Raw genomic sequence first — 55245 nt, 5'->3', positions numbered from 1 at the left:
AGACGCCGACCGCGGTGATCACCACCGGCACCACCATCGGCGACAGCACGATGGCCATCACCAGCGACTTCAACCGGCTCTTCCACGACGCCAGCCCGAGCGCCGCCAGCGTGCCGAGGATCATCGACAGCACGGTGGAGGCGATGCCGATGATGAAGCTGTTCTTCACCGACAGCATCCACTTGTCGGAGGTGAACAGGTCCTGGTACCAGCGCATCGACACGCCGGGCAGCGGGTAGGTCAGGTAGGTGGACGAGCTGAAGGACAGCGGCACGATGGCGATGATCGGCGCCATCAGGAAGACGAACACCAGCGTCGCAGCGACGATGGTTCCGGTCCAGCCCAGCCGTTGGCTGAGCGTGCGGGGGGCGTGGTTGTCGCTCAATTCTTGACCCCTCCGGTGGTCGCGGTGCCGTGCACCAGCTTTCCGTAGACGACGGCCAGCACCAGCGTGGCGGACAGCAGCACCGCGCCCAGCGCCGACGCCAGGCCCCAGTTGACCGTCTCGGTGGTATAGAAGGCGATGAAGTAGCTGATCATCTGGTCGCCGGCCCCGCCGACCAGCGCCGGCGTGATGTAGTAGCCGATGGCCAGGATGAAGACGAGCAACCCGCCCGCGCCGATGCCCGGCAGCGTCTGCGGCAGGTAGATCCGCACGAAGGCGACGGCCGGCGGCGCGCCCAGGCTGGCCGCGGCGCGCATGTAGGCCGGCGAGATCGCCTTCATCACGCTGTACAGCGGCAGGATCATGAAGGGCAGCAGCACGTGCGTCATGGCGATGAAGACGCCGGTGCGGTTGAAGATCAGCCGGACGGGATGGTCGAGGATGCCCAGCCAGCGCAGCCCGTCGTTGATCAGCCCCTGGTCCTGCAGCAGCACGATCCAGGCGCAGGTGCGCACCAGCAGCGACGTCCAGAACGGCAGCAGCACGAAGATCATCAGCATGTTCGACTGCTTCGGCGGCAGCGAGGCCAGCAGGTAGGCGACCGGAAAGCCCAGGATCAGGCAGGTCAGCGTCACGCCCAGGCCGATGCCGAAGGTGCGCAGGAAGATGCCCTGGTAGATCGATTGCTCCTCCGGCGCCGAGACGATGGAGCCGTCGAGGTTGCGCTGCATGTCGAGCGCCGCCAGCAGGTAATAGTCGGTGACCGGCCCGCCGGCGCCCTTGATGGCCGACCAGGTGGCGCGCTCACCCCAGGCCGGGTCGATGCCGGTCAGGGCGGCCTTCGCCTCGCCGGCGGCCGGCTGCTCCTTGAGCGCGCGGCCGGTCTTGGTCAGCAGCGTGCGGTAGCCGTTGACCACGTAGTTCAGCCGCTTGGCCGCCACCGCCAGCGTGCGGTCGGCGGTGGCGCGGCGGATGTCGGAGGCGAGCGCCGCGTAGGCCGCCTCGCTTGGCAGGTCCTTGCCGTCCCAGGCCTTCAGCGCGACGACGGTCTGCGGCAGGGCCTTGCCGACCTCCCAGTCATCGACGCTGCGCCACAGCATGCCGCCGATGGGCACCAGGAAGGTGAACAGCAGGAAGGCGAGCAGCGGCACCACGAGGCCCAGCGCCTTCAGCTGCCGCGTCCGCTCGGCCCGGCGAAGCCGGCGCTTCAGCGGGATTTCCGCCCCGGTGGCGACGAATGCGGCCATAAAGAAATCTCCCTCGCCTAAAACCCCTCTCCCGTCCCGGGAGAGGGAGGGGCCCGCCCGTAGGGCGGGAGGGTGAGGGTAACTGCAAGGATCCTTGGCCTTACCCTCACCCGGCCGCTGCGCGGCCACCCTCTCCCGGGACGGGAGAGGGTCTCACTCCGCTTCGCGCGTTACTTCGCCGCCCACTTGTTGAAGCGCTCGGTCAGGCGGTCGATGTTCTCCAGCCAGAAGCTGGTGTTGATCTCGATCGCGTTGGCGAGGTTCTGCGGCGCGGTCGGCAGGTCGGTCAGCAGCGCCTTGTCCACCTTGGCGGCGGCGCCCTTGTTGGACGTGCCGTAGGCGATGTGCTGCGGCAGCTTGGCCTGGTTCTCGGCCTTGCCGACGAAGTCGAGGAACTTGTAGGCAGCCTCCTGGTTCGGGCTGCCCTTCAGGATCACCCAGCTGTCGATGGTGTAGAGGGCACCATTCCACACCATGCCGAAGTTCTTCTTCTCCGCCTTGTTGGCGGCGTCGATGCGGCCGTTGTAGACCGAGGTCATCGCCACCTCGCCGGACGCCAGCAGCTGCGGCGGCTGCGCGCCGGCCTTCCACCACACCAGGTCGTTCTTGATGGTGTCGAGCTTCTTGAAGGCGCGCTCGACGCCCTGGTCGGTGCCGAGCACCTTGTAGACGTCCTTCGGGGCCACGCCGTCGGCCATCAGCGCGATCTCCAGCGTGGTCTTCGGGCCCTGGCGCAGGCCGCGCTTGCCCGGGTACTTCTTGGTGTCGAAGAAGTCGGCCCAGCTCTTCGGCGCGTCCTTCAGCTTGTCCTTGTCGTAGCCGAGCACGAAGTCATAGACGATCGCGCCGACGCCGCAGGGGTTGACCGTCTCCGGCAGGTACGCCTGCTCGCCGCCGATCTTGGCGTACTGGAGCTGCTCGAACAGGCCTTCCTCGCAGCCCAGCGCCAGCTCCTCGCTCTCCACCTGCACGACGTCCCAGGTGACGTTGCCGCCCTGGACCTTGGCGCGCAGCACGCCGATGCCGCCGTCCCACGACTCGTCGTTCATCGGCAGGCCGGCGGCCTTCTTGAACGGCTCGAAATAGACCTTCTTCTGCGCCTCCTGATAGGCGCCGCCCCAGGACACGACGTTCAGGTCGCGGGCGCTGGCCGCCGAGGCCAGCGCGATGCCCGCAGTGAGCGTGGCGACAAAGCCGAAAGACTTCCACATGCGCATCTTCCCTGTTCCTCTTCTGATGATTGGTCGGGGGTGGTTCACGCTGGGTCGAGGGCGCGGGCGTCCTCGGGGCGGAAGGCGATGGTGACCGGCAGGCCGGGGGTCAGCCCGGCGTGGTTGCCGCCGCTGAGCTTCACCATGAATTCCTCGTTGTCGGCGACCGTCAGCACGGTCAGCGCGTGGTCGCCGAGATAGATCGTGTGCTGCACGGTGGCCGGCAGGTGGTTGGGGTGGCCGGCGTCCTCGTTGCCCTTGAGGATGTGCACGCGCTCCGGCCGGATCGAGACGGAGGTGCGCTCGCCCGCCTGCCCGACGCCCACCGCGCTCGCCACCACCTGCTCGCCGGTGGCGAGGCGGACGCTGGCGAGGCCCTGTTCGATATTCTCGACGGTGCCGTGCAGCATGTTGTTCTCGCCGATGAAATTGGCGACGAAGCTGTTCACCGGGCGCTCGTACAGCGCGTCGGGCTTGTCGATCTGCTGGATGATGCCATCGTTGAACACCGCGATGCGGTCGGACATGGTCAGCGCCTCGCTCTGGTCGTGCGTGACGTAGACCACGGTGATCCCGGTCGATTCGTGGATCTGCTTGATCTCCAGCTGCATGTGCTCGCGCAGCCGCTTGTCGAGGGCACCCAGCGGCTCGTCCATCAGCACCAGCTGCGGGCTGAACACCAGCGCGCGCGCCAGCGCCACGCGCTGCTGCTGGCCGCCGGACAGCTGGCCGGGCCGGCGCTTCGCCAGGCTCTCCAGCTTGATCATCGACAGCGCCCTGGACACCCGCGCCTTCTGCTCGTCCTTCGGCATCTTGCGCACCGAGAGCGGGAAGGCGAGGTTCTCCTCCACCGTCATGTGCGGGAACAGCGCGTAGTTCTGGAACACCATGCCGATGTCGCGCTGGTGCGGCGGCACGTTCTTGATCGGGCGGCCGTCCAGCACGATCTCGCCGTGCGTCGGCACCTCGAACCCGGCCAGCATCATCAGCGTCGTCGTCTTGCCGGAGCCCGACGGGCCCAGCAGCGTCACGAACTCGCCCCGCTTGATGTCGAGGTCGAGGCTCTTCACCACGAGGTGCTCACCGTCGTAGGTCTTCTGCACCCCGGTGAAGCGGACCAGCGTGTCCTTCTTCGTGTCGACCATGCCGCCGTCCATCGGTTCCTGTCCTCCCCTGGTCCCCCCAACCGCCGGCTGGCGCCGTGGGGTCTCGAACCTGGGCTGGACCGTACCACGTGTTTAAGAAATTAGACAAGCCGTTGCGCACACCATCATATCTATGACCGGATTGCTGCACCGGTGTGCAGAAAACCCGGTGGTGACCACCGCGTGGGCGGCCCTTTGCCCAATCGGCGGTCCGTCAGCCCCGCCGACCATCGGACCACCGCCGCTTTCCCCGCGCGCCGCGCGCCCGACTCGGGGGAGCTCGGGGGCAGCCGGATCACTCCCTGCGCCGCGCCGCCGCGCCGTAGACGAAGCTCTCGAAGCTGCTCTCGGCGACGCGGAACCACAGGTACTCCTCGTCGCGGAACGACGACCAGGCGTCGTAGACACGCTTGAAGCGCGGGTTCCCGGCGGCGATGTCGTCGTACAGCGCGAAGGCGGCCTCGTAGCAGGCCTCCATCACCTCGCGCGGGAAGGGCTTCAGCACCGCGCCCGCCGCCACCAGCCGGCGCAGCGCCGCGGCGTTCAGCGCGTCGTACTTGGCCAGCATCCAGCTCTGCGCCTCGGCGCACGCCTGCTCCAGCGCCGACTGGAACGGCCGCGGCAGCGCCGCCCAGGCGTCGAGGTTGACGAACAGCGCGATCTGCGCCCCGCCCTCCCACCAGCCGGGGTAATAGTAGTATTTCGCCACGTGGTGCAGGCCGAGCCGCTCGTCGTCGTAGGGCCCGACGAACTCCGCCGCGTCGATGGCACCGAGTTCCAGCGCCGGCCGGATGTCGGCGCCGCCCATCGGCACCGGCTGCACGCCCAGCGTCGCGAGGATCCGCCCGGCCAGGCCGCCGATGCGCATGCGGATGCCCTTGAGGTCCTCGACGGTGCGGATCTCCTTGCGGAACCAGCCGCCCATCTGCGCGCCGGTGCTGCCGGCCGGCAGCATGGTGACGTCGTAGCCGCGGTAGAAGTCGCGCATCAGCTCCAGCCCGCCGCCGTACGTCATCCACGCCATCTGCTGGCGCGTGTTCAGCCCGAACGGCATGCCGGTGTCGAAGCAGAAGGTCGGGTCCTTGTCGATGTAGAAGTAGGCGGCCGACTGCCCGCAGGGCACGGCGCCATGCCGCACGGCATCCAGCACCTGGAGCGCCGGCACGACGGCGTTCGGCGGAGACGGCTGGATGCGGAAGCGGCCTTCGGTCACCTCGGCGACGCGCGCGGCGATCCTCTCGACGGCGCCGTACACGGTGTCGAGGCTGCGGGGGTAGCTGGAGGCGAGCTGCCATTCGACCTCGGGCAGCCCTTGGGCGATGGCCGGCGCCGCGAGCGCCGCCGCGCCCAGCCCGGTTCCGGCCGCCGTCAGGAAGCTGCGCCTTCTCATGCCCCCCTCCCCGCCGTGTTCCCGCGGTTTCGAACCATTAAGCGGCCGGCCGGAGGGGGCGCGCAAGGCGAATTTTGCGCACCATTATATTTCACTATAATTATATGTTTAACAGTTCTTATTGACAAAATATCGTGCGCCCAACTACAAGGGAATCACGCGCCGATTTGAGCCAACAGCTTGCGGGCGCGCTACAAATGCAGCTAAAGCGCGTGGGTCACCCGCCCCGGTCGCCAAAGGCTGCGGCGGGTAAATTTTTGCCCGCCTCCAGAAACGCCAGAAACGAATGAATGGAGGTCGCACGTGCTTCAGTCCCTGTCCCGCCGCCTCGTGATCGCCGCCGGCCTCGCCGCGGCGCTGCTCCCGGCCGCCGCCCGCGCCGCCGACAAGGTCACCGAGATCCGGCTCGACTACGCCTACTACAACCCGGTCAGCCTGGTGCTGAAGGAGAAGGGCCTCCTGGAGGAGGAGCTGAAGAAGGACGGCATTTCCGTCCGCTGGGTGCTCAGCCTCGGCTCCAACAAGGCGCTGGAGTTCCTCAACGCCGGCAGCCTGGACTTCGGCTCGACCGCGGGTGCTGCGGCGCTGATCGCGAAGATCAACGGCAACCCGATCAAGTCGGTCTACGTCTACTCGAAGCCGGAGTGGACGGCGCTGGTCACCGGAGCGAACACCGGCATCGCCAAGGTCGCCGACCTCAAGGGCAAGCGCGTCGCCGTCACCCGCGGCACCGACCCGCACATCTTCCTGGTGCGCACCCTGGCCGAGCACGGGCTGACCGACAAGGACGTGAAGCTGGTGCTGCTGCAGCACCAGGACGGCCGGCTGGCGCTGGAGAAGGGCGACGTCGACGCCTGGGCCGGCCTCGACCCGCTGATGGCGCAGGCCGAGATCGACAACGGCGCCAAGCTGTTCTTCCGCAACGCCAACGCCAACACCTGGGGCGTGCTGAACGTCCGCGAGGAGTTCGCCAAGGCCAACCCGGAGCTGGTCGGCCGCGTGCTGCGCGCCTACGAGAAGGCGCGGGCCATCGCGCTGAAGGACGCGGGCGCGCTGAAGGCGACCATCGCCGCGGCCGCCAAGCTGTCCGAGCCGGTCGCGGCGCGGCAGCTGGAGCGCACCGACCTCACCCACTCCGCCATCGGCGAGCCGCAAGCCAAGACCATCCTGGAGGCGGGCCTCGCCTTGCAGCAGGCCGGCGTGCTGGGCGCGGAGGTGGACGTCAAGGGCGCGGTCGCCGCGCTGATCGACCCGTCCTTCGCCAAGGCGCTGACGCAGTAAGGGGTGTGGGACGTGACGTTGATCTCTGACGCGTCTCACCCCTTGCCCCCCTCCCAACCTCCCCCCGCTGGGCGGGGGGAGGAGGTAAGGCCCTCCCCCGCCCAGCGGGGGAGGGTGGGGTGGGGGTCCGCGTCGAACACCGCCCTCGGCCTCCTCGTCCCCCTCGTCCTGGCGCTCGGCTGGGAGCTGGCGGTCGCCCAGGGCTGGGGCAACGGCCGCCTGCTGCCGCCGCCGAGCCGCATCCTCGCCACCCTGTGGACCCTCGCCAAGTCCGGCGAGCTGACCACCCACGTGCTCGCCACGCTGGGCCGCGTCGCGCTGGGCTTCCTGTTCGGCGTGCTGGCGGGGACGATCCTCGGCGCGCTGACCGGCTACCTGACCTGGGCGCGCCGGCTGCTCGACCCGATGCTGCAGGCGCTGCGCTCGATCCCCTCCATCGCCTGGGTGCCGCTGTTCATCCTGTGGTTCGGCATCTTCGAGACGTCGAAGGTGATCCTGATCGCGGTGGGCGTCTTCTTCCCGATCTACCTCGCGCTGTCCGGCGCCATCCTCGGCGTCGACCGCAAGCTGGTGGAGGTCGGGCGCATCTTCCGCCTGTCCGGGGTCGAGCTGGTCTGGCGCGTGCTGCTGCCCGCCACGCTGCCGAGCTACGTGCTGGCGCTGCGCGCCGGCCTCGGCCTCGGCTGGATGTTCGTGGTCGCCGCCGAGTTCATGGGCGCCAGCGAGGGCCTGGGCTTCCTGCTCACCGACGGGCAGATGACCGGGCAGCCGCAGACCATCCTCGCCTCCATCGTCGCCTTCGCGGTGCTCGGCAAGCTGACCGACGGGCTGCTGGCGTCGCTGTCCCGCCCGCTGCTGCGCTGGCAGGATTCCTTCAAGCCGGGGGCCTGAGATGCTGCGCATCGACAATTTGAGCAAACGCTATCCCAACGGCACGCTGGCGCTCGACGGCATCGACCTGGAGGTGGCGCCGGGCGAGATCGTCGGCGTGGTCGGCGGCTCCGGCTGCGGCAAGAGCACCCTGCTGCGCCTGATCGCCGGACTGGAGGATCCCTCGGCCGGCGGCGTGTCCCTCAACGGCACGCCGGTGACGGCGCCGCGCGAGGAGATCGGCTTCGTCTTCCAGGAGCCGCGGCTGATGCCCTGGCTCTCGATCCGCGCCAACGCCGCCTTCGGCATCCGCCACCTTCCCAAGGCGGAACAACAGGCCCGCGCGCAAGAGGCGCTGGCCCGCGTCGGCCTCGCCGACTTCGCGAACGCCTGGCCGCGCGAGCTGTCCGGCGGCATGGCGCAGCGCGCGGCGCTGGCGCGCGCCCTGGTCGGCCGCCCCTCCGTGCTGCTGCTGGACGAGCCGTTCTCGGCGCTCGACGCGCTGACCCGCTACGATCTGCAGGAGCACCTGCTGGAGCTGTGGTCCTACGACCGCCCGACCATGGTGCTGGTGACGCACGACATCGAGGAGGCGCTGATGCTCTCCGACCGCGTCGTCGTCATGCAGCCGCGGCCGGGGCGGGTGCTGACCGTCGCCACCCCGCCGCTGCCCCGCCCGCGCGAGCGCACCGACCCGCTGTTCGAGGACTGGAAGCACCGCCTGCTCGCCGAGCTGAGCCGCGCCTTCCGCCACCGGCCGCAGGGCGAGGAGGCCTTCCCGGCGGCGGCGATCTGATATCCAAGTCGGTCGATGCTCGTCATCGACCGACTTGGATAAAAACCCGGCAGCTCAATGCAACGCATTGAGCGAAAGGGTCATGCGGCCTGCCGCATGAGGGATGCGACGTCGCATAGACGCCGCTACAGTACGCCGGTCAAAAACACCGAGGAAACGCCATGGACGCCGATTCCCTGCGCGCGCTGCAGGCGCCGCTCAAGGACAAGTACAAGCAGGACCCGAACGCCGCCGTCGTCACCCTGAAGGCCAACGGCGACCTGTCGGGCGACGGCATCGCCTGCAAGGTCGACACCGGCCGCGCCCTGGTCGAGGCCGGCCTGCACCCCGCCACCGGCGGCCCGGGCACGCAGGCGTGCTCCGGCGACATGCTGCTGGAGGCACTCGTCGCCTGCGCCGGCGTGACGCTGAAGGCGGTGGCCACCGCGCTCGCCTTCAACCTGCGCGGCGGCAGCGTCTCGGCCGAGGGCGACCTGGACTTCCGCGGCACGCTGGGCGTGGCCAAGGACGCGCCGGTCGGCTTCCGCGAGATCCGCCTGCGCTTCGACCTCGACACCGACGAGCCGCAGGAGCGCATCGACGCCCTGACCAAGCTGACCGAGCGCTACTGCGTCGTCTACCAGACGCTGGCCAACCCGCCGCCGCTGGCGCTCAAGATTACGAACGCAGGCTAAGCATTTCGGGGGATGGCGCGCCGCCGGGCGGAGTAACGCCCATCCCCCGCCCGTCCTTCCGCGCTCCGCTTCTGTTGCAAGGCCGTGACACCGGCGGTTGAGCGGGGGAGCCGTGGCCTTCGACCTGACGATCATCCACTTCCTGAACGGGTTCGCGGGCGCCAGCCCGACCGTCGACCGCGCCATCTACGTGGTGGCCTCCAGCCACCTGCTGAAGGGCGGCGTGCTGCTGGCGCTGCTGTGGTGGTGCTGGGCGCGGCGCACCGGCCAGCCGCTGGGATCCGACCTCTACGCCGTGCGCACGCTGGCCGGCGCGCTGATCGCCATCGCCGTCGGCCGGCTGATGCAGAACGAGCTGCCGATGCGCCTGCGCCCGGCGCATGACCCGGCGGTCGACATGCACGTCCCGCCCTACGTGAAGATCGAGACGCTGGACGGCTGGAGTTCCTTCCCCAGCGACCACGCCGTGCTGTTCTTCGCGCTGGCCACCGCCGTGTGGTGGGGCAGCCGGAGGCTGGGCCTGCTGGCCTATCTGTGGACGCTGGTGGTGATCTGCCTGCCGCGGGTCTACCTCGGCCTGCACTTCCCCACCGACATCCTGGCCGGCGCGGTGGTGGGTGCGCTGGTCATGGTCGCGATGCTGCGGGTGCCGCTGCCGGCGTTCCTGCCCGCCTGGATGGGCCGGCTGCAGGCGGCGCGGCCGGGGCTGGTCTACTCCGCCACCTTCCTGGTGACGCTGCAGATGGCGACGCTGTTCGAGGACTCGCGCCGCCTGCTCAGCGGCGTGGCGCAGGTGCTGCTGGGGAAGTGAGCCCCCTCACGCGTCCTTCTCCACAGCCACCAGCCCGCCCTCCTTCAGCCGGGTGTCGCTCAGCTCGCCGGCACGCTTGAGGATCGGGTAGGCCACCGAGGCGGCGTGCGCGTTGACGCGCTTCAGATCGCGCAGCAGGTCGAGCGTCAATGCGCTGGTCTCGATGCTGGCGGTCCGTCCCTGGCGCACGCGGGTCAGGTGGGCCTCGGCCGAGGCGCGTTCCTGCACGCGGATGGCGTCCTTCTCGGCGATGAGCTGGCGGGCCAGCCGCAGATCCTCCGACAGGAAGATGCCCAGCGCGGTGCGCAGGTTGCCCAGCGTGCGCCGGTGCAGCGCCTCGATGGCCTGGAAGTCCTCCGGCGGGAAGCGCAGGCCGAGGCGCGTCTTCTTCGCCGCCATATCGACCAGGCTCTTGTCGACGATGTCGCCGATGTGCTCGAGGTTGATGGCGAAGGCCATGATCTCGCCGACGCGCCGGCTGTCCTCCTCTTCCAACTGCCCGCCGCCGACCTTGATGAGGTACAGCTTGATCGCGGTGTGCAGCGCATCGACCGCGTCGTCGGTGCGGCTGACCTCGGCGATCAGGCGCTCATCGTCGTGGCGTAGCACGTCCAGCGTCCGCCGCAGCATCCCCTCCACAAGATCCCCCAGGCGCAGCGTCTCGCGCACCGCGCAGGCGATCGCCACGGTCGGCGCCTCCAGCACGGATTCGTCCAGGTGCCGCGGCCGGCCGGGGTCCTCGGGGTCGGCGCGGTCGGGCAGCATCCGCCCGGTCAGCCGCGCCACCAGCCCGACCAACGGAATGAACAGCGCCGCCAGCGCCCCGTTGAAGCCGGCGTGCAGCAACACCGTCGCGTGGGCGGTCGCCGTGCCCGGCAGCAGCTCCACGAAGGGCAACGCCGCCAGTGCTCCGCCGGCCCGCATCAGCAGGTTGCCGAGCGGCACCCGCCGCCCCGCCGGCACGTCGCGCGCCGTGGCCAGCAGCGGCGGCGCGGCTCCGCCCAGGTTGGCGCCGAGCACCAGCGCCGCCGTGCCCGCCATGTCCAGCAGCCCGCCTCCCGCCAGCGAGGCGATCAGCAGCACCACCGCGAGGCTGGAGTGCAGCAGCGCCGTCAGCCCGGCCGCCACCAGCAGCGCCAGCGCCGGTTCCCCGGTCAGCGCGCCGAGCACGGCGTGGATCAGCCCGGACTCGCGCACCGGCACCGTGGCCTCGCCCAGCAGGCGCAGGGCCAGCAGCATCAGCCCCAGCCCGACCAGCGTCCGCCCGACGGCGCGGCGTTGCCGGCTGCCCTCCCCCACCGCGAACAGGGCCGAGCCCAGCAGCAGCAGCGCCGGCGCCAGCCAGCGCACGTCCAGCGACAACAGCCCGGCCACCACGCTGGTGCCGACATCGGCGCCCAGCATGACCGCCAGCGCCATGGCGGTGGTCATCAGCCCCTGCCCGCTCATGGCCGAGGCCATCAGGGCAGTCGCCGTGCTGCTCTGCAGGCCCAGTGTCACGCCGAAGCCGGCCAGGAAGGCGACGGCGCGGTTGCGCGTTCCCTGCCCCACCCAGCGCCGCAGCGAGGCGCCGCATGCGCGGAACACGCCGGTGCGCACCAGCCGCAGCCCCCACAGCAGCAGGGCCACGGCTCCCAGGATGTCGATGAGGACGAGCGTCGGAGAGTGCGTGGTCATCATTCTGTAACAATGGTCCCGGCACCCGGATCTCCCAAGCCCGTATGAGGCTGGAGCGCGTATTCTTGTAGCGGGCGTCTGAGGGGCGGGACCCCCGGCGCGTAATCTTGTGGAAGCCGAGTCGCCGAACGCTCCGCGGCGGTGGACTCCGGCCCTTGGGTTTCCTTGGTTTGCGGGACCCAAGATGTTGGAGGCGGGCCCCGGTCGGCTCGTTCCTGGCCGATTCGTAGTCTTGTGGCAGTGCGTACTCTTGTGGAACGGCGGAGCCCCGTCATCCGCCGCCCGGCGGGCGCGTACTCTTGTGGAACTCCTTGATTGCGACTCGCTTTTTCGCACTTTCCACCAGACAGCGCACCGCCCGCCTGACCCCGGAAACGACAACGGCGGCCTGGGAGGGTGTCCCGAGGCCGCCGTGCGTATTTTTGTGGAAGATGCTGATTTTAAAGTATTTTTTCCCCGCGTAATCTGGTGGCAGCCGGCCTCTACATGCCGATCAGCGCCGCCTGACGGCGGTCCGAGGCCACCGCCGGCAGCGACGGGTGCAGCGTCAGGCCTTCGCGGCCGATCTCCACCTTGGCTTCCGGATAGACGTTCAGCGCCACGCGCAGCGTCTCGGGGAAGCGGGTCTTGAAGTGCCGCAGCTCGTCGTAGCCGGCGCCGAACTGCGCGTACAGCGACTGCCAGGAGATCCGTGTCGCCTCGCTCAGCGAATGCAGGCGGTAGGCCAGCCAGATGTAGACGTCGATGGCCATGGACTTGCTGGAGATCTCGCGAATCGCCGACTCCAGGACCGGCACCGGATGCTCGCGCAGCGACTTGAAGAAGCTTTCGGAGAGCAGCACGCGCTCTTCCCACAGCGAGCCCTGGCGGTCGTCGTCGGCGGTGAAGGTCAGGCCGCCCACGACGATGGAATCCTTGGCGAACTTGCTGCCGCGCCCCTTGGTCTCCAGGTCGTCCCAGAAGAAGGTCAGGTGGCAGGCGGACAGCCGGTTGCACTGTTCCTTGACGTCCCGGTACGATTGCCCGCCGGTCGAGACGTTCATGCGGCTCATCCAGTCGCGCATGGAGGCGCCCAGCTCCACCTCGCGGCTGCTGGACTGCAACGCCTTGGTCTGCAGATACAGGAGGATCAGCCGCGCCCGTGAGCCATAGGGCACGCCGTACATCTTCTCCTTGCCGCCGAGCAGCAGGACGCCCGGCTGCACCACCAGCGTCACCCGGTGGCCGTCACGCCGCCAGGTCTGGTCGTCGGCCAGGCGTTTGTGCGGCAGTGCGGTCAGGCAGAAGCCGCTGTAGGTGATGCCCATCGCGCGCGATTCGTCGGCGAGCACCGACGCGGCGGCATCCACGAGGGGACGCTGCTCGCGGGGTACGAGTTCGCGGGCACGGTCCTTGCCGTGCTGGATGATGAGCTGGTGGATTTCGGCCATAGGACTCTCCTGACCGTTACGGAGGCTGAACGATCGAGCAACAATCTGGGTCTGTTGACGGATCCCGTCAACACGTATTCTTGTGGAGGGGTCTAGTTGGTATTAGTTGATTCTAACTATTTGTATGTGCCACCAGACTACGCAGGAAAACCCGATTCGCGGCCACCAGAATACGCGGATTCCGCACGAGATTACGTGGGATAAATCGGCCCGGCTGTGGATGAGAAGTCCTGAAGAGGCGCGAATCGGACCGACTCCGGGGGCTGGTCGACAGCTTATCCGAATCGCCGCGATGACACCAGACGGGGGCACGACCACTCCCGGAGTCGGTGATCGATTCGAGGACGCAATGAGTCCGGCGGGGCACTCCGGGCGACTCGGAGGGCGGTGCGAGTAGAATACGTATGTTGGCATTACCATTATGTGGTGGGAGCGGACGGTCGGGAACACCACGATCTCGCGGTTTCATGCGACGTCGCATATCGCTGCGGGGCCGTCAACGCGCTGTTGACATGCGCTGTCAACAGAGGCACCGTCGCGCCGAGAGGCATTCGGCCCGAGGGGACTCATGACCGGCGAGGAATTGCAGGGAATCCGGGAGACGCGCGGCGTCACCCAGCAGGAGTTCGCGGCGTGGCTGAACGAGCAGCTGGGCCGCAAGTACGACCGCGCGCGCATCAGCCGCTGGGAAAGCGGGGCGGAGCGCATCCCGCCGCGCGTCGAGCTGTTCATCAAGACCGGCTCCGAGGGCGCGCCGAAGGCGCCGCCGCGCGAGCGCCGCGCCATCACCGTGGCGGTGGCGAACCAGAAGGGCGGTGTGGGTAAGACGACCACCGCGGTCAACCTCGCCTACGCGCTGGCCCGCGAGGGCGAGAAGGTGCTGCTGATCGACGCCGACCCGCAGGCCAGCGCCACCATCTTCCTCGGCCAGGACCCGCGGGGGCTGGAGCAGCGCAAGGCCACCGTCTACTACGCGCTCCTGAAGGAGCAGGCGCTCGCCTCGATCGTCATCCCCGGCTTCTTCGATCTGGTGCCCTCCTCCATCACGCTGGCGGCGGCCGACACCGAGCTGATGGCGGAGCCCTTCGCCTCCTCCGTCCTGCGCGAGAAGATCGAGGGGATCCGCACCGGCTACGACTTCGTGGTCATCGACTGCCCGCCGAACCTGTCGTTGCTGACGGTCAACGCGCTGTCGGCCGCCGACCGCGTGATCATCCCGGTGAAGACCGAGTTCCTCGACATCATGGGCATCCCGCTGCTGTTGGACACGGTGGAGAAGATCCGCCGGCGCGGCAACACGCAGCTCACGGTGCTGGGCATCCTGCCCACCATGTTCAACGCGCGCTACACGCAGGACAACGAGACGCTGAAGGAACTGCGCGAGACGCTCGGCTCGAAGACGCGGATCTTCGCGCCGATCAACCGCTCCACCGGGTACGGGCAGTCGGCCGCTGCCGGCAAGCCGACGCTGGAGGTGCTGCCCGACACGCCGGGCGTGCAGGGCTATGTGGATCTGGCAAGGGAGCTGATTGGCCATGGCGAAGCCTGATAAGACCCGCAACTTCGGCATGTTCCGCGGCGCCATGGAGACGCAGGCGAAGGATGCCCTGTTCGGCACCAGCGTCGATTTCCCCAAGCTGGTGGAGATCGACCTGGGGCGGATCGCCCGCAACCCGGACCAGCCGCGCAAGCACTTCGACCCGGACGAGATGGAGGCGCTGGCCGAGTCCATCCAGCGCTACGGCCTGAAGCAGCCGATCCTGGTGCAGGAGACCGGCGGCGGCAGCTTCGCTCTGGTGGCCGGCGAGCGCCGCTACCGCGCCCACGAGATGCTGGGCAAGGACACCATCTTCGCCATCATCACGTCCGGCGATTCCGACGAGCTGGCGCTGGTGGAGAACGTGCAGCGCGTCGACCTCGACGCGGTCGAGCTGGCGATGGCGCTGGCCCGCCTGATGGAGCGGCACGGCTACACCCAGGAGGAGCTGGGCAGCATCATCGGCAAGAGCCAGAGCTACGTCAGCCACACCCTGCGCCTCAACGCCCTGCCGGACGCGATCAAGCGGGAATATGCGACGTCGCATAGGGATGTCTCGCGCTCGGTGCTGGTGGAGATCGCCTGGGTCAAGGACGAGGCGGAGCAGCTGGCGCTGTGGCAGCGCGTCAAGGCCGGCGAGGGCACGGTGAAGGCCGCCCGCACCCGCAAGGCCCGTACGCCGGCCTCCGAGACCAGCGCGCTGGCGACCTTCTTCAACGCCGTGCGGCTGATCCGCCGTCAGGCCACCGATGTCGAGGCGCACCGCAGCCGCCTCGACGAGGAACAGCGCGCCGAGCTGCGCGAACTGCGCCGGCAGATCGACGAGTTGTTGGGGGAGTAGGCGTCAGCCGCGCCCGGCCAGCCGCCGCTTCACCAGATGCACGCGCCGGGCGAAGCTGCCCTGCCCGGCTGTGGCGCGCCAGCGGCGGAACGCCGCGCGCACCCGCCGGGCCAACGCCGGAACGCCGGTGCGCTCGAACCCCGTATGCACCAGCCGGTGCACCCAGGTGGCGAAGTCGTAGCAACGGGCGAACCAGCGGATCGACAGCAGCTTGTCCCGGCCGATGAGGAACAGCCGCGCCGCGTAGGCGGTGCCGGCCAGCTTGGCGCCGACCAGCACGCCGAGGCCCCCCGCCACGTGGCCGGAGCCGATCAGCCACAGCGCCGCCAGCTTCACCGGGAACAGCGCCGCCACCGGCACGGCGAACAGCGCCAGCAGTGTCCAGCGGTCCCGCGCCGCCACCCACGCCTCGAGCCGGGCCAGCGGCGCCCAACGCGCCAGCCGCGCCGCCACGGTCTGGAGCTGGTCCCAGAACAGCTCCTCGAACAGCACGACCACCGCCGCCAGCACCAGCAGCGGGCTGAGCAGCGCGCGGCGCAGACGGCGGCGGAAGGCGGCGGGCTCGCTCATGTCAGTCGTTGAGGAAGGGGTTGTAGAGCCGCTCCTCGCCGAAGGTCGACATCGGGCCGTGGCCGGGGATGAAGGCCACGTCGTCGCCCAGCGGGAACAGCTTCTCCTTGATGGCGCGGATCAGGTCGCCGTGGTTCCCCTTGGGGAAGTCGGTGCGGCCGATCGAGCCGGCGAACAGCACGTCGCCGACCACCGCCAGCTTCGTCGGCGCGTGGTGGAACACCACGTGGCCTGGGGTGTGGCCGGGGCAGTGCACGACGTCCAGCGTCTCGCCGCCCACCGTCACCGTGTCGCCGTCCACCAGCCAGCGGTCGGGCGTGAAGGTCGGCGTCGGCGGGAAGCCGAACATCTGGCACTGCTGGGACATTCCCTGGATCCAGAAGTCGTCGTCGCGGTGCGGCCCCTCGATGGGCAGGCCCAGCTTTTCGGCCAGCGGGTGCACGGCGCCGACGTGGTCCAGATGGCCGTGCGTCACCAGGATCTTCTCCAGCCGCACGCCGTGCTGCTCGACCGCGCGCATGATGCGGGCGACGTCGCCGCCGGGATCGACGACCGCGCCCTGCATGGTCGCCTCCGACCAGAGGATGCTGCAGTTCTGCTGGAAAGGCGTCACCGGAACGATGGCGTACTTCATGCCGATCCCTATCAAGGAAGCCGTGGGGGTGCCCGACCTTACGGCGCCCCTGCCCCGCCGACAAGGCTCAGGGCATCAGGTCGACGGCGACGTAGACGCGGTCGAGCGCGCGCTGCGTCACCTCGCGCACCACGCCGGCCTCCACCAGATCGTCGACGATCAGCTGGGCGCCGCGGAAGGTGGTGGCGAACCGGCGCTGCAGGCGCCGCACCGTGAAGGCCGGGTGTTCGAACAACCCGTCCAACACCTCTGGCAGGCGGGAGTTGCGGCGGCGTGTTCCGGTGTTCTGCCGCCACCCGGCGGCCATTGCGTCCAGTGCATCGGCGCGGCGCCGCTCGGCGTGCGCGGCCGCGGTCAGCGCGCCGGCCAGCCAGATCCGCCAGTCGAGGTCTGCCCCACCCGCCGCCAGCCGCGCCGCCGTGCGCTCGGCCAGCAGGACCGGCGCCGCCGGCAGCCACACCTCCGGCACCCGCGCGGCGCGGGCGAGCAGCGCCGGAGCGACCAGCCGGGCCAGCGGCACCGCCCACGGCGCCACGCGCGCCACCGGCGCCGGGCGCAGCAGGTAGCCCAGCGCCTCGATGCCGCCGACCATGCCAGGCTCGCCCAGCAGGCCGTCGACGCGGTCGAGCAGCGCGCCGGCCTGCCGTTCCTCGTGCGGCGGGAAGCGGTCGGCGGCGCGACCGGACACGCCGTTCTGCGTGGCGCACCACAGCCGCTCCAGCCACCCCACCGTCCACGGCTCCGGCAACGGCGTCACCGGCGCGGGTTCGTCCTCGGCGAAATGTGCGTCAACATCGTCGGCCGCTTCCAGCTCCGCCACCGCGCGCCACGCCGCCGAGGCGGCGCCGAGCGGCCCAGTCTTCGGCCCGGCCGGCGCGGTGAGTTCGAAGGGCGGTGGCGGCGCCGGCCGGCGCATCTTGCCCTGCGCCAGCCGCACGCCGCTCCACAGCGCGTGCGCGGCGATTCCCGTAGAACGCCGGGTGGGCGGCACCAGTTCGGGCGCCACGGTGGCGACCAGGAAGTCGGTGGGATCGACGGCGGCACCGTCCAACCGGGCGGCGGCCACCGCGTCGCGCCGCGCGGCGTCGGCCCACAGCCGCTCGCGCCGCGCCGGATCGCGCACCGCCTCGGCAAGGCGGCCGACGGCGCGCTCCAGCTCCAGCAGGGCGGACACCAGGGGAAGCGGAACGGTGGCGGTCATGCGGCGGCTCCCCCGAAGGCGGCGCGCCGATGATACCGAAGAACAGGTTCGCTTTACAGCGACAAGAGACCGCGCACCATCGACTTCAGCCGCCCCAGCGCGCTGGGGTGCTTCTGCACCGCGTAGTACTTGCGGATCGTCTCCTTGATGTCCCAGGTGCCGGTGAAGCCCTTGGGGATCACGAAGGCGTCGCCCTGCGCGTATTCTTGTGCGGTGCCGCCCTGCGGGGTGATGACGACGCGGCCGGACAGCAGGATGCAGAACTCGTCGTACGGCCAGTCCCGCATGGCGACGACGCCCTCCGTGCACTGCCACACGCCGCAGGCGAAGCGGGCGGCGTCGAAGACGGGGACGTACGCCTCGTCCGGCGATCCGGCGACGATGGTGCCGAAGACGGCCGGCTTGGGCGTGGCGTCGCGGTCGATGGCTTCGCGCTCCATGCGCAGCAGACGGTTCCGCACGGTGTTCCTCCTCGTTTGTTTCGGGATGGAACGGCGCTTCGCGCCGGGTGCTCCCGCCCCTGTCCGGTCGCCCCCGCGCCCCTATCCTCCCATCCGCAATTGCAGGCAATGTCGAGCGGGCCTGTATCCAAAGGAATAGGCAAGTCCTTGGCGTGTATTACGCACGGAGGCATCCCCAAAAGCTCATGGAACACCTGAATGAATTTTGAACAACCCGAGGTCGGTCATGTTAACTCGCGGTGACAGTTCGAAAAAATGGGAGGCGGACTTCATGCGCGCGACGGCATGGACGGCACTCGGCGACGAGACGGCCGAGGACGTGGCATCCATGGATACGACCATTCGGGAGATTCTGGCGGACAGTGGCTGGCTGGCCGTCGATGTTGCCGCGCTGTCGGACGGGGACGATCTGTACGCCGCCGGCCTGACCTCGCACGGCTCGGTCAACCTGATGCTGGCGCTGGAGGAGCGCTTCGACATCGAGTTCCCGGAGCAGCTGCTGCGCCGCCGCACCTTCGAGAGCATCGCCGCCATCCGCGAGGCCGTGACGGGCCTGCGCAACGGGACGGCCGGGGCATGAGCCCGCCCCTGCTCCGGCGGGCGCGCGACGCCGGCCTCGACGTCGCCGCGCGCCACGCCGACGCCGTCGACCGCGACGCCCGCTTCCCCACCGAGGCGTTCGCGGCGCTGAAGGCCGCCGGCCTGCTGGGCGCCATGGTGCCGCGCGACTTCGGCGGCGAGGGCGCCACCCTGGCCGACATCGCCGCGGTCTGCCACGAGCTGGCGCAGCACTGCCCGTCCACCGGCATGATCTACGCCATGCACCAGATCCAGGTCGCCTGCGTCGTCCAGCACGGCCAGCAGAGCGCGTGGCACCGCACCCTGCTGGAGCGTCTGGCGGCCGAGCAGCTGCTGCTCGCCTCCGCCACCACCGAGGCCGGCATCGGCGGCGACGTGCGCAGCTCGTCCTGCGCGGTGGAGGCCAGCGGCGGCCGCTTCCGGCTGGAGAAGAACGCCTCCGTCATCTCCTACGGCGAGGCGGCGGACGGCATCCTGGTGACGGCGCGGCGCACGCCGGACTCGCCGGCGTCGGACCAGGTGATCGTCGCCGTGCTGAAGGACGACTGCCGGCTGGAGCAGACGGTGGGCTGGGACACGCTGGGCATGCGCGGCACCTGCTCCATGGGCTACCGGCTGAGCGCGGAGGCGGGGATTGAGCAGATCCTGCCCCTGCCCTACGCCGACATTTCGGCCCGCACCATGCTGCCGACCACGCACATCCTGTGGGCCAGCATGTGGCTGGGCATCGCCACCGACGCGGTTGGGCGCGCCCGCGCCTTCGTGCGCTCGGAGGCGCGCAGGAAGCCCGGCGCCACCCCGCCCGGCGCGCTGCGGCTGGCCGAGGCGACGACCATGTTGAACCAGATGCGCGCCAGCATCGTCGGCGCCGTGCGCCAGTACGAGGAAGCGCTGGGTGACGCCGACCGCCTGACCTCCATGGGCTTCGCGGTCGCCATGAACACGCTGAAGGTGGGCGCGGCGCAAACGCTGGTGCGCATCGTCGAGCAGGCGCTGCTGGTCTGCGGCCTGAACGGCTACCGCAACGACAGCGAGTACAGCGTGGCGCGCCACCTGCGCGACGCCCATTCGGCGCCGCTGATGATCAGCAACGACCGGATCCTTGGCAACACCGCCAACCTTCTCCTCGTCCACAAGGATACGATGGGGCTGTTCGGATGAGCACGGAAACCCAGACCGCCTTCCGCGACGCCCTGGTCGCCCACGGCCTGCTGATCCCCATGGGGGTGGACGGCCTGTACGGCCGCAGCGGCGTGTTCGAGGATGTGGTGGAGCGCTTCGACGCGCTGATCACCCAGTGGGGCAAGGACGACGGCGCCGAGGTGATGCGCTTCCCGCCCGCGCTCAACCGCCGCCACTTCGAAAAGAGCGAGTACCTCAACAGCTTCCCGCAGCTGGCCGGCACCATCCACAGCTTCGAGGGCAACGAGCGCGACCACCAGACCCTGCTGCAGAAGCTGCACGACGGCGAGGACTGGACCGGCATGCAGCGCCCGACCGACGTGGTGCTGACGCCGGCCGCCTGCTACCCGGTGTATCCGACCATCGCGGCGCGCGGCGTGCTGCCGGAACGCGGGCGGGTCGTCGACGTCTACTCCACCTGCTTCCGGCACGAGCCGTCGCTCGACCCGGCGCGCATGCAGCTGTTCCGCATGCGCGAATACGTGCGCATCGGCACGCCCAATCAAGTGATGTCCTTCCGCCGGAGCTGGCTGGAGCGCGGCAAGCTGCTGATGGAATCGCTGGGCGTGCCGGTCGCCATCGACCTCGCCAACGACCCGTTCTTCGGCCGGGCGGGCCGTATGCTGGCCGCCAACCAGCGCGACCAGGGACTGAAGTTCGAGCTGCTGATCCCGATCACCAGCGCGGAGAAGCCGACCGCCTGCCTGTCCTTCAACTACCACCAGGACCATTTCGGCCTGCTGTGGGACATCCGCACGGCGGACGGCGAATTGGCGCACACGGCGTGCGTCGGCTTCGGCATGGAGCGGGTGGCGCTGGCGCTGTTCCGCCATCACGGCTTCGACCCGGCAGACTGGCCGCAGGCCGTGCGCGCCGTGCTGTGGGGGTAGCGCATGCACCCCCTGCACGCCCCCCAGCACGATGGTGAGCGCATCTGGCCGGAGACCAACTGCTACGTCGACCTGTGGATCGAGCTGCTGCACGCACAAGGTTACGAACCGTTGGCGGCGCTGGGCTTCACCGTGGCGCAGGATTTCGAGGGCGACCAGTTCACCTTCTTCAAGGTCCCGCCGGAGGACCTGCGCGCCCTGTTCGGGCTGGAGGTGCAGGAGCTGGCGATCTACGACACCGTCGAGGCGCACACGGCCGAGCAGCTGAGGCGCGGCAACCCGGTGCTGGTGGAGGTGGACAGCTTCTACCTGCCGGACACGCGCGGCATCGCCTACCGCAGCCAGCACGTCAAGACCACCATCGCCGTCGCCGGACTGGACTCCGGCGCCCGTCGCCTCGACTACTTCCACAACGCCGGCCGCTTCACGCTGGAGGGGGAGGACTTCGACGGCGTGTTCCGCCGTCTGCCCCATCTGAGCGGAAACCCCGACGTGCTGTTCCCCTACGTCGAGTTCGTGCGCTCGCGCGCGCCGGCCTTGCAGGGCAGGGCGCTGCTGGACGGAGCGCTCGGCCTGCTCGCCCACCACCTGGGCCGCCGGCCGGCGCGCAACCCGGTCGCCGCCTACCGCGAGGTGTTCCCGGCGCACCTGGAGCGGCTGGCCGCGCGGTCCATGGACTACTTCCACCTCTACGCCTTCAACCTGCTGCGCCAGCTCGGCGCCAACGCCGAGCTGCTGGGCAGTCACCTGCGCTGGCTGGAGGGGCAGGGGGAGGGCGGCCTGTCGGCCACGGCGGACGCCGCGACGACGCTGGCGGAGACGGTGAAGGCCCTGCAATTCCAGCTCGCCCGCGCCGTGCACCGGCGGAAGTTCGGCGATTACACGCCGCTCCTCGATGTGCTGGAGCGCGGCTGGGACGACAGCGTCGGAGCCCTGGCGCGGCGCTACGGGTGAGCCCATGGCGCGCGTGCTTTCGGTCACCGGCCGCAACGCGGGCGCCCTCGACGCCGGGTGGGAGCTGACGCTCACCGCCCCCGGCGCGGCGGCGACCCCGGCGGATCTCGAGGATGCGCGCGACTGGATCCCGGCCCCGGTCCCCGGCACGGTGGCGCAGGCGCTGCGCGACGCCGGGCGCTGGAGCCTCGACGACCCGAAGCCGCTGCACGGCCACGATGTCTGGTACCGCACCCGCCTGCATGCCGAGGGCGAGCGCACGCTGGTCCTGCACGGCCTCGCCACCCTGTCCGAGGTGTGGTTGAACGGCGAGCGGATCCTGGCCTCCGACAGCATGTTCGTCGCGCACGCGGTGCCCGTCCGGTTGACCGGGAACGACGAGCTGTGCCTCGCCTTCCGCGCCCTGGCCCCGGCGCTGAGCGGCAAGCGGGGCCGGGCGCGCTGGCGTCCCCGGATGATCGAGCATCAGGCGCTGCGCGGCATCCGCACGACGCTGCTCGGCCACATGCCCGGCTGGTGCCCGCCGGTGCACGCGGTGGGTCCCTGGCGCCCGGTCGAGCTGGTCGAGGAGACCGGCCCGCTGCGCGTCCGCGCCGCCGACCTGCGCAGCACCGTGTGCGACCGCGACGGCACGCTGACGCTGACCCTGTCGGTGGACTGGCGCGGCGCCTCCGGCGCGTCGGCGTGGGTCGAGGTGGCGGGCATTCGCGCGCCGCTGGCCTGGACCGACCCGCACACGCTGCACGGCACCGTCACCGTCCCGGATCCCGAACTCTGGTGGCCGCACACCCACGGCAAGCCGGCGCTGCACGCCGTCAAGGCCGGGGTGGGGGAGGCGGTGGTCGACCTCGGCCGCACCGGCTTCCGCAGCATCGCGCGTGAGCCCGGCAGCCGTTTCGCGCTGCGCGTCAACGGCGAGCGGGTGTTCTGCCGCGGTGCGTGCTGGAGCACCGCCGACATCGTCTCGCTGCCCGGCAGCCGCGCGGCCTACGCGCCCTGGCTCGCGCTGATGGCGGAGGCCGGCATGAACATGCTGCGCGTCGGCGGCACCATGGCCTACGAGAGCCCGGCCTTCTTCGAGCTGTGCGACGAGCTGGGCCTGCTGGTCTGGCAGGACTTCATGTTCGCCAACTTCGACTACCCGGCCGACGAGGCGTTCCTCGGCGCGGCGCGGCAGGAGGCGGCGCAGCTGCTCGACCGCGTCCAGGCGTCGCCGTCGCTGGCGGTGCTCTGCGGCGGCAGCGAGGCGATGCAGCAGGCGGCCATGCTCGGCCTGCCGCGATCCTCGTGGTCACAGCCGCTGTTCGATGCGGCACTGCCCGAGGAGAGCGCCCGCCTGCGCCCGGACGTGCCCTACCTTCCCAACTCGCCGAGCGGCGGCGCGTTGCCCTTCATCGCCAACGACGGCGTCACCCACTATTACGGCGTCGGCGCCTACATGCGCCCGCTGGAGGACGCGCGGCGGGCGGACGTTTCCTTCGCGTCGGAATGCCTGGCCTTCGCCAACGTGCCGGACGCGCCGATGCTGGCCGGGGTGCCCGCCGTCCACGACCCGCGCTGGAAGCAGCGGGTGCCGCGCGACATCGGCGCCCCGTGGGACTTCGAGGACGTGCGCGAGCACTACCTGCGCCGCCTCTACGGCGTCGATCCCCCGACGCTGCGCTATGAGGACCCCGACCGCCACCTGCGCCTGTCGCGCGCGGTGACCGGCGACGTCATGGAGGCGGTGTTCGCCGAGTGGCGGCGCGCCGGCTCGACCACCGCCGGCGGGCTGGTGTTCCTGTTCCAGGACCTGTGGCCGGGGGCGGGGTGGGGCGTGGTGGACGCGTCGGGCACGCCGAAGGCGGCGTGGCACGCGCTGAAGCGCGCCTTCCGGCCGGTCACGGTGCTGCTGACCGACGAGGGCGTCAACGGCCTCGCCGCGCACCTGCTCAACGAGACCGCCGAGCCGGTGCCGGCCGTGCTGTCCGTCGCGTGCCTGCGCGACGGCGAGGTGCCGGTGGCGCGCGGCACGCGGGAGGTGACCATCCCCGCCCGCGGCGCGCTCGCCCTGGCGGTGCCGGCGCTGCTGGACGCGTTCTTCGACGCCGCCTACGCCTACCGCTTCGGCCCCCCGGCGCACGACGCCACGGTGGCGACCTTGAGCGCTCCCGACGGCACGCCGATCGCCGAGGCCGTCCATTTCCCGCGCCCGCCGGAGCGCACCGACCTCGACCTCACCGCCGAGGCGGTGCGCGACGGCGACGGCTGGCTGCTGCGTCTGCGCAGCCGCCGCCTCGCCCGCGGGGTGCACGTCGAGGATGACGGATTCCGCGCCGCCGACAGCTGGTTTCCCCTGCCGCCGGGCACCGAACGCACCGTGCGGCTGTTGCCCCGTCATGACCGCGCGGCCGTGCCGGACGGCGAGGTGCACGCGCTGAACGGCCGCGGTCCGGTGCGCTTCAAGGGGGTGGCATGACGCCGGTGACGTTCGAGGGCTGCTTCGGCTGGCTGCACCCCGCGGCGGGGCGGCGCGGCGTCGTGCTGTGCAGCCCGCACGGCAACGAGGAGCTGTGCGTCCACCGCAGCTGGGCCGCGCTGGCCGACCGCCTCGCCGCCGCCGGGATGCCGGCGCTGCGCTTCGACTACCCCGGCACCGGCGATTCCGCCGGCAGCGACGAGGAGCCGGAGCGGGTGCGCGCCTGGCTCGACGGCATCCACGCCGCCATCCGCTTCCTGCGCGCCGCCACCGGGGTGGAGGAGGTGGCGCTGCTCGGCCTGCGCCTGGGCGGCACGCTGGCCGCCATGGCGGCGGCGGAGCGGGGCGGGGTGGCGCGGCTGGTGCTGATGGCGCCCTGCGCCTCGGGCAAGGCCTACGCGCACGAGATGAAGGCCATGGCCCGGCTGGCCGGCGCGCCGCAGCCCGTGGGTGGTGTCGAGTTCGCCGGCTTCCGCCTGACCGCCGGCACGCTCGCCGGGATGCGCGCGCTCGACCTCGCGGCGCTGCCGGCCATGCCGGCGCCGCGGATCCTGCTGCTGGCCCGCACCGACGTGCGCGACGGCGCCAAGCTCGCCGGGCGGCTGCGCGCGCTGGGCGCCGCGGTGGAGGAGGAGCCGTTCGCCGAACTCGCCGCGCTGATGAACAGCGTGCACCGCGCCCTGTTGCCGGCGGCCCCCCTCGACCGCGTCGCGGCGTGGCTCAGCGCCGATGCGCCGGAGGGCGCCACCGCCTGGACGCCCCCCGATGTGTCGGCGCCGCCGGGCCGGCTGGAGCTGCCCGGCGCGGTCGAGACGCCGGCGCGCTTCGGTTCCGGCCTGTTCGGCATCCTGTGCGAGCCGGTGCTGCGCGGCGGCCCGGGACGGCCGGCGGTGCTGCTGCTGAACAGCGGGGCCACCCACCACGTCGGCTCCGGGCGCATGTCGGTGATGCTGGCGCGGCGGCTGGCGGCGCGCGGCTACGCCTCGCTGCGCATGGACGCCGCCGGGCTGGGCGACAGCGCCCCGTGCCCGGGCCGGCGCGACAACCTGATCTATCGCGGCGACGGTCCGGACGACGCGCGCGCCGCGCTCGACTGGCTGGAGGGGCAGGGCTACCCGCGCGTCGTCGCCGTCGGGCTGTGCGCCGGGGCGACGCTGGCGCTGCACACGGCGCTGGCCGACCCGCGGGTGGCGGCGCAGGCGCTGGTCAACCCCGGCCGCTTCCTGCTGTCCGCCGAGGGCTTCACGTCGGAGGCGGTGATCCAGGACGCCGCCCGGCGCACCCGCGACTACCTGCCGAAGGTGGCCGACCCGCGGGTCTGGCGGGCGGTGCTGCGCAGCGATCCCAAGGTCCAGCGCATCGCCCGCACGCTGCTGGCCCGCACGCTCGACGCGCTGCGCGACCGCTTCGGCAGCGGCGCGGCGTCCGGCGGCGCGGCGCAGTGGTTCCGCCGCCTGGGCGAGCGCGGGGTATCGACGCTGCTGCTCTACAGCACCGGCGACGTCACCCTGGGCGAGCTGGAGAGCCGTTTGGGCCGCGGCGGCCGGCGGCTGCGCGGGGTCGCCGGGGTGCGGCTGGAGACGCTGGAGGACGCCGACCACAGCCTGATGCTGCGCGCCGCGCAGGAGCGCTTCGCCGCCCGGCTGGAGGAGCACCTCGCCACCCTGTCCGCCGCCAACCAAGCCGAGGAGCCGGCCGGCCGCCCCGCCCGGATCGGCGCCCCGGGCGGCTGACGGCAGGGCGCCCGATGGAGGGCCTGTCGTCCGACACGGTGTGGCTGCTGATCGCGCTGGGGATCGGGCTGGCGTTCCTCATCCTATGGGTGGTGGACCTTCTGGGACCCAGACCGTAATACTGGTGGTCTAAGCATGGCATGGGGCTTTCCCGGTGGAGTGGATTCGCCTAAACTCCGCGCCATGCCCACCCTGTCGCGCCGCCGCTGGCACCTCCCGATCGACTGGCCGCAGCTCAGCCACCACGTCCGCTTCGTGCGGGCGAAGGGGCGGTGCGAGCACTGCGGCCGTCCGCACGGCCACGAGGTGCGCTGCCTGCCCGACGGCCGCTGGTTCGACGTCGAAGCGCACAGCTGGCGCGACGGCCAGGGCCGCCCGGCCGCCTGGCCGGACGTTGTGGACTACGCCCGCCACCGCTCGACGCGCGTGGTGATCTCCGCCTGCCACCGCGACCATGACCCGGCCAACAACGACCCGGCCAACCTGATCGCGCTGTGCCGCCGCTGCCATCTGGGGCACGAGCGCACGGTCCACCGGGACCGCGTCCGCGTCACCGTCCTGCTGCGCCGCGCGCTGGGCGACCTGTTCCAGGGCCTCTACCGGTAACGAAGCCATGCCGGAGCCGACCGCCGTCTGCCTCGCGGTTTGTAGAGACTGCGCCGCCGCCCTACCGCGGCGGGTGGAGCGCTGCCCGAAGTGCGACGGCCGCCGCGTCTTCGCGCACCCGGAGCTGCACGCGCTCCCCATCGGGCACATCGACTGCGACGCCTTCTACGCCACCGTGGAGAAGCGCGACCGGCCGGAGCTGGCCGACAAGCCGGTGATCGTCGGCGGCGAGCACCGCGGCGTGGTCGCCGCCTGCTGCTACGTGGCGCGGATGGCCGGCGTGCGCTCCGCCATGCCGATCCGCGAGGCGCTGGACCGCTGCCCGGACGCGGTGATCCTGCCGCCGGACATGGCGAAGTACCGGCAGGTCGGCCATCGGGCCCGCGCGCTGATGGAGGCGTTCACCCCGCTGGTCGAGCCGATCTCCATCGACGAGGCGTTCCTCGACCTCACCGGCGTCGAGGAACGGCTGAGCATCAGCCCGGCGCAGGCGCTGGTGGAGCTGGTGCACCGCTTCGAGCGCGACCTCGGCATCACCGCGTCCATCGGACTCAGCTACTGCAAGCTGCTGGCGAAGATCGCCTCGGACCTCGACAAGCCCAGGGGGTTCTCGGTGATCGGCCGGGCGGAGGCGGTGGATTTCCTGGCGCCCAAGTCGGTGTCGATCCTCTGGGGCGTTGGGCCGGCGCTGCGGCAGAAGCTGTGGGCCGACGGCATCCGCAGCGTCGGCGACCTCGCCCAGCGCGAGGAGATCTGGCTGGCGCGGCGCTACGGCGCCATGGGCCGGCGCCTCTACCGCTTCGCGCAGGGCGAGGACACCCGCCGGGTCGAGCCGGAGACGCCCTCCAAGAGCATCTCCGCCGAGGAGACCTTCGACTGGGACATCGGCGACCTGAAGATCCTCAAGCACGAGCTGCGCCCGATCGCCGAGAAGGTGGCGCGCCGGCTGGAGAAGGCCGGCCTGCTCGGCCGCAACGTGGTGCTGAAGCTGAAGACGGCGGACTTCCAGACGCTGACCCGCTCGCAGCGGATCGCGCCGACGTGTTCGGCCGAGGCGCTGTGGCGGGCGGGGTGCGAGCTGCTGGACCGCGAAGGCGAGGGGCGGGAGTACCGCCTGATCGGCATCGGCTGCGCCGAACTGGTCGATCCGCGCACGGACGCCCAGCCCGACCTGTTCGGCGCGCCGGAACCATAAAGCCCCTCTCCCCTTGCGGGGGAGGGGCTTGGAACACTTCGACCGAGGCCTCAGGCCACCGCCACGTCGACCTCGATGTTGCCGCGGGTGGCGTGCGAGTACGGGCACACGACGTGCGCCTTCTGCGCCAGCGCCTCGGCCTCGGCGCGCTCGACGCCCGGCAGGGAGATCGTCAGCGCGACCTTCAGGCCGAAGCCGGTGCCGTCGTCGCGCGGGCCGATGCCGACCGCGGCGGTCACCGCCGCGTCGGCGGGGATCTTCGCCTTCTCCTTGGCGGCGACGAACTTCAGCGCGCCGAGGAAGCAGGCCGAATAGCCGGCGGCGAACAGCTGCTCCGGGTTGGTGCCCTCGCCGCCGGCGCCGCCCAGTTCCTTCGGCGTGTTGAGCGTCACGTCGAGCTTGCCGTCCGCGCTCGCCGCGCGGCCGTCGCGGCCGCCGGACGCCGTCGCCTGGGTCGTGTAGAGAATGGCCATGGTCGTCTTTCCCTCCGTTGGCGCCGTCGTCGCGGCGCGGTGTCGATGACAGGAACCTACAGCACGATTTGATCGTGCGCGATTTAATAGTGTGCATAGCTGCTCCGCGCCGGCGGGGCCTGTGCAGACGGCGGCACGTCGCTACACTTGACGGGTTGGCCCCCCGGCCGTGCCAGGACCGTTCCATGCCCAAACCGTCGCCCAAATCATCCGGGAGCCTGCTCTCCCTCGACCGCCAGCTCTGCTTCGCGGTGTATTCGACGGCGCACGCCTTTGCGCGCCGGTACAAGCCGCTGCTCGACGCCCTCGGCCTGACCTACCCGCAGTACGTCGTCATGCTGGTGCTGTGGGAGGAGGACGGGCTGACCGTCGGCGACATCGGCGCCCGGCTGCTGCTCGATTCCGCGACGCTGACGCCGCTGCTCAAGCGCCTGGAGGCCGCCGGTCTGCTGACGCGCGAACGCGACCCGGAGGACGAGCGCCGGGTGCGCATCCGCCTGACCGACGCGGGGCGGGAGCTGCGCGCGAAGGCGGAGTCGGTTCCGAGGGCCATCGGCTGCGCGACCGGCCTCGACCTTGCGGAGATGGAGCGCCTGCAAGGGGAGCTGCTGAAGCTGCGCGACGCGCTCGGCTGACCTCACACGAGCCGTTCGGCGAGGTCGGCGAACGCCCGCACCAGCGGCGAGCGTTCCCCCCGCCGGTGCGCCAGCAGCAGCGTGGTGTAGGCGTCCGGCGTGTCGAGGCTGCGGTACACCACGCCCTCCACCGCCACCTGCCGCAGCTGCGCCGGCAGGATCGACACCCCCAGCCCGGCGGCGATCAGGCCGATGATGGTGAAGGCCTCGCGCGCCTCCTGCGCCACGTCGGGCTTGAATCCGGCGGTGGCGCACAGCGCCATCACCTGCTCCAGCGTGCTGGTCCCGTAGTCGGCGGGGTAGAAGACGAACGGCTCGCCGGCCAGCTCGGCCAGCGGCACCGGGTCGCGCTCGGCCAGCCGGTGGTCGTCGCGCAGCACGGCGATCAGCGGCTCGCGCAGCACGGTGTGGAAGGTGAAGGCGTCGCCGGTCGGCGTGCGCGGCTCGCGCACGAAGCCGACGTCGATGCGACCGTCGGCCAGCGCGGCGAGTTGGCGCAGCGAGGGCAGCTCGGTCAGCGTCAGGTGCACGTCGGGACTGGCGCGGCGGTAGGCGTCGATGATGCGCGGCACCACCGGCAGGAACGGCGATGCGGCGGTGAAGCCCACCCGCAGCTCGCCGACCTCGCCCTTTGCGGCGCGGCGGGTCAGGACGACCGCGCGCTCGGTGCGCGCCAGGATCTCGCGGGCCTCCTTGAGCAGCAGCTGTCCCGGCTCGGTGAGTTCGACGTGGCGCTTGGTGCGCTCGAACAGCCTGGTGCCCAGCTCCGCCTCCAGCGCCTGGATCGACTGGCTGAGCGGCGGCTGGCCTATCCCCAGGCGCGCGGCGGCGCGGCTGAAATGCAGCTCCTCGGCGACGGCGACGAAATGGCGAAGATGGCGCAGATCCATGGGTGGCCTCCTAAGCCCTCCCCCAGCTCCACTGGGGGAGGGTTGGGTGGGGGCAGCGGCCTCACCGGCTGGCGGAAAGCCTTGCCGGAGACCGCCTGTTGTTATAGGATAGTAATCCTATCAAGGGTTGGCCACGAAGAACGAACTGAACAGCCTCCGCACACTGTTCCATGGTGTTCCACAGTGTTCCATTTGCCCTCCCGAGAGGCCGCTGCCCCCTCCTAACCTCCCCCTGCGGAGCAGGGGGAGGGACAGAGATACATTTATATGCCCAGCATATCAAAACCGCCGCATAAATGTATTGGACCTATGAAGCCCCGTTCCGCACAGTCCGGTCAATGCCCTGACGATGGAGGAAACGGTGGCGAAGGCTGAGACGCGTCCGGTGTTCAACTGGGAAGACCCGTTCCTGCTGGATGACCAGCTCACCGAGGACGAGCGCATGGTGCGCGACAGCGCCCGCGCCTACTGCCAGGACAAGCTGATGCCGCGCGTGCTGGAGGCCAACCGGCACGAGAAGACCGACCCGGCGATCTTCACCGAGATGGGCGAGCTGGGCTTTCTCGGCGCCACGCTGCCGGAGAAGTACGGCTGCTCGAACGTCAACTACGTCTGCTACGGCCTGATCGCCCGCGAGGTGGAGCGCGTCGACAGCGGCTACCGCTCGATGATGAGCGTGCAGTCCTCGCTGGTCATGCACCCGATCCACGCCTACGGCTCGGAAGAGCAGCGCATGAAGTACCTGCCGAAGCTCGCCACCGGCGAGTGGATCGGCTGCTTCGGCCTGACCGAGCCGGACGCCGGCTCCGACCCCGCCGGCATGAAGACCCGCGCTCGCAAGGTGGCGGACGGCTACGTGCTGACCGGCTCGAAGATGTGGATCACCAACTCCCCCATCGCCGACGTGTTCGTCGTGTGGGCGAAGGACGACGCCGGCGACATCCGCGGCTTCGTTCTGGAGAAGGGCATGAAGGGCCTGTCGGCCCCGAAGATCGAGGGCAAGTTCTCCCTGCGCGCCTCGATCACCGGCGAGATCGTCATGGACGAGGTGCACGTGCCGGAGACCGCCCTGCTGCCCAACGCCAAGGGCCTCAGCGGCCCGTTCGGCTGCCTGAACCGGGCACGCTACGGCATCGCCTGGGGCGCCATGGGGGCGGCGGAGTTCTGCTTCCAGCAGGCGCGCCAGTACACGCTGGACCGCAAGCAGTTCGGCCGGCCGCTCGCCGCCAACCAGCTGCCGCAGTTCAAGCTCGCCAACATGGAGACGGAGATCGCGCTCGGCCTGCAGGCGGCGCTGCGCGTCGGCCGGCTGATGGACGAAGGCAAGGCGGCGCCGGAGATGATCTCGCTGATCAAGCGCAACAACTGCGGCAAGGCGCTGGACATCGCGCGGATTGCCCGCGACATGCACGGCGGCAACGGCATTTCCGACGAGTTCCACATCATCCGCCACTCCATGAACCTGGAGGCGGTCAACACCTACGAGGGCACGCACGACGTGCACGCGCTGATCCTGGGCCGGGCGATCACCGGCATCCAGGCGTTCACGGGCTGACGCGTCATGGCCGGGCCTCTCTCCCACATCAAGGTGCTCGAACTTTCCCGCGTGCTGGCCGGCCCCTGGGCGGCGCAGACGCTGGCCGACCTCGGCGCCGACGTGGTCAAGGTGGAGCGGCCCGGCACCGGCGACGACACCCGCACCTGGGGCCCGCCCTGGGCGGGGGAGGGGGAGGATAGGCAGGCCGCCTACTTCCTCTCCACCAACCGCGGCAAGCGCTCGGTCACCATCGACTTCGAACGGCCGGAGGGGCAGGCGCTGGTCCGCCGTCTCGCCGCCGAAGCCGACGTGGTGATCGAGAACTTCAAGGTTGGCGGGCTGAAGAAGTACGGGCTGGACTACGACAGCCTGAAGGCGGTCAACCCGCGGCTGGTCTACTGCTCGGTCACCGGCTTCGGGCAGACCGGGCCGTACGCGCCGCGCGCCGGCTACGACTTCATGATCCAGGGCCTCGGCGGGCTGATGAGCATCACCGGCCTGCCCGACGGCGAGCCGGGCGGCGGCCCGGTCAAGGTCGGCGTCGCGGTGACCGACGTCTTCACCGGCCTCTACGCCACCATCGGCATCATGGGCGCCCTGGCGCACCGCGACCGCACGGGCGAGGGGCAGATGGTCGACATGGCGCTGCTCGACGTGCAGGTGGCGATCCTGGCGAACCAGGGAATGAACTATCTGGTGTCGGGCAAGGCGCCGCAGCGCCTCGGCAACGCGCACCCGAACATCGTGCCCTACCAGGCGTTCCCGACGCGCGATGGCCACATCATCATCGCCATCGGCAACAACGGCCAGTTCGCCAAGTTCTGCACCGCCGCCGGCCGGCCGGAGCTGGCGCAGGACCCGCGCTTCGCCGACAACGCGTCGCGCGTCGCCCACCGCGCCGACATGGTGGCGATCCTGACCGACGTGATGCCGACCCGCACCACGCGGGAATGGCTCGACGCGCTGGAGCCGCTGGGCGTGCCGTGCGGGCCGATCAACGACCTCCAGGCGGTGTTCGAGGACCCGCAGGTGCAGGCGCGCGGCCTGCGCCAGGACCTGCCGCACCCGGTGCTGGGCAGCGTGCCCACCGTGGCGAACCCCATCCGCTACTCCGCCACCCCGCTGGCGCACGACCGCGCGCCGCCGATGCTGGGCGCTGATACCGAGGAGGTGCTGGGCGGGCAGCTCGGGCTCGGCGCCGGGGACATCGCAGCGTTGCGGGATAAGGGCGTGATTTAGCCGATCCTCCCCCACATCTTACCCCTGTCCGTCATCCCCGCGAAGGCGGGGATCCATAACTGCCACGGCATGCCGCTTTGGAAATTATGGATCCCCGCCTTCGCGGGGATGACGGTTTTTGTTGGAAATCAGTGCTGTACCCATGACCGCCACCACCGCCTCCGCCGTCGACACCCGCTCCGGCATCCTGATGATGCTGCTGGGCATGTCGCTGTTCACCGTCAACGACGCGCTCGGCAAGTGGCTGGTGGCGGACTACGCGGTCGGCATGCTGCTGGCGATCCGCAGCCTGTTCGGCGCCGTCCTGCTCGCCCCGATGATCGCACGGGCCGGCCTGAAAGCCGTCTTCGCGGTGCGGCGCCTGCCGCTGCACCTCGTCCGCGTCGCCTGCGTGACGGGCGAGGTGGCGCTGTTCTACTGGTCGGTGCGCTCGCTGCCGCTGGCCGACGTGATGACCATCTACATGGCGGCGCCGCTCATCGTGACGGCACTCTCCGTGCCGCTGCTCGGCGAGAGGGTCGGCTGGCGGCGCTGGGCGGCGGTGCTGGTCGGCTTCGCCGGCGTGGTGCTGGTGCTGAACCCGACCGGCGCGTTCGACCCGGTGCCGTCGCTGGCGGCGCTGGCCGGGGCGACGATCTTCTCGCTGGGCATGATCACCACCCGCCTGCTGCGCGACGACGGCAACCTGACGCTGGTCAGCTTCCAGACCTTCGGCACCGGCCTCGTCGGCGCCGCGACCCTGCCCGCGGTGTGGACGCCGCCGGGCTTGCTGGACTTCGTGCTGCTGGGGGCGCTCGGCGTGGTGGCGCTGGGCGGGCATGCGGCGATGAACCGCTCGCTGCAGCTCAGCCCGGCCGCCGTGGTGGTGCCGTTCCAGTACGTCTCCATCGTCTGGGCGGTGGTCCTCGACCTCGTGGTGTGGAGCACGGCGCCCAGCCTGCGGGTGGCGCTCGGCGCCACGCTGATCATCGCCAGCGGCCTGTTCGTCTTCCACCGCGAGCAGACCCTGAAGCGCGGCCGCGCCGCCGAGGCGGGGACCGGCCTCGGCCCGGCGGAGTGACCCGGCCGCGACCTCCCGCCGCACGCGCATCTCCAAATGGTGGATGACGCGCAGGGGTTGTCCGTGGTGTGGTTACGGAAAATACCGACCGCGTCCGGGGGGACATGACCACACTGCTGTTGAGCCATCCGGCCTGCCTCGAGCACGACACCGGCGACCTGCATCCGGAGTGCGCCGACCGCCTGACGGCGATCACCCGCATCCTGGAGCACGAGGACTTCTTCTACCTGTCGCGCGACGAGGCGCCGCGCGCCACCGAGGATCAGCTCCGCCTCGGCCACAGCGCGGCGCACGTCGCCCGCGTCCTGGGCGCGATCCCGGCCGAGGGCTGGCACGAGTTCGATTCCGACACGGTGGCCTCGCCGGGCTCGGGCGAGGCGGCGCTGCGCTCGGCGGGCGCCGTCGTCGCCGCCATCGACGAGGTGCTGGGCGGGCGTAGCCGCAACGCCTTCTGCGCCGTGCGGCCGCCGGGGCACCACGCCGGGCGGGAGACGGTGGAGGGCTTCTGCCTGTTCTCCAACGCCGCCATCGGCGCGCTGTACGCGCGCCGGGTGCACGGGCTGGAGCGTGTGGCGGTGGTCGACTTCGACGTCCACCACGGCAACGGCACGCAGGAGGTGCTGTGGACCGAGCCGGGGACCTTCTACGCCTCGACCCACCAGCAGGACGCCTACCCCTACACCGGCACCATGGCCGAGACCGGGCCGGAGGGCGGCTGCGTGGTGGTCAACGTGCCGCTGCCGGCCGGGACCGGGTCGGACGATTTCCGCTGGGCGTACGCCGACCTCATCCTGCCGAAGCTGCGCGACTTCCGGCCGGAGCTGGTGATCGTCTCGGCCGGGTTCGACGGCCACGCCGCCGACCCGATGGCGCACCTGCGCCTGCAGGTGGCGGATTTCGACTGGGTGACGCGCCAGCTTCTCGATGTCGCGGCGGAATGCTGCCAGCGGCGGCTGGTGTCGGTTCTGGAAGGCGGCTATGACACGCGCGCGCTGGCGGCGTGCGTGGCGTCGCACGTCCGGGCGCTGATGGATGCGTGAGGGAACAATGCAGGTCGTTGAATGGACCGCGGGCATGTCCGTCGGATCGGACACGCTGGACGGTCACCACAGGATGATCATCGACTGCCTGAACCGGCTGGGCCCGCTGATCGGCCAATCCGGCAGGGACGACGAGATCCGGGACGTCCTGGCGACGCTGGAGGAGTTCGTGCTGGTCCACTTCAGCGAGGAGGAGCAGCAGATGCGCGCCGCCGGCTACCCGGACTGGCGCGCGCACAAGGACCTGCACGACCGCATGTACGACGTGGTCTTCGCGCTGAAGTCCGACGTCGAGCACGGCCGCGTGCCGGAGGCGGAGAAGCTGCGCACGCTGCTCAACGACTGGCTGGTCAGCCACATCCTGGGCGAGGACCGCAAGTACGTGCCGTTCCTGGAGAACCCGCACCCGGAGAGCAAGCAGGTCTGGGAGCGGTCGAACGGGCGACGCTACTGACGCTGCGGTGGGAAGTAGCGCGGCTCCAGCCGCAGCGGCGCCGGGTCCACCGGCGTCCAGCCCCGCGCTGATATCACGTCGTTGGACTCCCGCGCCGTGCGGCCGGGGCCGAGCGACCATGTGACGTGGAAGGTCGAGCCGTCCGGCCGCGCCGTGCCGCCGCCGATCTCCACCACCAGCGTCTGCACGCCCTTGCCGTCGTCGGCGACGCCGACCACGCGCCCCTCCGTCGCCACCGGCAACGGGACGTCCGGGCCGGCGGGGAAGGTGTGCGTGACGTGCTCGGCCATCACGGTGGCATAGGCGGGCGGAAAGCGCGCCAGCAGTGCCGCGCGGTCCGCCATCGCCAGAGTCCAGCCGACGTACCCCTTCGCCATGGAGCGCACCTCCTCGCCACCGCAACAGCGTCACCGCCGCCGGTCACTCTACGTCCTTTGGGGGTAGTCTGACACGCCCCGCCGCCCTTGCCGTTGACTCTCCAAGGGAAGCGGCGAGCGAGGGTGCGGCGATGGCCGTGGTGAAGTGGATCGGCATCGGCTTGCTGGGGCTTGTGGCCCTGGTCGCGGCGGGGGCGGGGATCGCGCTGGCGGTGTTCGACTGGAACGACGCGCGCGGCTTCGTCGCCCGGCAGGCGACCAAGGCGCTGGGGCGCGAGGTGGCCATCGACGGCACTTTCTCGGTCAAGATCGGCGACCCCATCCGGATCCATATCGAGGGGCTGCGCGTCGCCAACGTCGAGTGGGCGGCGGAAAAGACCTTCGCCGAGCTGAAGGTGCTCGACGCCGAGGTGCGGCCGTGGCCGCTGCTGCGCGGCGACATCGAGGTGCCGAAGCTGCTGCTGACCGAGCCCAAGCTCGACATGGAGAAGAACCGGCAAGGCGAGAACAACTGGACCTTCGCCCCCGATCCGCGCAAGGCCGCGGCCAAGGAGACGGTGAAACCCGACAGCCGCCACGAGATCCCGATCATCGAGGCCATGGAGATCGACGGCGGCCGCGTGCGCTACCGCGACCCCGGCCGGCGGATCGACGTCAACACCACCATCGCCACCGCCGTCGGCGGCAACGGCGAGCAGGAAGTGAGGCTCGACGGCAAGGGCGACTTCGCCGGCAAGGGGTTCACCATGCTGGTGAAGGGCGGCGGCCTGCGCTTCCTGCGCGACGACAGCCGGCCCTATCCGGTGCTGATCGAGGCGGCGGTCGGCAAGACCCGGGGGAAGGTCGAGGGCTCGGTCAAGGACCCGATCAAGCTGGAGGGCGAGGACCTCTCCATCGAGCTGCGCGGCGACGATCTGGCCGAGATCTTCCCGATCTTCGGCGTGCCGGTGCCGAAGACGCGGCCCTACAGCCTGTCCGGCCACCTGGGGCACCAGGGCGAGGTGTGGACCTTCTCCGGCCTGCAGGGGAAGGTCGGGGAGAGCGACCTGAACGGCAAGGTGGCAATCGATCTCGGTGGCGAGCGGCCGCGCATCACCGGCGACCTGACCTCGAAGCGGCTGGCGGCGCTCGATCTCGCCGGCTTCGTCGGCGGCTCGCCGAGGGGGCGGGAGGACTACCCGACCAAGGGGCCCGGCCGCATCCTGCCGGCCACCGAGATCAGTCTGGAGATGCTGCGCGCCGCCGACATGGACGTGCATTTCCGCGGCGGCCGGGTCGAGGCGCCGTTCGCCGCGCTGGAGGACCTGGACGCCAGGATCGCGCTCGACAACGGCCGGCTGACGATGGAGCCGCTGAAGCTTGGCATCGGCGGCGGGCAGGTGGCGGGCATCGCGATGCTCGACGGCCGCGACCGCAAGACGCCGGCGCTGAAGACCAACCTGGAGGTCCGCCGGGTCAAGCTGGCGGAGCTGTTCCGCCAGACGCAGTTCGCCAGGGACATGGGCGGCACGCTGACCGGCCGCATCGAACTGGCCGGCAGAGGGCCGAGCCCGGCCGACATCCTGGCCGGCGCCGACGGCAAGCTGGGGCTGGCGGTGGACGGCGGACGGATCTCCAGCCTCGCGGTCAAGGGGCTGAAGACCAACATCCTGGAGACGCTGGGCGTGGCGCTGTCGGGCAGCCAGCCGCTGCCGTTCAACTGCTTCGTCGTCGACATGGACCTGAAGAACGGGCTGGCCACCGCCAACGCCCTGGTGCTCGACACACCGGAGACGCTGGTCACCGGCGGCGGCGGCATCAACCTGAAGACCGAGGCGCTGGACCTGCGCATCGTCGGCCGGTCCAAGAAGCCGCAGGTCTTCGCCACCCATGTGCCGGTCCATGTGCGCGGCACGCTGGGCGATCCGGACATCGGCGTCGATCCCACAGAGAGCGCGGCGCGCGGAGCGGCGGCGGTGGCGCTGGGCGTGCTGCTGACGCCGCTGGCCAGCGTGCTGGCGCTGGTGGATACCGGCACCGGCGAGCAGCCGCATTGCGGGAAGCTGGTCCAGGACGCCAAGACGCCGTCCGGCAAGTCCGGCGTCGGCGCCGGCAATTCGGGTGGGAAAGACAAGCAGTCGCAGGGCAGCGGACGGTAGGCCGCGCGTCCATGAACACCCCCATGCTCCTCGCCTTCGCGATCATCGGCGCGGTCATCGTGCTGCTGATCTGGGACAAGGTGCGCTACGACCTCGTCGGGCTGCTGGCGCTGCTGACCGCCATGGTCGCCGGCATCGTGCCGGCCAAGGAGGCGTTCACCGGCTTTGCCGACGACATCGTCGTCATCGTCGGCTCGGCGCTGGTGGTCAGCGCCGGCATCAGCCGCTCCGGCGTGGTGGAGGCGGCGATGCGGCCGCTCGCCCGGCACATGCGGACCACCGTGGCCCAGGTGGTGATCCTGACCGGGGCGGTGACCCTGCTGTCGGCCATCGTCAAGAACATCGGCGCGCTGGCGATCTTCCTGCCCATCGCGGTGCAGATGGCGCAGCGCACCGGCACGCCGCTGTCGTGGCTGCTGATGCCGATGGCGTTCGGCTCGCTGCTGGGCGGGCTGATGACGCTGGTCGGCACCTCGCCGAACATCATCGTCTCGCGCATGCGCGCGGAGATCCTGGGCGAGCCGTTCGGCATGTTCGACTTCACGCCGGTCGGCCTGACCGTCTCGCTGGCCGGGCTGGCGTTCCTCGCCTTCGGCTGGCGGCTGCTGCCGGGGCACAAGGGCGGGGCGGCGTCGCAGGCGGCCTTCTCCATCGACGACTTCACCGCCGAGGTGCGGCTGCCGCCCGGATCCGCCTTCGTCGGCCGCACCGTGGCCGACCTGGAGGAGGCCGGCGAGGGCGACGTGACCGTCGCCGCCATCATCCGCGAGGGCCATCGCCGCTACGTCCCCTCCGGCCATTGGGAGCTGTACGCCGACGACATCCTGGTGCTGGAGTGCGACACCCAGGCGCTCGCCCGCATCGTGCGGACCGCCGGGCTGGAGCTGGTGGCCGAGCGCGAGCTGGAGGGCGTGGAGAGTGCCGACGAACTGCGGCTGGTCGAGGCGGTGGTCTCCCAGCGCTCCATGCTGATCGGCCAGACCGTCGAGGACGTCTGCTTGCGCGAGCGCTACGGTGTCAACCTGCTGGCGCTGAGTCGGCGCGGCCGGCCGATCCGCCAGCGGCTGCGCCGGATCCGCTTCCGGTTCGGCGACCTCGTCGCCCTGCAGATGCGGGCGGTGGAGGTGCCGGAGACGCTGGGCACGCTGGGCTGCCTGCCGCTGGCCGAGCGCGACCTGGCGCTGGGCCGGCCGCAGAAGCAGCGCTTGGCCGTGCTGATCCTGACGGTGACGGTGGGGCTGGTGGCGACCGGCACGGCGCCGGTGGCGCCGGCCTTCTTCGGCGCGGCGGTGGCCATGGCGCTGTTCCGCGTGCTGAGCCTGAAGGAGGCCTACGACGCCATCGAGTGGCCGATCCTGGTGCTGCTGGGCTCGCTGATCCCGGTCAGCGAGGCGCTGCGCACGACCGGCGGCACCGACCTGATCGCGGGGTGGCTGTCCGACGCGGCGCAGGGGCTGCCGCCGGTGGGGGCGCTGGGCATGATGCTGGTGGCGGCGATGGCGATCACGCCGTTCCTCAACAACGCCGCCACCGTGCTGGTGATGGCCCCCATCGCCGCCAGCCTGGCCGGGCACCTGGGGCTGCGCCCCGACCCGTTCCTGATGGCGGTGGCGGTGGGGGCGGGCTGCGACTTCCTCACCCCCATCGGGCACCAGTGCAACACGCTGGTGATGGGGCCGGGCGGCTACCGCTTCCGCGACTACTCGCGGCTGGGGGCGCCGCTGTCGCTGCTGATCGTCGTGCTGGGCACCGCGGCCATCGCCGTGGTGTGGCCGCTGGCGGCGCGGTGATAAGGCTTTGACACGCCGGCCGGATCGGGAAATCCTTGGGCCCTCGAAGAAAAGCCCCCCAGGGAGACGCGCTCATGACCACCCGATTCCCCCGCATCGGCCTCACCCGCCGCCAGCTCGGACAGGCCGCCGTCGCCGCCGGTGCGCTCACCGCCTTCGGCAAGGCGCCGGTGTTCGCGCAGGGCGCGGCGCTGAAGATCGGTGTGCTGCTGCCGCGCTCCGGCCATCTGGCGCAGGCGGGGCAGGCCTGCCAGCGCGGCGCCGACATCGCGCCGGCGGTGCTGGGCGACCTCGGCTACAAGGTGGAGATCCTGTCGGCCGACACCGAATCGAGCCCGGACGTGGCGCGCTCGCGCACCGAGAAGCTGATCAACGACGGCGCCAACGTCATCGTCGGCGCCTTCGACAGCGGCCAGACCGCCGCCGCCGCCCAGGTCTGCGAGCAGCGCGGCATTCCCCTGGTGATGAACATCGCCGCCGCCGACGGCCTGACCGAGCAGGGCTACAAGACGGTGTTCCGTAACTTCCCGACCTCGACCATGCTGGTCACCAACGGTCTGGCGCTGATGAAGGACCTGTTCAAGGCGACCGGGGCGACGCCGAAGAGCGCGGTGTTCCTGCACGCCAATGACACCTTCGGCATGGCCAACAAGAAGGCGCTGGACGCCCTGTTCCCCAAGCTGGACATGCCGTTCCAGATCGTCGATTCGATCGCCTACGACCCGAAGGCGCAGGACCTGTCCATCGAGGTGACCAAGGCCAAGGCGACCGGCGCCGACCTCGCCATCGTCACCACCCGCGCCGCCGACGCCATCATGATGGTCAAGGAGATGGTCAAGCAGCGCTGGGAGCCGATGGGCATCGTCTCCCCCGGCTCGCCGGGCCTGTATGACGAGCAGACCTACAAGGCGCTGGGCAAGTACGTGGACTTCGCCATCACCAACCTGCCCTGGTACGACCCGAAGGCCGAGCTGACGCAGCGTGTCGCCGCCGCCTTCAAGAAGCAGTACCCGAACGACCGCTTCGAGGGCTACGCCTTCAACGTCGCCTTCACGCTGGAGGCCATCCTGGTCGCCGCCGACGCCTTCAAGCGCGCCGGCTCGGCCGCGTCGGAGCCGATGCTGCAGGCGCTGCGCCAGACCAACCTGAAGGACAAGATGATGGTCGGCCCGGCGATCACCTTCGACGCCAAGGGGCAGAACGTCAACCTCGCCTCGGCCTGCGTGCAGAACCGCAACCAGCGGCCGACGGTGGTGCTGCCCAAGGAGTCCGCCGAGATGGACCCGGTGTTCCCGATGCCGGGCTGGGCGAAGCGGACGTAGTATGCGGCGTCGCATGAGCGCCGTGACTCTTGCCCCCCTCCCAACCTCCCCCCGCTTCGCAGGGGAGGAGCTTTTTCCCCTCCCCTGCGAAGCGGGGGAGGGGTCAGGGGTGGGGGCAAGTCAGCCGTGGAATAAGTTCGCACTTGGCCGCGTTGGTTCCTGAGATCCTACCGGAACCACAGGCCAGCCATCATGTTCGAGGACGACCCCTGGCTCGACGCGGGCGTCGAGGCGGAAGACGACGCGCCGATGGCGAAGCCGCGGCACCCCTGGTTCGAGTACGCCGGTGTCGAGCCGCGCCCCGAGCCTGCGCCGGTGAAGATGGCGCTTGCCTGCCCCTCGAAGGACTGGTAACCGCAGACCGGAATTCACGGTCCGGCGGTCCATGACTCTCGCCCTCCTCCTCAACATCGTGGCCTCGGGGCTGCTCACCGGCCTGGTGTACGGGCTGGCGGCGCTGGGGCTGTCGGTCATCTTCGGCGTGGTGCGCGTCGTCAACTTCGCGCACGGCGAGATGATGGTCGCCGGCATGTACGGCGCCGTGCTGCTGTTCGGCGCCCTGGGGCTCGATCCCATCCTTTCGGCGCCGCTGGTCGCGGCGGTGCTGTTCGTCTTCGGCTGGGCGCTGCAGCGCGGGCTGGTCAACAAGTTCGTCGAGCGGCCGGAGCACATGCAGTTCATCCTGCTGCTGGGCATCGCCACCATCGTGCTGAACCTGCTGCTGATGGTGTTCGGGCCGGACTCGCGCGGCGTCATGGTGCCGTACGTCTTCGACGTCTTCGAGATCGGGCCGTTCCACCAGGACGCCACCCGCACCTACGCGGGCCTCGGCGCCATCGCTGTGGCGGCGGTGCTGTTCGCCTTCTTCCGCTTCAGCCGCACCGGCAAGGCGATCCGCGCCTGCGCCGACAACCCGCTGGGCGCCCGCGTCGTCGGCTTGAACATCGACGGCCTGTACGCGCTGACCTTCGGCATCGGCGCCGCGGTGGTCGGCATCGCCGGGGCGCTGCTGACCCTGGTGGTCGAGGCGCGACCGCAGCTGGCGCCGGAATACACGCTCCTGTCCTTCATCATCGTCATCGTCGGCGGCCTGGGCAGCCTGCCCGGCGCGCTGCTGGGCGGCGTGCTGATCGGGGTGTCGGAGGCGCTGGCCGGCTTCCTGCTGATGCCGTCGCTGAAGGCGCTGTTCAGCTACGTCGTGCTGATCGTCGTGCTGCTGCTGCGGCCGCAGGGCCTGCTGGGGAGGCGCTCGTGATGACGGCGCGGGCGATGGCGCTCGCCGGGGTGCTGCTGGCGGCGCTGCTGGCGGCGCCGCTGGTGGCGGACAGCTACGTGCTGTCGGTGCTGACCACGGTCCTGTGGTTCGCCTACGTCGGCCAGGCGTGGAACGTGATGATGGGCTTCTCCGGCCTGCTGTCGCTCGGGCACGCGCTGTATGTCGGCCTGGGGGCGTACGCCAGCGCGGCGCTGTTCGTGCATTTCGGGATAGGGCCGTGGCTAGGGTTGTTCGTCGGCGTGGCGCTGGCAGCGGCGGCGGGGGCGTTCATCGGCTTCCTGGGCTTCCGCTTCGGCGTGCGCGGCGTGCACTTCGCGCTGCTGACCATCGCCTTCGCCGAGGTGGCGCGCATCGGCTTTGACCACATCGGCTGGCTGGGCGGATCGGGCGGGCTGTTCCTGCCGGTGGGCGGCAGCGACCCGCTGAACCTGCGCGGCGCGCCGGTGCTGTTCTACTACGTCATTTTGGCGCTGGTGCTGCTGGCGTTTGCGCTGGCCAAGGTGCTGCTGCACTCGCGCCTCGGCTACCAGTGGCTGGCGATCCGCGAGGACGCCGAGGCCGCCGAGGCGGTGGGTGTGGATCTGTTCCGCGCCCGCATCAAGGCGGTGGTGGTGTCCGCCGCGCTGACCGCGCTGGGCGGCGTGTTCCAGGCCTTCTACTTCAACAACCTGTTTCCGGAGCAGGTGTTCTCCATGGGCCGCTCCATCGAGATCATCCTGCCGGCCATCGTCGGCGGCATCGGCACGCTGTTCGGTCCGATCCTCGGCGCCTTCATCCTGACGCCGATGGGTGAGGCGCTGACCGGCGCCATCGGCGCGCTGGGCATCGACCTGCCGGGCCTGAAGCAGCTGTTCTACGGCGCCGCGCTGGTGGCGATCATCGTCTTCCGGCCGGAGGGCGTGTGGCCGTGGCTGTCGCGCCGCCTCAAGCTGGTGCGAGGGCCGCAATGACCGCGCTGCTGGAGGTCGAGGGCCTGTCGAAGCGCTTCCGCGGCCTGCGTGCGGTGTCGAACGTCGGCTTCGCGGTGCCGAAGGGGGGCATCGTCGCGCTGATCGGGCCGAACGGGGCGGGCAAGACCACCACCTTCAACCTGATCGCCGGCGTCTTCCCGCCCAACGAGGGCAGCGTCCGCCTGGACGGCCGGCCGATCACCGGCCTGAAGCCGCACCAGGTCTGCGCCGCCGGCATCGGCCGCACCTTCCAGATCGTCAAGCCGTTCGGCGACCTGACGGTGGAGGAGAACGTGGTGGTCGGCGCGCTGGCCCGCGAGCGTTCGGTCGACACCGCGCGGCGCATCGCCCGCGGCGTGCTGGAGCGCCTGGGTCTCGCCGAGCAGTCCTTCCGCCCGGCGCGCAGCCTGACCCTGCCCGACCGCAAGCGGCTGGAGGTGGCCCGGGCGCTGGCGACCAGGCCGACGCTGCTGCTGCTGGACGAGGTGCTGGCCGGCCTGCGGCCCACCGAGGTCGACCGCATGGTCGAGGTGCTGCGCGACCTCAACCGCCGCGAGGGACTGACCATCCTGATGATCGAGCACGTGATGCGGGCGGTGATGGCGCTGTCCGACCATGTCGTTGTGCTCGACCACGGCGAGAAGATCGCCGAGGGAACTCCGGCCGACGTCACCGCCGACCCGCGGGTGATCGAATCCTACCTCGGCGCGGAAAGCCTTTGACCCTGCATTCGTAAGGGTGTTTCGCCGCTCGGCGAATAAGCCGTCTTTTTGTGCGTTCTGCACATAAAAGACGCAAAAAGTCTTAAAATTGAGCGCCGCCCGGTACCTTAGCGAAACGCTCTGTTAAGGGAGTGCCTCCCATCCTGGCCCTACGCCGAAACGAATAATACCAAACCCGGCGCGCGAGAGATGGGAGAGTGCGAATGAGCTGGTACAACAACCTGCGAATTGGCCGACGCCTGATGATCGGCTTTGCTGCGGTGATCGTGCTGCTGGTGGTGAACGTCGCCGTGGCGCTGATGCTGGCCAACGGCGGCAAGACGATGGCGACCCGGATCGCCGACATGCGCATGCCCACCGCGCTGGCGAGCGACGGGATCTACGCGAACCTGAACGGCTCGCTGGCCGCCATGCGCGGCTTCCTGCTGACCGGGGCCCCGGCGTTGCGCGCCGAGCGGGCCGAGGCCTGGGCGGAGATCGGCCGCCTGCGCACCGAGATGGACCGGCTGTCGGTGTCCTGGACCTCCGAGGCCAACCGGCGCGCCTGGGCCGAGGTGAGGCCGCTGCTCGACGAGCTGCGCACGGTGCAGGACGGCGCCGAGGCCGCGGCGACCGCCGGCGAGCGCGACCGTTCCATCAGGATTCTGGCCGAAGAGGCACTGCCGCGTGCGACCCGGCTGAAGCTGCTGCTCGACGGCGGCAAGGATGCGGCGGGCCAGCCGGTGGACGGCATCACCGACCGCCAGCGCTCTCTGCTGGAAGCCGACGCCGCTGGCATGACCAGCGCCGCCGACCGGCTGATGCTGATGCAGGCGGGCATGCTGGCACTGGGCCTGTTGATTGCCGGGGTGGCGGTGCTGGTGACCGGGCGCTCCATCGTCCGGCCGCTCGCTGCGATGACCGAGGCGATGAAGCGGCTGGCCGGCGGCGACTACGCGACGCCGATCCCGGCGGTTGGCCGGCGCGACGAGGTCGGCGTGATGGCGCAGGCGGTGCTGGTCTTCAAGGACGGCATGGTCGCCGCCCGCGAGGCCGCCGAGCGCGAGCGTGCCGAGCAGGCCGAGCGCGAGCGCCGCGCCCGCGCCATCGAGGAGCTGACCGGCCGCTTCGACCGCGACAGCGGCGAGGTGCTGGGCTCGGTCTCCGCCGCCGCCGTGCAGATGCAGGCGACCGCCGGCCAGCTGTCCGCCACCGCCGAGCAGACGACCCGCCAGTCCACCGCCGTCGCCGCGGCGTCGGAGCAGACCTCGGCCAACGTGCAGACCGTCGCCACCGCGACGGAGGAACTGGCCGCCTCAGTGCTGGAGATCAGCCGGCAGGTCGCGCAGTCCGCCACCATCGCCGGCGAGGCGGTGGCGCAGGCTGGCCGGGCGGACGAGTCGATGCGCGGCCTCGCCTCGGCGTCGGAGGAGATCGCCAAGGTCATCGACCTGATCATGCAGATTGCCGCGCAGACCCGGCTGCTGGCGCTCAACGCCACCATCGAGGCGGCGCGCGCCGGCGACATGGGCAAGGGCTTCGCCGTGGTGGCGAGCGAAGTGAAGGCGCTGGCCGACCAGACCACCCGCGCCACCGACGAGATCGCCGCCAAGGTGACCTCGATCCAGGACGAGGCGCAGGGCGCGGTGTCGTCGATCGGCGCCATCATGGAGACCATCCGCCGGATCAGCGATGTCTCCGGCACCATCGCCGCCGCGGTGGAGGAGCAGCAGGCGGCGACGCAGGAGATCGCCCGCAACATCCAGCAGGCGGCGCAGGGCACGCAGGAGGTATCGAGCAACATCGTCGGCGTCAACCGCGCCGCCACCGACACCGGGTCCGCCGCGCACCAGGTGCTCGGCGCCGCCGACACGCTGTCGAGCCAAGCCGGCGTGCTGAAGTCGAAGGTGGAGCTGTTCCTGTCCGCGGTGAAGGCGGCGTAGCAAGCATCCCTGGTTGACAGCCGGCGCGGTCCTCACCATCCTGATGTAGGTAATTTCACTACACACTGGGGCGGGCGATGGAAGAAGCCGTGTCGGCTGCCGACGCCAATCGAAACTTCTCGCAAATCTTGCGGCACGTGAAGGAGGGACGCTCCTACGTGGTGACGTCGCACGGAACGCCGGTCGCCAGGATCGTGCCGGCCAAGCAAAGCGGCGCCTTGGCCGAAGCGGCCAAGGGCACGTTGATGGCCCGCCTGCGCGAGCAGCCGGTGCAGGTCATCGGCCATCGCTGGAACCGGGACGAGTTGTACGACGAGTGAGCCGTGCTGATCGCGCTCGACACAAACATCCTGGTCTACGCCGAGGGCATCGCGTTCCTTCCCGGTGACGTCGAAAAGCCGGTCCGGGTGCATGGGCTGCTCGACGCGCTGCCCGCCGATGGCGTCGTCCTGCCGACCCAGGTCCTGGGGGAACTGTATCGGGTGCTCGTTGGCAAGGCGAAACGCCCCGTCGCCGACGCGAGCCGTGCGATCATGACGTGGCGTGACCTGTATCCGCAGTCCGATACGACGGCCACGGTCATGATGGCGGCCATCGACTTGGCCGCCGACCATAAGCTGTCGATCTGGGACGCGGTCGTCGTCTCCGCGGCCGCCGAGGCCGGATGCCGCCTGCTCCTCTCGGAGGACATGCAGGACGGTTTCACATGGCGGGGGCTCACCGTCGTCAATCCGTTCTCTGCCAAGCCGCACCCGCTGCTCGAGGCGCTGACCGGCTGAGGACAGGTGTCTGGCGCAGCGTGCGGTTCGGTCGTAAGCTCCCCGTCCGAAAGAAGAATCACCCTGGGGAGGGAACCGCATGCTGCCGCACGGGGCGAGCCATGCCGAGATCACCGCGCGTTTCCGCTGGGACGTGCCGGAGCGTTACAACATCGGCGTCGATGTCTGCGACAAGTGGGCCGAGTGCGACCCCGGCCGTACCGCGCTGATCCACAAGCGCCGTGACGGCACGGTGGAGGAGTTCAGCTTCGCCGACATCCGCGCCCAGTCCAACCGCCTCGCCAACCTGCTGCGGGCGCTGGGCGTGGAGCGCGGCGACCGCGTCGGCATCCTGCTGCCGCAGGCGCCGGAGACCGCGGTGTCGCACGTCGCCGTCTACAAGATGGGCGCTATCGCGGTGCCGCTGTTCGGCCTGTTCGGCGTCGATGCGCTGGAGTACCGGCTGGGCAACTGCGGCGCCAGGGCGGTGATCACCGACGCCGCCGGGGCGGAGAAGATCGCCGCGCTGGCGGAACGGCTGCCGAGCTTAAGCGTTGTGCTGTGCATCGACGGGCCGCTGCGCGGCTTCCACGACTTCCACGCCCTGGTGGCGCAGCAGTCCGACGCCTTCACGCCGGTGGACACGCTGGCCGACGACCCGGCGCTGATCATCTACACCTCCGGCACCACCGGGCAGCCGAAGGGTGCGCTGCACGCGCACCGCGTGCTGCTGGGGCACCTGCCCGGCGTCGAGATCTCGCACGACCTGTTCCCGCAGCCGGGCGACCGCATCTGGACGCCGGCCGACTGGGCGTGGATCGGCGGGCTCCTGGACGTGCTGATGCCGGCGTGGCACCACGGCGTCGCCGTGGTCGCCCGCCGCTTCGAGAAGTTCGACGCCGAGGAGGCGTTCCGTCTGATCGCCGACTTCGGCGTGCGCAACGCCTTCCTGCCGCCGACCGCGCTGAAGATGATGCGGGCGGTGGAGAACCCACAGGAGCGCTTCGCCTATTCCATGCGCTCCATCGCGTCGGGTGGCGAGACGCTGGGGGGGGAACTGCTGGACTGGGGCCGCCGCACCTTCGGGCTGACCATCAACGAGTTCTACGGCCAGACCGAGTGCAACATGATCGTCTCATCCTGCGCCGCGGTCATGCCGGAGAAGCCCGGCATCATGGGCCGCCCGGCGCCCGGCCACGACGTGGCCATCATCGACGACGAGGGCAACCGGCTGCCGCCGGGCGCGCTCGGCCACATCGCCGTGCACCGGCCGGACCCGGTGATGTTCCTGGAGTACTGGGGAAACCCCAGGGCGACGGCGGAAAAATTCATCGGCGACTGGCTGGTCACCGGCGACCAGGGCGAGCTGGACGAGGAGGGCTACATCCGCTTCGTCGGGCGCGCCGACGACGTCATCACCTCGGCCGGCTACCGCATCGGCCCGGGTGAGATCGAGGACTGCCTGATCGCCCACCCGGCGGTGCGCATGGCCGCCGTGGTCGGCGTGCCCGACCCGCTGCGCACCGAGATCGTCAAGGCCTTCGTCGTGCTGAACGAAGGCACCCAACCGGGGCCGGAGCTGATCAGGGACATCCAGGAGCACGTAAAGACTCGCCTCGCCGCGCACGAGTACCCGCGGGAGATCGCCTTCGTGGACTCCCTGCCGATGACCACCACCGGCAAGATCATCCGCCGCGAGCTGCGTGACCAAGCAATCCGGGAAAGGCCGTGAGAAAGCTGAAACGCGCCTGACATCGTCGCGAAACAGTTCGCATGCATACGGTCGCGCGGGGAGCGGAGACTCCCCGTTCCCAAGAAAACGACCGGAGAGTTGGATGACCCCCGAGCAGATCGCCCTGATCCGCGACAGCTTCAAGCACGTCGTGCCGATCCGCGACCAGGCCGCGGACCTGTTCTACACCCGCCTGTTCGAGATCGCCCCCGAAACCCGCAGCCTGTTCAGGAGCGACATCCGCACCCAGGGGGTGAAGCTGATGGCGGCGCTGACCATGGTGGTCAACTCGCTCGACCGGCTGGAGACCATCCTCGACGCGGTGCAGTCGATGGCGCGCCGGCACGTCCACTACGGCGTCACCGAGGCGCAGTACGACACCGTCGGCGAGGCGCTGCTGTGGACGCTGCGCAAGGGCCTGGGCGACGCCTTCACCGCCGAGGTCGAGCTGGCCTGGACGACCGCCTACGGCGCGCTGGCCGGCGTGATGATCGCCGCGGCTCGTGAGGAAACCGCCGCGGCGTAGTTTCGATTCCGGCGGAGCGGGGGCGCTCGGAAGCGCTGTCCCGCCCTGCCGCGCATCGCTTGTATTGCCATTTGGATACGACGACCGGAGATAGAGACGGAGTGGCGTCATGGTGATATAATGGTATTTCCTATCAAAATAGCTTTTGGAGATGCCCCGTATGGCATCCTATATGATTCCTCTGGTTGCTCTTGCGGCGACTGTGCTCGCGGTCACGCAATCGAAGACATGGGATCATGGGCGGCCGACCCGCGCAGGCTATGTGGCAATAATTATTGCTGTACTAGGTTTCGGTGCTTCTGCTTACGAGGCACGGGATACCCAGGTGGAAAAGGCCGCAGATCGGGAGATGATCGAAGATCAAGACAAAAAAATAGGCGGGCTCCAAGCGGATTTGAAAGATGCTCTTGCTGAGTTGGTTCGTAAACAAGAGGAAATCACTGGATTGGTTGTAGACATATCTGCGGTTGTTACCTATGAATTTCCCTTTGATCTGTCTGCGATCCGACGTATGCCTCCACCCACCTTTCTTGGAGAAGGTGGTGTACTTAAAATTGCTGTGACCGCCAAGTCAAGGGGCGCGCAAGATATTTCGAATAAATGGACAGAAGACCTGAAGGATCGCGAGCAGACGCTGTTTTTGAAGTCTACTTACCAAAAGCAAAATCGTATTTCATCACCGTCGACTGGCGGTCCAAGTATAGTATACAATAATGTATTTTCCGGTTTTATGGGAAGAAAGCAAGCAGTTCCATTGAAAGATTGGAGTGACATGAATGTCGAGGCTATATTAAACATTAACGCAGATCTTAATGATATTCAATGGTTAGATCAAGCCGTGGTGGCTGCATATGGGAAGAAAAATGAATTGAAACATGAATTTGCAAAATTTTATATGATTGGACAAGATAGCTATCTAGATGAGAAGACGCTTCTAGCTAAGGGTAATGAAGATTATTCAGTGAAACCTTATCCTGTTATAGTTTATCTTGATATCAGCTTGGCAGGACGGGTAGTTGTGCATATGAAAGGACATTTGGCGTTGGTTCATGCATGGGATGAGGACGTCCGCGGAGCTATGGTGGTCGCGTTTCAGACCTGTTCACAGCCTAAGAGCCGAATGTGTTGAGCGCTTTTCGACCGGTAAACATTGTACTAGGTACTTTTGCGGTGGAACTTGTTTCGGCGGAGCGGGGACTGCGCTAGAGTGCGGCCCCGTCCTCCCAACCACCAGCCGCTGCCATGCTGACGATCACCGACCTCGACCTGTTCTACGGCGACGCCCAGGCGCTCGATTCCGTGTCGCTGTCCGTCGAGGCCGGCACGACCACCGCCATCGTCGGCGCCAACGGGGCCGGCAAGACCTCGCTGATCCGCACCATCTCCGGCATCCTCAAGCCGGCCCGCGGCTCCATCCGCCTGCACGACCGGGAGATCGCCGGGCTGCCCAGCCACGTGGTGTGCGACCTCGGCGTCGGGCAGGTGGCGGAGGGGCGGCAGATCTTCCCGACGCTGTCGATCCGCGAGAACCTGGAGATGGGCGCCGTCATCCCGCGCGCCCGCGCCTCGGCCAAGGACACCTTCGCGCACGTCCTGCACCTCTTCCCCCGCCTGGAGGAGCGCCTGGAGCAGGCGGCCGGCACGCTGTCCGGCGGCGAACAGCAGATGCTGGCGATCGGCCGCTGCCTGATGGGCAGACCTGAGCTGATCATGTTCGACGAGCCCTCGCTGGGCCTCGCCCCGGCGCTGGTGCAGGAGCTGTTCCGCACCATCCGCGCACTGGGCGAGCAAGGCATGACCATCATCCTGGTCGAGCAGAACGTCGCCGCCTCGCTGAAGCTGGCCAGCCGCGCCTACGTGCTGGAGAACGGTCGCGTCGTGCTGTCCGGCACCGGCGAGGCGCTGCTGAACGACCCGGCGGTGAAGCAGGCGTACCTGGGTCTCTGACTGTTCCGATTTGGAGAACGGTCCTGTCGCGTCGGCGTGCGTTGTTGTCCCAGCACCAATCGCCACATCATGCCCGACACGAGAGAGCGGCCCATCGGCCGCCAGGAGGGTTCGGCAATGATCACGGTTCGCAACAGGGACGAGCGCGGCGCGGTGAATATGGGCTGGCTGGACAGCCGGCACAGCTTCTCGTTCGGGCACTACTTCGACCCGGCGCACATGGGCTTCCGCGCGTTGCGCGTCATCAACGACGACCGGGTGATCCCCGGCGCCGGCTTCCCGACGCACGGCCACGCCGACATGGAGATCGTCTCCTACGTGCTGGACGGTGCCTTGGAGCACAAGGACAGCCTCGGCACCGGTTCGGTCATCCGCCCCGGCGAGGTGCAGCGCATGAGCGCCGGCACCGGCATCCGCCACAGCGAGTACAACGCCTCGCGCGAGAACCCCGCCCGCTTCCTGCAGATCTGGATCCTGCCGGAGCGCAAGGGGCTGGCGCCGGGCTACGAGCAGACGGCGTTCGCCGAGGCCGACAAGCGCGGCACGCTCCGCCTCGTCGGCTCGCGCGACGGGCGGCAGGGCAGCGTGACGATCCACCAGGACGTCGACCTTTACGCCGGCCTGATCGACGGCAGCGAGTCCGCGACGTTCGAACTGCGCCCCGGCCGGCACGCCTGGGTGCAGGTGGCCCGCGGTCACGTGCGGCTCAACGGCGTGACGCTGAAGGAGGGCGACGGCGCCGCGGTCAGTGATGAGACCGCGCTGACCCTCGACCAGGGCGTCGGCGCCGAGGTGCTGCTGTTCGATCTGGCGTAGCGTGGCGGGGAGGGCGGGGGTCAGCCCCCGCCCTTCGGCGAGAGCCGGATGCCCATGCGCCGGGCCTCGACCATGAAGGCGCGGGTCATCTGCACGAGGTCGGTGCGCCAGTACAGCTGCTCCAGCGGGTCGTCCAGGAAGTCCTCCGGCAGCATGGCGTAGCAGTAGGTTTCCACCACCTTGTCCTCGGGCTTCCACGGGTCGGCGCCGTCGCGCCAGCCGATCATCCAGCCGGCGTGCCCGGCGCCGATGGCCCAGCGTTCGAAGCGCGGCGCCATGGTGTCGGCGCCGATGGGGTCCTCCACCGGCACCCGGTACAGCGCCACGAAGCGCCGCACATTGAGCTGCAGGCTCATCAGCAGCGCGTCGCCGAAGGCCTCCACCCGATAGATGCAGTCCGACGAGCCGGGGACGTGGCTGAACGTCACCTGCGCGCGCAGCAGGTCGGACAGCGGGGTGGGGGAGGGCTCGCGCGCCAGCGGCGGCGATTCGTGCTCCACGGCGCGCAGCGCGTCCACCATGTCCTGGGTCAGGAAGCGGGTGACGCGGCTCTGCGCCTCGGCGATGGTCATGCGGGTCATGCGCCGTTAACGGCGCGGGGGGCGCTTTGTTCGGTCATATCAAAGGCGCTTGATGGCTTCCATCAAGCGCCTTTGATTCAGACCCGGCAGCTCAATGCAACGCATTGAGCGGGGGGGTGATACGGCCGGCAGGACAATGAAGCATTCATGCGCCGGCCGTATCAGACGCTCTTGCCGCTCCGCTCCATCCACTCCCCGAACGCGCGGTCCTCGCTCTGGATGTGGTTGATCAGCCAGCGCGACAGGAAGCTGTTGAGGAATTCGTGCACCTGGGCGTCGGTCGGGTCGGCGGCGAAGGTGTCCTGGATCGCCTTGGCGGCGCGCGCGTGGCCGGCGATGTGGCGCTCGAACGCGGGGTAGCCGACCTCGCGCATGATGGCTTCCTCGTTGCGGAAGTGCATCTCGATGTAGGCCAGCAGGTCGTTCAGCAGCGTGCGCAGCCGCCGCGGGTCGAAGCCGTCGGCGCGCGCCTTGTTGAAGCGGTGCAGGATCTCGAAGTAGTAGCGGTGCTCCGCGTCGATCTCGTCGACGCCGGTCAGCAGCGCGTCGGTCCAGTTCACTGTTTCCATGATCGTCCCGCTCCGCCGTCGTCGGACGCGCAGAATTCCTTGAGCTTGGCCGTGTTGGCGACGAACACCGCCGCCCCGTGCGTCTCCACCCCGATCTTGCGCAGCTTGGCCAGCGCGCGCGAGAAGGTCTCCGGCTGCATCCCCAGGCGGCGCGCGATCAGGCTCTTTTCGAAGGGCAGTTCGAAGTGGACGTCCTTGCCGGCCTCCGGGCAGAGGTTCAGCAGGAAGCTGGCCACCCGCTGCGGCGAGGAGCGGACGTGCAGGTGCTCGATCTGCTGGACGAAGCCGCGGATGCGCTGCGACAGCGCCTCGACCACGCGGAACGCCACCTCGGGGTCGGCGCGCATGCAGCGGAAGAACTCCTCCGCCGTGAAGACCAGCACGCGCGTCGGCTCCACCGCCTCGGCGCTGAGGGGATAGCGGGCCGAGGAGAACATGTCGGCCTCGGCGAAGACCTGGCCGGGCTCGACCAGGCTGACCACCGCCTCCTCGCCGTCGGCGGTCAGCCGCGACAGCTTGACCGAGCCGTTGAGCAGCAGGAAGAAGCGGTCCGCCAGTTCGTCCTGGAAGAACAGCGTGCCGAAGCGCGGCACCGCCATCACCGAGGCGCTGGCCAGCAGCTTGTCCATGGCGGGCTCGGGCATGCGGCGGAACAGCGGGGCGGCGCGCACCGCCTCCAGGTCGTTCGGCTTCAGCCCTTTCAGGCGGTGTTGCATGGTGTCCGGCAGCCGTGGCTCATGGCGAGGATCGTTATACCGCTAAGGAATCTGGCGCGTCGTGCGCAGAATCTGGGCGCGGCGGATTGTCTCACAGCGCGGGCTGCTGCATAAAGCGGCACATCATGCCCGATCCGATCCTGACCCTCCTCCTTCTCGCCGCGGCGTTTCTGGCCGGGGGCCTCAACGCCATGGCCGGGGGCGGCAGCTTCCTGACGCTGCCGGCGCTGATCTACGCCGGGGTGCCGCCGGTCGCCGCCAACGCCACCGGCACCGTGGCGCTGCTGCCCGGCTACGCCAGCGGCGCCTACGGCTTCCGCCACGACATCGAGCCGGTGGACGGCATCGGCACGCTGTGGCTGTCGGTGGTCAGCCTGGCCGGCGGGCTGGCCGGGGCGGCGCTGCTGCTGTGGACGCCGGACGCCACCTTCCGGGCCATCGTGCCGTGGCTGCTGCTCGCCGCCACCGGGCTGTTCGCCTTCGGGGCGCGGCTGTCGCGCTGGCTGCAGCGCCAGGGCATCCACGGGCGCGGCGCCATGCTGGGCGGGCTGTTCGCGGTGTCGGTGTACGGCGGCTACTTCAACGGCGGGCTGGGAATCCTGCTGCTGGCGCACCTCAGCCTGTTCGGGCTGACCAGCCTGAACGCCATGAACGGGCTGAAGAACCTGCTGTCCGCCGTGCTCACCGCCATCGCGGTGGGGGCCTACGCGGCGGGCGGCGCGGTGCATTGGCCGCAGGCGCTGCTGATGGCGGCGGCGGCGGTCGTCGGCGGCTACGCCGGGGCGCGGCTGGCCCGCCGCATCCCGCCGGCCCGGCTGCGCCCGGCCATCGTCGTGGTCGGGCTGACCATGGCCGTGCTGTTCTTCGTGCGCTGATGGGTGCGCCGATGGGCGGGGGGCAGCCGATCGCGGATATCGTGGCACCCGGGCTGCGCGTGCTGTTCTGCGGCTTCAACCCCGGCACCCGCTCCGGCGCCATCGGGCACAACTACGCGGGGCGGGGAAACCAGTTCTGGCGGCTGCTCGCCGACTCCGGCCTGACGCCGCGGCTGCTGGCGCCGGAGGAGGACCGGACGATGCTCCAGTACGGTCTCGGCTCCACCAACCTCGTCGGCCGCGCCACGCCGAGCGCCGCCGACCTCAGCCGCGCCGAACTGCGCGCCGGGGTCGGGCCGTTGCGCGCGCTGGTGGAGACGAACCGGCCGCGCATCGTCGCCTACACCGGCAAGGGCGTCTACCTCGCGGCGGCCGGGCTCGGCCAAGCGGCGTGGGGGGAGCAGCCGGTGGGCCTGTTCGATGGGGTGGTCGACTTCGTGGTGCCGTCGCCGAGCGGGCTGGCGCGTCTGCCTTACGCCGAGAAGCTGCGCTGGTTCGCCGCGCTGGCCGGGCGTGCGGGCTAGCCGTCAGCGCTCGGGCAGTTCCGCCACGTCGCGCGGGGCCGGGAAGCCGCCGCTGCGCCCTTCGCGCAGGCCGTCCAGGCGGTAGTGCTGGTAGCCGGACTCGTAGGCGCCGCGGCGCACCGCGGCGGCGACGTCGGGATTGGCTGTCAGATAGGCGCGCTCCCGCCATTCCGGCGGCGGTGTCTGGCCGGCCAGCGCCGCCGGCCGCTCGACACGCGGCAGCCACGCCGACAGCGCCGCCGGCACCCCGGTCCCCTGGAGGAGATGCGACAGGCCCAGCGGCAGCAGGGCGACGGCTACGACGATCAGCAGCCTCCACATAGCGTCCTCGTCCGTTGGTGCGAGGGAACCTGTACCCACGATGAATGATGCCGATTCGTGCCGCTGCCGCAACGCACCATAAGGGCAGGGGGGCCACTCGCCTTTCGTCAGAGTTCACTAATAACCAAATAAAAATGTATAATGTAAAAAATTTGTAGAATTATGTTGCCGAGCGCGGGCGCGCCGCAGTATAGCCAGGACATTGACGCAGCCTTCCGGTGCCGCCGTGACCGCCTTGCCCGCCGCCCGCCTGACCCACCTGCAACGCCTCGAGGCCGAGAGCATCCACATCATGCG

General features: G+C 70.0%; 56 protein-coding genes and 1 riboswitch (1 of these 57 only partly in view). Of the genes, 38 read left to right on the top strand and 18 right to left on the bottom strand.

What is annotated here, in order from left to right; genetic code table 11:
* The 5 genes from TSO221_RS21430 to dctP form a co-directional block, all read right to left on the bottom strand.
* Positions 1 to 385: the start of an ABC transporter permease gene (locus tag TSO221_RS21430; protein ID WP_199229559.1), read on the bottom strand. Its footprint begins 446 nt before the window's first position; 385 of the gene's 831 nt are visible here — the first part of the coding sequence; the start codon lies at positions 383 to 385; the stop codon falls past the left edge of the window.
* Positions 382 to 1632, bottom strand: coding sequence for an ABC transporter permease (locus TSO221_RS21425; protein ID WP_109120555.1), 1251 nt, complete (start codon positions 1630 to 1632; stop codon positions 382 to 384). Before TSO221_RS21425 ends, TSO221_RS21430 begins: the two co-directional genes overlap by 4 nt.
* 170 nt (positions 1633 to 1802) lie before the next feature.
* Positions 1803 to 2843 carry an ABC transporter substrate-binding protein gene (locus tag TSO221_RS21420; RefSeq protein WP_199229558.1) on the bottom strand — a complete coding sequence of 347 codons (1041 nt, stop codon included), beginning with the start codon at positions 2841 to 2843 and terminating at the stop codon, positions 1803 to 1805.
* A 44-nt stretch (positions 2844 to 2887) separates the two neighbouring features.
* Positions 2888 to 3988: an ABC transporter ATP-binding protein gene (locus tag TSO221_RS21415; RefSeq protein ID WP_247878168.1), complete on the bottom strand. Its 1101-nt coding sequence runs from the start codon at positions 3986 to 3988 to the stop codon at positions 2888 to 2890.
* 295 nt (positions 3989 to 4283) lie between these two features.
* Entirely contained in the window at positions 4284 to 5378 is a 1095-nt protein-coding gene (gene dctP, locus TSO221_RS21410) for a TRAP transporter substrate-binding protein DctP (RefSeq protein WP_109120553.1), read from the bottom strand.
* A gap of 149 nt (positions 5379 to 5527) precedes the next feature.
* A riboswitch (SAM riboswitch) is annotated at positions 5528 to 5605 on the top strand.
* A gap of 76 nt (positions 5606 to 5681) precedes the next feature.
* Between dctP and TSO221_RS21405 the strand changes: the two genes are divergently transcribed.
* The 5 genes from TSO221_RS21405 (at position 5682) to TSO221_RS21385 (ending at position 9810) form a co-directional block, all read left to right on the top strand.
* Positions 5682 to 6659 (top strand): aliphatic sulfonate ABC transporter substrate-binding protein, encoded by a 978-nt coding sequence (locus tag TSO221_RS21405; protein WP_109120552.1) that lies wholly within the window; start codon positions 5682 to 5684, stop codon positions 6657 to 6659.
* 114 nt (positions 6660 to 6773) lie between these two features.
* Positions 6774 to 7550, top strand: a complete 777-nt coding sequence (locus TSO221_RS21400; protein ID WP_247878167.1) for an ABC transporter permease — start codon at positions 6774 to 6776, stop codon at positions 7548 to 7550.
* 1 nt (position 7551) lies between these two features.
* The gene (locus tag TSO221_RS21395) at positions 7552 to 8325 is read left to right on the top strand and encodes an ABC transporter ATP-binding protein (protein WP_109120551.1); all 774 of its coding nucleotides are present in this window, start codon (positions 7552 to 7554) and stop codon (positions 8323 to 8325) included.
* A gap of 161 nt (positions 8326 to 8486) precedes the next feature.
* Positions 8487 to 8999, top strand: coding sequence for an OsmC family protein (locus TSO221_RS21390; protein WP_109120550.1), 513 nt, complete (start codon positions 8487 to 8489; stop codon positions 8997 to 8999).
* A gap of 112 nt (positions 9000 to 9111) precedes the next feature.
* Positions 9112 to 9810: a phosphatase PAP2 family protein gene (locus TSO221_RS21385; protein ID WP_158284168.1), complete on the top strand. Its 699-nt coding sequence runs from the start codon at positions 9112 to 9114 to the stop codon at positions 9808 to 9810.
* Positions 9811 to 9816: 6 nt separating this feature from the next.
* On the opposite strand, the gene TSO221_RS21380 is transcribed toward TSO221_RS21385, so the two are convergent.
* On the bottom strand, positions 9817 to 11490 hold the full coding sequence (locus TSO221_RS21380) for a Na/Pi cotransporter family protein (RefSeq protein ID WP_247878166.1): 1674 nt from the start codon (positions 11488 to 11490) through the stop codon (positions 9817 to 9819).
* Positions 11491 to 11969: 479 nt separating this feature from the next.
* Positions 11970 to 12917 carry a replication protein RepA gene (locus TSO221_RS21375; RefSeq protein ID WP_109120548.1) on the bottom strand — a complete coding sequence of 316 codons (948 nt, stop codon included), beginning with the start codon at positions 12915 to 12917 and terminating at the stop codon, positions 11970 to 11972.
* A gap of 568 nt (positions 12918 to 13485) precedes the next feature.
* On the opposite strand from TSO221_RS21375, the gene TSO221_RS21370 reads away from it, so the two are divergent.
* Entirely contained in the window at positions 13486 to 14466 is a 981-nt protein-coding gene (locus TSO221_RS21370; protein WP_109120547.1) for an AAA family ATPase, read from the top strand.
* Complete coding sequence (locus tag TSO221_RS21365; protein WP_109120546.1) at positions 14453 to 15295, top strand: ParB/RepB/Spo0J family partition protein; 843 nt, start codon at positions 14453 to 14455, stop codon at positions 15293 to 15295. The genes TSO221_RS21370 and TSO221_RS21365 overlap by 14 nt, the downstream gene beginning before the upstream one ends.
* Before the next feature lie 3 nt (positions 15296 to 15298).
* Here the strand turns inward: TSO221_RS21365 and TSO221_RS21360 are convergent, their stop codons facing one another.
* The 4 genes from TSO221_RS21360 to TSO221_RS21345 form a co-directional block, all read right to left on the bottom strand.
* The gene (locus TSO221_RS21360; RefSeq protein ID WP_109120545.1) at positions 15299 to 15865 is read right to left on the bottom strand and encodes a hypothetical protein; all 567 of its coding nucleotides are present in this window, start codon (positions 15863 to 15865) and stop codon (positions 15299 to 15301) included.
* A gap of 1 nt (position 15866) precedes the next feature.
* Positions 15867 to 16499 (bottom strand): MBL fold metallo-hydrolase, encoded by a 633-nt coding sequence (locus TSO221_RS21355; RefSeq protein WP_109120544.1) that lies wholly within the window; start codon positions 16497 to 16499, stop codon positions 15867 to 15869.
* Between the two features lie 67 nt (positions 16500 to 16566).
* Positions 16567 to 17700 (bottom strand): hypothetical protein, encoded by a 1134-nt coding sequence (locus TSO221_RS21350; RefSeq protein WP_109120543.1) that lies wholly within the window; start codon positions 17698 to 17700, stop codon positions 16567 to 16569.
* Between the two features lie 53 nt (positions 17701 to 17753).
* Positions 17754 to 18161: a cupin domain-containing protein gene (locus TSO221_RS21345; protein WP_247878165.1), complete on the bottom strand. Its 408-nt coding sequence runs from the start codon at positions 18159 to 18161 to the stop codon at positions 17754 to 17756.
* 271 nt (positions 18162 to 18432) lie between these two features.
* Here TSO221_RS21345 and TSO221_RS21340 point away from each other — a divergent pair, with 271 nt between their 5' ends.
* From TSO221_RS21340 to TSO221_RS21305, 8 genes are all read left to right on the top strand, one after another.
* Positions 18433 to 18741: an acyl carrier protein gene (locus tag TSO221_RS21340; protein ID WP_282187812.1), complete on the top strand. Its 309-nt coding sequence runs from the start codon at positions 18433 to 18435 to the stop codon at positions 18739 to 18741.
* The gene (locus tag TSO221_RS21335; protein ID WP_109120542.1) at positions 18738 to 19901 is read left to right on the top strand and encodes an acyl-CoA dehydrogenase family protein; all 1164 of its coding nucleotides are present in this window, start codon (positions 18738 to 18740) and stop codon (positions 19899 to 19901) included. The genes TSO221_RS21340 and TSO221_RS21335 overlap by 4 nt, the downstream gene beginning before the upstream one ends.
* Positions 19898 to 20812: an amino acid--[acyl-carrier-protein] ligase gene (locus TSO221_RS21330; RefSeq protein WP_109120541.1), complete on the top strand. Its 915-nt coding sequence runs from the start codon at positions 19898 to 19900 to the stop codon at positions 20810 to 20812. Before TSO221_RS21335 ends, TSO221_RS21330 begins: the two co-directional genes overlap by 4 nt.
* A 3-nt stretch (positions 20813 to 20815) precedes the next feature.
* Positions 20816 to 21766 (top strand): DUF1839 family protein, encoded by a 951-nt coding sequence (locus TSO221_RS21325; RefSeq protein ID WP_109120540.1) that lies wholly within the window; start codon positions 20816 to 20818, stop codon positions 21764 to 21766.
* Between the two features lie 4 nt (positions 21767 to 21770).
* On the top strand, positions 21771 to 24224 hold the full coding sequence (locus TSO221_RS21320) for a glycoside hydrolase family 2 protein (protein WP_109120539.1): 2454 nt from the start codon (positions 21771 to 21773) through the stop codon (positions 24222 to 24224).
* Complete coding sequence (locus TSO221_RS21315) at positions 24221 to 25957, top strand: alpha/beta fold hydrolase (RefSeq protein WP_109120538.1); 1737 nt, start codon at positions 24221 to 24223, stop codon at positions 25955 to 25957. The genes TSO221_RS21320 and TSO221_RS21315 overlap by 4 nt, the downstream gene beginning before the upstream one ends.
* A gap of 183 nt (positions 25958 to 26140) precedes the next feature.
* Positions 26141 to 26563 (top strand): hypothetical protein, encoded by a 423-nt coding sequence (locus tag TSO221_RS36500; RefSeq protein ID WP_109120537.1) that lies wholly within the window; start codon positions 26141 to 26143, stop codon positions 26561 to 26563.
* Between the two features lie 7 nt (positions 26564 to 26570).
* Positions 26571 to 27758 carry a DNA polymerase IV gene (locus tag TSO221_RS21305; protein ID WP_109120536.1) on the top strand — a complete coding sequence of 396 codons (1188 nt, stop codon included), beginning with the start codon at positions 26571 to 26573 and terminating at the stop codon, positions 27756 to 27758.
* Positions 27759 to 27808: 50 nt separating this feature from the next.
* Here the strand turns inward: TSO221_RS21305 and TSO221_RS21300 are convergent, their stop codons facing one another.
* On the bottom strand, positions 27809 to 28231 hold the full coding sequence (locus tag TSO221_RS21300; protein WP_109120535.1) for an organic hydroperoxide resistance protein: 423 nt from the start codon (positions 28229 to 28231) through the stop codon (positions 27809 to 27811).
* Between the two features lie 185 nt (positions 28232 to 28416).
* Between TSO221_RS21300 and TSO221_RS21295 the strand changes: the two genes are divergently transcribed.
* Complete coding sequence (locus tag TSO221_RS21295) at positions 28417 to 28866, top strand: MarR family transcriptional regulator (RefSeq protein ID WP_109120534.1); 450 nt, start codon at positions 28417 to 28419, stop codon at positions 28864 to 28866.
* Positions 28867 to 28868: 2 nt separating this feature from the next.
* Here TSO221_RS21295 and TSO221_RS21290 read toward each other — a convergent pair whose 3' ends face one another.
* A complete protein-coding gene (locus tag TSO221_RS21290) occupies positions 28869 to 29756 on the bottom strand; it encodes a LysR family transcriptional regulator (protein ID WP_109120533.1) in 888 nt (295 codons plus the stop codon).
* A gap of 361 nt (positions 29757 to 30117) precedes the next feature.
* Between TSO221_RS21290 and TSO221_RS21285 the strand changes: the two genes are divergently transcribed.
* From TSO221_RS21285 to TSO221_RS21265, 5 genes are all read left to right on the top strand, one after another.
* Positions 30118 to 31311 carry an acyl-CoA dehydrogenase gene (locus TSO221_RS21285; RefSeq protein WP_109120566.1) on the top strand — a complete coding sequence of 398 codons (1194 nt, stop codon included), beginning with the start codon at positions 30118 to 30120 and terminating at the stop codon, positions 31309 to 31311.
* 6 nt (positions 31312 to 31317) lie between these two features.
* Positions 31318 to 32532 carry a CaiB/BaiF CoA-transferase family protein gene (locus tag TSO221_RS21280; protein ID WP_109120532.1) on the top strand — a complete coding sequence of 405 codons (1215 nt, stop codon included), beginning with the start codon at positions 31318 to 31320 and terminating at the stop codon, positions 32530 to 32532.
* 142 nt (positions 32533 to 32674) lie between these two features.
* Positions 32675 to 33592: a DMT family transporter gene (locus tag TSO221_RS21275; protein ID WP_109120531.1), complete on the top strand. Its 918-nt coding sequence runs from the start codon at positions 32675 to 32677 to the stop codon at positions 33590 to 33592.
* A gap of 104 nt (positions 33593 to 33696) precedes the next feature.
* Positions 33697 to 34632 carry a histone deacetylase family protein gene (locus TSO221_RS21270; RefSeq protein ID WP_109120530.1) on the top strand — a complete coding sequence of 312 codons (936 nt, stop codon included), beginning with the start codon at positions 33697 to 33699 and terminating at the stop codon, positions 34630 to 34632.
* On the top strand, positions 34625 to 35086 hold the full coding sequence (locus TSO221_RS21265; protein WP_109120529.1) for a bacteriohemerythrin: 462 nt from the start codon (positions 34625 to 34627) through the stop codon (positions 35084 to 35086). Before TSO221_RS21270 ends, TSO221_RS21265 begins: the two co-directional genes overlap by 8 nt.
* On the opposite strand, the gene TSO221_RS21260 is transcribed toward TSO221_RS21265, so the two are convergent.
* Positions 35080 to 35463, bottom strand: a complete 384-nt coding sequence (locus tag TSO221_RS21260; protein WP_109120528.1) for a hypothetical protein — start codon at positions 35461 to 35463, stop codon at positions 35080 to 35082. The two genes, TSO221_RS21265 and TSO221_RS21260, sit on opposite strands and share 7 nt — an antisense overlap.
* A 131-nt stretch (positions 35464 to 35594) precedes the next feature.
* Between TSO221_RS21260 and TSO221_RS21255 the strand changes: the two genes are divergently transcribed.
* From TSO221_RS21255 to TSO221_RS21195, 15 genes are all read left to right on the top strand, one after another.
* Positions 35595 to 37601, top strand: a complete 2007-nt coding sequence (locus TSO221_RS21255) for an AsmA family protein (RefSeq protein WP_109120527.1) — start codon at positions 35595 to 35597, stop codon at positions 37599 to 37601.
* A gap of 11 nt (positions 37602 to 37612) precedes the next feature.
* Entirely contained in the window at positions 37613 to 39391 is a 1779-nt protein-coding gene (locus TSO221_RS21250; protein WP_109120526.1) for an SLC13 family permease, read from the top strand.
* Positions 39392 to 39465: 74 nt separating this feature from the next.
* Positions 39466 to 40713 (top strand): ABC transporter substrate-binding protein, encoded by a 1248-nt coding sequence (locus TSO221_RS21245; RefSeq protein ID WP_109120525.1) that lies wholly within the window; start codon positions 39466 to 39468, stop codon positions 40711 to 40713.
* 192 nt (positions 40714 to 40905) lie between these two features.
* A complete protein-coding gene (locus tag TSO221_RS35575) occupies positions 40906 to 41067 on the top strand; it encodes a hypothetical protein (RefSeq protein WP_158284166.1) in 162 nt (53 codons plus the stop codon).
* A gap of 31 nt (positions 41068 to 41098) precedes the next feature.
* On the top strand, positions 41099 to 41968 hold the full coding sequence (locus tag TSO221_RS21240; protein ID WP_109120524.1) for a branched-chain amino acid ABC transporter permease: 870 nt from the start codon (positions 41099 to 41101) through the stop codon (positions 41966 to 41968).
* Positions 41968 to 42939: a branched-chain amino acid ABC transporter permease gene (locus TSO221_RS21235; protein ID WP_109120523.1), complete on the top strand. Its 972-nt coding sequence runs from the start codon at positions 41968 to 41970 to the stop codon at positions 42937 to 42939. Before TSO221_RS21240 ends, TSO221_RS21235 begins: the two co-directional genes overlap by 1 nt.
* Positions 42936 to 43661 (top strand): ABC transporter ATP-binding protein, encoded by a 726-nt coding sequence (locus TSO221_RS21230; RefSeq protein WP_109120522.1) that lies wholly within the window; start codon positions 42936 to 42938, stop codon positions 43659 to 43661. Before TSO221_RS21235 ends, TSO221_RS21230 begins: the two co-directional genes overlap by 4 nt.
* 203 nt (positions 43662 to 43864) lie before the next feature.
* Positions 43865 to 45583, top strand: a complete 1719-nt coding sequence (locus TSO221_RS21225; protein ID WP_109120521.1) for a HAMP domain-containing methyl-accepting chemotaxis protein — start codon at positions 43865 to 43867, stop codon at positions 45581 to 45583.
* A gap of 77 nt (positions 45584 to 45660) precedes the next feature.
* The gene (locus tag TSO221_RS21220; RefSeq protein WP_109120520.1) at positions 45661 to 45903 is read left to right on the top strand and encodes a type II toxin-antitoxin system prevent-host-death family antitoxin; all 243 of its coding nucleotides are present in this window, start codon (positions 45661 to 45663) and stop codon (positions 45901 to 45903) included.
* Between the two features lie 3 nt (positions 45904 to 45906).
* Positions 45907 to 46362: a PIN domain-containing protein gene (locus tag TSO221_RS21215; protein WP_109120519.1), complete on the top strand. Its 456-nt coding sequence runs from the start codon at positions 45907 to 45909 to the stop codon at positions 46360 to 46362.
* A 79-nt stretch (positions 46363 to 46441) separates the two neighbouring features.
* On the top strand, positions 46442 to 48073 hold the full coding sequence (locus TSO221_RS21210; RefSeq protein ID WP_109120518.1) for an acyl-CoA synthetase: 1632 nt from the start codon (positions 46442 to 46444) through the stop codon (positions 48071 to 48073).
* A gap of 103 nt (positions 48074 to 48176) precedes the next feature.
* Entirely contained in the window at positions 48177 to 48599 is a 423-nt protein-coding gene (locus TSO221_RS21205) for a globin family protein (protein ID WP_109120517.1), read from the top strand.
* A gap of 160 nt (positions 48600 to 48759) precedes the next feature.
* Positions 48760 to 49728 carry a hypothetical protein gene (locus TSO221_RS35080; protein WP_146208863.1) on the top strand — a complete coding sequence of 323 codons (969 nt, stop codon included), beginning with the start codon at positions 48760 to 48762 and terminating at the stop codon, positions 49726 to 49728.
* 113 nt (positions 49729 to 49841) lie between these two features.
* Positions 49842 to 50546 (top strand): ABC transporter ATP-binding protein, encoded by a 705-nt coding sequence (locus tag TSO221_RS21200; protein ID WP_109120516.1) that lies wholly within the window; start codon positions 49842 to 49844, stop codon positions 50544 to 50546.
* A 117-nt stretch (positions 50547 to 50663) separates the two neighbouring features.
* Complete coding sequence (locus TSO221_RS21195) at positions 50664 to 51362, top strand: pirin family protein (protein ID WP_109120515.1); 699 nt, start codon at positions 50664 to 50666, stop codon at positions 51360 to 51362.
* A 20-nt stretch (positions 51363 to 51382) separates the two neighbouring features.
* Here TSO221_RS21195 and TSO221_RS21190 read toward each other — a convergent pair whose 3' ends face one another.
* The 3 genes from TSO221_RS21190 to TSO221_RS21180 form a co-directional block, all read right to left on the bottom strand.
* Positions 51383 to 51943, bottom strand: coding sequence for a hypothetical protein (locus TSO221_RS21190; protein WP_109120514.1), 561 nt, complete (start codon positions 51941 to 51943; stop codon positions 51383 to 51385).
* A gap of 161 nt (positions 51944 to 52104) precedes the next feature.
* Entirely contained in the window at positions 52105 to 52512 is a 408-nt protein-coding gene (locus tag TSO221_RS21185; protein ID WP_109120513.1) for a hemerythrin family protein, read from the bottom strand.
* Complete coding sequence (locus TSO221_RS21180; protein ID WP_109120512.1) at positions 52500 to 53228, bottom strand: cyclic nucleotide-binding domain-containing protein; 729 nt, start codon at positions 53226 to 53228, stop codon at positions 52500 to 52502. The genes TSO221_RS21185 and TSO221_RS21180 overlap by 13 nt, the downstream gene beginning before the upstream one ends.
* Positions 53229 to 53353: 125 nt before the next feature.
* On the opposite strand from TSO221_RS21180, the gene TSO221_RS21175 reads away from it, so the two are divergent.
* The gene (locus TSO221_RS21175) at positions 53354 to 54103 is read left to right on the top strand and encodes a sulfite exporter TauE/SafE family protein (RefSeq protein ID WP_109120511.1); all 750 of its coding nucleotides are present in this window, start codon (positions 53354 to 53356) and stop codon (positions 54101 to 54103) included.
* 41 nt (positions 54104 to 54144) lie between these two features.
* On the top strand, positions 54145 to 54627 hold the full coding sequence (locus TSO221_RS21170; protein ID WP_247878164.1) for a mismatch-specific DNA-glycosylase: 483 nt from the start codon (positions 54145 to 54147) through the stop codon (positions 54625 to 54627).
* 3 nt (positions 54628 to 54630) lie between these two features.
* Here the strand turns inward: TSO221_RS21170 and TSO221_RS21165 are convergent, their stop codons facing one another.
* Positions 54631 to 54948, bottom strand: a complete 318-nt coding sequence (locus TSO221_RS21165) for a hypothetical protein (protein ID WP_109120509.1) — start codon at positions 54946 to 54948, stop codon at positions 54631 to 54633.
* Between the last annotated feature and the right edge of the window lie 297 nt (positions 54949 to 55245).

The organism is Azospirillum sp. TSO22-1 (assembly GCF_003116015.1).
Taxonomy (GTDB): Bacteria; Pseudomonadota; Alphaproteobacteria; order Azospirillales; family Azospirillaceae; genus Azospirillum.
The sequence above is the reverse complement of the archived record's forward strand: the minus strand, read 5'-3'. Positions and strand labels throughout refer to the sequence as shown.

Coding starts and splice junctions, on each gene's coding strand:
- TSO221_RS21425 (WP_109120555.1), bottom strand. CDS start 1,632: ATGGCCGCATTCGTCGCCACCGGGGCGGAAATCCCGCTGAAGCGCCGG.
- TSO221_RS21420 (WP_199229558.1), bottom strand. CDS start 2,843: ATGTGGAAGTCTTTCGGCTTTGTCGCCACGCTCACTGCGGGCATCGCG.
- TSO221_RS21415 (WP_247878168.1), bottom strand. CDS start 3,988: ATGGTCGACACGAAGAAGGACACGCTGGTCCGCTTCACCGGGGTGCAG.
- dctP (WP_109120553.1), bottom strand. CDS start 5,378: ATGAGAAGGCGCAGCTTCCTGACGGCGGCCGGAACCGGGCTGGGCGCG.
- TSO221_RS21395 (WP_109120551.1), top strand. CDS start 7,552: ATGCTGCGCATCGACAATTTGAGCAAACGCTATCCCAACGGCACGCTG.
- TSO221_RS21390 (WP_109120550.1), top strand. CDS start 8,487: ATGGACGCCGATTCCCTGCGCGCGCTGCAGGCGCCGCTCAAGGACAAG.
- TSO221_RS21380 (WP_247878166.1), bottom strand. CDS start 11,490: ATGATGACCACGCACTCTCCGACGCTCGTCCTCATCGACATCCTGGGA.
- TSO221_RS21375 (WP_109120548.1), bottom strand. CDS start 12,917: ATGGCCGAAATCCACCAGCTCATCATCCAGCACGGCAAGGACCGTGCC.
- TSO221_RS21370 (WP_109120547.1), top strand. CDS start 13,486: ATGACCGGCGAGGAATTGCAGGGAATCCGGGAGACGCGCGGCGTCACC.
- TSO221_RS21365 (WP_109120546.1), top strand. CDS start 14,453: ATGGCGAAGCCTGATAAGACCCGCAACTTCGGCATGTTCCGCGGCGCC.
- TSO221_RS21360 (WP_109120545.1), bottom strand. CDS start 15,865: ATGAGCGAGCCCGCCGCCTTCCGCCGCCGTCTGCGCCGCGCGCTGCTC.
- TSO221_RS21355 (WP_109120544.1), bottom strand. CDS start 16,499: ATGAAGTACGCCATCGTTCCGGTGACGCCTTTCCAGCAGAACTGCAGC.
- TSO221_RS21350 (WP_109120543.1), bottom strand. CDS start 17,700: ATGACCGCCACCGTTCCGCTTCCCCTGGTGTCCGCCCTGCTGGAGCTG.
- TSO221_RS21340 (WP_282187812.1), top strand. CDS start 18,433: ATGCGCGCGACGGCATGGACGGCACTCGGCGACGAGACGGCCGAGGAC.
- TSO221_RS21335 (WP_109120542.1), top strand. CDS start 18,738: ATGAGCCCGCCCCTGCTCCGGCGGGCGCGCGACGCCGGCCTCGACGTC.
- TSO221_RS21330 (WP_109120541.1), top strand. CDS start 19,898: ATGAGCACGGAAACCCAGACCGCCTTCCGCGACGCCCTGGTCGCCCAC.
- TSO221_RS21325 (WP_109120540.1), top strand. CDS start 20,816: ATGCACCCCCTGCACGCCCCCCAGCACGATGGTGAGCGCATCTGGCCG.
- TSO221_RS21320 (WP_109120539.1), top strand. CDS start 21,771: ATGGCGCGCGTGCTTTCGGTCACCGGCCGCAACGCGGGCGCCCTCGAC.
- TSO221_RS21315 (WP_109120538.1), top strand. CDS start 24,221: ATGACGCCGGTGACGTTCGAGGGCTGCTTCGGCTGGCTGCACCCCGCG.
- TSO221_RS36500 (WP_109120537.1), top strand. CDS start 26,141: ATGCCCACCCTGTCGCGCCGCCGCTGGCACCTCCCGATCGACTGGCCG.
- TSO221_RS21305 (WP_109120536.1), top strand. CDS start 26,571: ATGCCGGAGCCGACCGCCGTCTGCCTCGCGGTTTGTAGAGACTGCGCC.
- TSO221_RS21300 (WP_109120535.1), bottom strand. CDS start 28,231: ATGGCCATTCTCTACACGACCCAGGCGACGGCGTCCGGCGGCCGCGAC.
- TSO221_RS21295 (WP_109120534.1), top strand. CDS start 28,417: ATGCCCAAACCGTCGCCCAAATCATCCGGGAGCCTGCTCTCCCTCGAC.
- TSO221_RS21290 (WP_109120533.1), bottom strand. CDS start 29,756: ATGGATCTGCGCCATCTTCGCCATTTCGTCGCCGTCGCCGAGGAGCTG.
- TSO221_RS21280 (WP_109120532.1), top strand. CDS start 31,318: ATGGCCGGGCCTCTCTCCCACATCAAGGTGCTCGAACTTTCCCGCGTG.
- TSO221_RS21275 (WP_109120531.1), top strand. CDS start 32,675: ATGACCGCCACCACCGCCTCCGCCGTCGACACCCGCTCCGGCATCCTG.
- TSO221_RS21270 (WP_109120530.1), top strand. CDS start 33,697: ATGACCACACTGCTGTTGAGCCATCCGGCCTGCCTCGAGCACGACACC.
- TSO221_RS21265 (WP_109120529.1), top strand. CDS start 34,625: ATGCGTGAGGGAACAATGCAGGTCGTTGAATGGACCGCGGGCATGTCC.
- TSO221_RS21260 (WP_109120528.1), bottom strand. CDS start 35,463: ATGGCGAAGGGGTACGTCGGCTGGACTCTGGCGATGGCGGACCGCGCG.
- TSO221_RS21255 (WP_109120527.1), top strand. CDS start 35,595: ATGGCCGTGGTGAAGTGGATCGGCATCGGCTTGCTGGGGCTTGTGGCC.
- TSO221_RS21250 (WP_109120526.1), top strand. CDS start 37,613: ATGAACACCCCCATGCTCCTCGCCTTCGCGATCATCGGCGCGGTCATC.
- TSO221_RS21245 (WP_109120525.1), top strand. CDS start 39,466: ATGACCACCCGATTCCCCCGCATCGGCCTCACCCGCCGCCAGCTCGGA.
- TSO221_RS35575 (WP_158284166.1), top strand. CDS start 40,906: ATGTTCGAGGACGACCCCTGGCTCGACGCGGGCGTCGAGGCGGAAGAC.
- TSO221_RS21240 (WP_109120524.1), top strand. CDS start 41,099: ATGACTCTCGCCCTCCTCCTCAACATCGTGGCCTCGGGGCTGCTCACC.
- TSO221_RS21235 (WP_109120523.1), top strand. CDS start 41,968: ATGACGGCGCGGGCGATGGCGCTCGCCGGGGTGCTGCTGGCGGCGCTG.
- TSO221_RS21230 (WP_109120522.1), top strand. CDS start 42,936: ATGACCGCGCTGCTGGAGGTCGAGGGCCTGTCGAAGCGCTTCCGCGGC.
- TSO221_RS21225 (WP_109120521.1), top strand. CDS start 43,865: ATGAGCTGGTACAACAACCTGCGAATTGGCCGACGCCTGATGATCGGC.
- TSO221_RS21220 (WP_109120520.1), top strand. CDS start 45,661: ATGGAAGAAGCCGTGTCGGCTGCCGACGCCAATCGAAACTTCTCGCAA.
- TSO221_RS21210 (WP_109120518.1), top strand. CDS start 46,442: ATGCTGCCGCACGGGGCGAGCCATGCCGAGATCACCGCGCGTTTCCGC.
- TSO221_RS21205 (WP_109120517.1), top strand. CDS start 48,177: ATGACCCCCGAGCAGATCGCCCTGATCCGCGACAGCTTCAAGCACGTC.
- TSO221_RS35080 (WP_146208863.1), top strand. CDS start 48,760: ATGGCATCCTATATGATTCCTCTGGTTGCTCTTGCGGCGACTGTGCTC.
- TSO221_RS21200 (WP_109120516.1), top strand. CDS start 49,842: ATGCTGACGATCACCGACCTCGACCTGTTCTACGGCGACGCCCAGGCG.
- TSO221_RS21195 (WP_109120515.1), top strand. CDS start 50,664: ATGATCACGGTTCGCAACAGGGACGAGCGCGGCGCGGTGAATATGGGC.
- TSO221_RS21190 (WP_109120514.1), bottom strand. CDS start 51,943: ATGACCCGCATGACCATCGCCGAGGCGCAGAGCCGCGTCACCCGCTTC.
- TSO221_RS21185 (WP_109120513.1), bottom strand. CDS start 52,512: ATGGAAACAGTGAACTGGACCGACGCGCTGCTGACCGGCGTCGACGAG.
- TSO221_RS21180 (WP_109120512.1), bottom strand. CDS start 53,228: ATGCAACACCGCCTGAAAGGGCTGAAGCCGAACGACCTGGAGGCGGTG.
- TSO221_RS21175 (WP_109120511.1), top strand. CDS start 53,354: ATGCCCGATCCGATCCTGACCCTCCTCCTTCTCGCCGCGGCGTTTCTG.
- TSO221_RS21165 (WP_109120509.1), bottom strand. CDS start 54,948: ATGTGGAGGCTGCTGATCGTCGTAGCCGTCGCCCTGCTGCCGCTGGGC.